This is a genomic window from Ruegeria sp. AK4, from assembly GCF_056541025.1.
Genome location: NZ_JBQFXS010000006.1, coordinates 1 through 56613, shown reverse-complemented (window position 1 = coordinate 56613; position 56613 = coordinate 1). Strand labels below are relative to the sequence as shown.

Sequence of the window (56613 nt, the reverse complement as noted above, 5' to 3'; positions counted from 1 at the left end):
GACGGAAGCGCCCGGTCTGCGCCTTCAGAACTGATCCAACAGGGTTTCGATCTGTGCTGCTGCAACCGTAAGACCCGTGTTATCCAGAGTTTCTACGTCGATCTTCGCAAGGATATCGACGCTTTGCGAGCGGCGGAATTTAGCATAGGCCGGGTCATAATGCTGCTCCATCAACGCCCGCGTGAGCGCCCGACGGTCGCCCGCATCGATCAACTGTAGCCAGCCGTCCACAACCTCATGCCCGCGATGGAAGCGCAGGGGCGAGAGGCGGTCGCGCAGGCGCTCGGTATCCGACAGAATGTCGTCATACGCCTTGGCCAGATAGGTCGAGCGCGCCTCGATCGAGGCCGCGATTTGCACCCGAGGCGCGGCGCACAGGGCCGTCCACAAACTTGGCGGCAGGATCAGGTTGCCGATCTTGGACGACTCGGCCTCAACCACAACGGGGCGTGCCGGGTCAAGCTGGCACAAGGCGGCGGCCAGAGCGGATTCGAACGCCTTCTGGCCGGGTTGCCCGCCGGGCCGCTCCCCCAGCAGCGAGCCGCGATGGTTGGCCAGATTTTCAAGGTCCAGCACCTGCACCCCGCGCGCCCCGAGATGGGCCAGAAGGTCGGTCTTGGCCGTACCCGTGTAGCCGTCCAACGCGACCAGCCTGTGCGGCAGAGCGTCGTTGTACAGATACGCGTTCACCAGACGGCGATAGGTGCGGTATCCGCCCTCTACCACCTCGGCCCGCCAGCCGATCTGTTGCAGCATCCAGGCAAAGGACCCCGACCGCTGCCCCCCGCGCCAGCAATAGACCAGAGGCCGCCAGCCGCCTTCATGGTGGCTGAGGCTGTGTTCGATGTGATTGGCGGCATTGCGAAACACCAGCGCCGCGCCCAGTTTGCGCGCAAGAAACGGGCTTTCCTGCACGTAGATCGTGCCAACGCGCGCGCGTTCTTCGTTGTTGAGCATCGGCAGATTGATCGCGCCCGGCAGATGATCCTCGGCAAATTCCGCCGGGCTGCGCACGTCGATCACGCTGTCAAACGGGTGCGCGTAAAGCTGGGTCAGATTGGCGAAAGATAACGGCATACCAAAGGTCTAGCCTGCCCGTTTGGGGAAGGAAAGACGGCGCTTAAATCGCCGCCGCCTCGATCAGTTCCGGACCGCTGGCCTTGTTGGAGTTCACAGCCGGATCGACGCGATGGAAGGTCAGAACATCCTCGGCCCCCGGTCGCTTCAGGCGCGCGGCCCCCTTGCCGCTTTCCCCCAGCCAGAGCGGCCAGTCGTCGGGCTCAAGGATCAAAGGCATTCGGTGGTGGATCGCACCAAGCATCTGGTTGGCTGCTGTGGTCACAATCGCACAGGTTCCCACCCGTGCGTCTTCCGGCCCCCAATCCTGCCAGACGCCCGCAAAGGCAATGGCGGCACCATCCTGCCGGTGGATATACCACGGTAACCGCGTGCCGTATTCCGTTTTGGTCCATTCGTAAAACCCTGTTGCAACGATCAGACAGCGCCTTTCCCGGCAGGCCGACCGAAAGGCGGGTTTGTCGGCAAGCGTTTCGGCCCGCGCGTTGATCAACAGGGGACCGTCTGTTTCGGACTTGTACCAGTGTGGCAAAAACCCCCATCTCAGCGCGCCTAAGCTGCGCCCGTGACCATCGGACCGCACCACATGCACCTGATTTGTCGGACAAACATTATAGTTCGGCACATCCGGCATAAAATTCGCGGGCCGCGCCGAAAACAGGCGGGCCATCGCGTCGGTGGGAAGAGTTATTGCAAACCGTCCGCACATGGGTAATGAACCATCGATACTCTTTTCATACAGGCACAAGGTCTCACGGGGTCATATGGAAAATCAAACGGCGAAATCGCTGAAGGGCAAGGCAGTTCAACTGTTGGAGGCCGGAAAGTTACCGCAGGCGCTGAAAAAGGCGCAGTTGGGTATCAAAAAATTCCCCAAGGATTCGGATTATCAGGCAATCGCCGGATTTGTTCTGACCGAAATGAAGCAGTACAAACGGTCGATCCCGCATTTTGTCGAAGCGTCGCGGATGAAACCTGACGACCCGCAATTCGTCGAAAACCTTGCCAATGCGCTGATGCAGACCGGGCAGATTGACCGGGCCCTGACCTATGCGGAACAAAAGGCCGAGAAGTTTCCCAACAACAAGGAACTCGCGCGCGTTATCGAGGAAATCAAGCTCAAGGGTCAAAATTGGCGGTCCATAATCGAATACGCGACCGAAAAGCTGAAAAACGATCCTGACAATTCCGAGCTTCTGAGCAAGCGCGCCCGGGCTTATGGCCGCGTCGGTTTTGTAGAGGAAAACACGCGCGACATTTCCAGAGCGTACGAACTGAATCCGACGGACACGAAAATTGCCTTTAACAAGGCTGTGAACCTGCACCAAAGCGGCGACAAGTCCGGCAGCGCCGCCATCTTGCAGGACATTCTCGAAGCCGAGCCGCATCACCGGCAGGCCCTGTTTCAGGCATCGACGATTGCAGACAAGGCGGATGTCCCCGAACTGCTGGAAACGATCGAAGATGCGATTGCGGAAAATGAACATGTCCTGTCTGAACTGGAATTCGCCAAGGCGCAGCTGATTTCCAAAAGCGAGGGCCTGAGCGCAGCCCTACCGCAATATGCTCGCGCCAACGCGGCCCAGCATGAGACCAACCCTTATCGCTTTGCGGCTGAAGAAAAGAAACTTGATCAGATCACGAGTATTTTCCCGGTCGGCGGTACGCCGCCCAATTCCGGTCAGTTTGATGAACCTGTTCCCATTTTCGTCATAGGGCAACCCAGATCGGGCACCACTTTGATGGAGATGATGCTGAGTTCGGTGCCAAATATTGCCGGATGCGGTGAACTGACATTGGGCGCGGACCTGTCGGATCGCTTCAGAACAGGTGAAAAGGAACTCGACACTGCCGCTGCACAAACACTTGCGCGGGAATACCGCGAGTTCATGCCCCCGATCCCGGACGATTCGATCGCCTTTGTCGATAAAATACCCCACAACTATCAACACGTTGGCTTCCTGTTGTGCGCCTTCCCCAACGCGAAGATCATCAACATGATGCGTGACCCCCGTGATGTGGGCCTGTCAAAATGGATCAGGCGCTTCCCGGCAGGTGGGATGAACTATGCCTCGAATCTTGAGGCCATCGCGCATTCTGCGAACCTCTACCGCCGCTACATGCGGCATTGGGATGAGGTGTTCGGCGATAGGATTCTGACGATCCGGTACGAAGAATTGGTTGCCGACCCCGAAACCTACAGCAGGCAGGTTGCAGACTTCTGCGAAATCGAATGGCAGGAAAGCATGATGCACCCGGAAGAGAATACCAAACAGGTGCGCACGGCCAGTATCGATCAGGTCCGCAACAAAATCTCGACCAAATCCATCGGTGGATGGCGCAAAGTGGCGGAACACATTCAACCGATGCTTGACGGGTTCGATCCCGAGCTTTGGCCGGAATATGATCTGAGCTGAAAAAAAGCCGCATCACTCTGATGCGGCTTTTTTCTTGAGTTACTTCTGTTTGATACGCCCGTCCAGATAGGGCTCGTATGGCGCGTTCTTGGCCAGATATTCAGCCGTCACATCCGCCAGATCGGGCCCGAAGTCGTAGGCGTTCTTGTCATCGCCTGCGAACATTTTGTACCCATCGCCGCCGTTGCGGACGTAGTTGTTAGAGACAACTCCATACACCTTGCCCGGATCAATCGGCTGCCATTCCCCGCCCTCGTTGACTTCGATCAGGGTGATGCGCTGATCCGTGGGGGCGCTGGCATCAAACTCGTACCGCATACCCGAAACCTGCGGGAATCTGCCGTCTTTGGCCTCATCGTCAAATTGGGCCATGCCGTTTTCCAAAGCCGCCTTGATCGTGGCGCCGTCGACCCAAAACGTCGACAGGGTGTTCTGGAAGGGAAGCACCAGCAGAACGTCGCCTTGCGTGATTTCTCCATCGCCGATGGTGGTTCTCAGACCGCCGCCATTCTGAATCGCAATCTGAACGCCCTGATCTTTCACCCGATCCAGCATTGCATCGGCGACCAGATTGCCCATTTCGCACTCTCTGTGTCGGCACGACTCTCTGGCCCCGTCGATCGGTGCTGTGGTGCTGGCCACGACGCGTTTCTTCATTTCCTCGATCGGCGCACCCATTTCCGCCACCCGCGCAGCGATATCGGGGTCGGGTGTTACCGAGGCGTCCAGCAGAATCGGTGCGCCTTCGGCCCCGGTCAGATTGCCATCGTCGTCGAAGGTCAGCGTGATCTCGCCCAGATATTTGGAATAGGCATAGGCCTGAACCACGGGCACGTCGCCGACCATAACCGGATAGGATCCCGCCGCATCCTCATCCGTGTTGGAGAGCAGCGTGTGCGAGTGGCCGCCGACCACCAGATCCAGCCCGGGGACCTGCTCGGCGATCTTCATATCTTTTCCAAGGCCAACATGGGTCAGCGCAATGACGATATCCACGCCTTCGTCGCGCAGGGCGGCAACGTCGGCGGTCAGGCTTTCGATCTCATCCTGAAAAACGACGTCCTTGCCGGGGCTTGACGTTTCCACCGTATCCGTCGCCAGCGCTGAGACGATACCGATTTTCTGCCCGCCGACATCCAGAACCACGTGGTTCTGCACCTTGTCCTTCAATTCGGCCGAGGACGACAGGTCGAGATTGCCCGAGATCACCGGGAAGCTCACCGCGTCAACAAAGGCGGCCAGGCCTTCGGGGCCATCGTCGAATTCATGATTCCCCACAGCCATGACATCGTAGCCGATGGCCTCCATGAACTCGGCTTCGGCTGCACCCTTGTACGTGGTGTAAAACAACGAGCCCTGAAACGGATCGCCCGCATCCAGCAACAGAACGTTTTCGTCCTGCATCGCCGCACGTTTGGCATCGATGGCAGTTTTCAAACGCGCAACGCCGCCAAAGCACTTGCCTTCGGCTTCGTCCTCGGCATCGCAGGTGGAATCGTATTTGTTGATGGATTCAATCCGGCTGTGGATGTCGTTTGTGTGCAGAATGGTCAGCTTGTAATCCGCAGCCGCGACGCCAGCGGTCAGGCCCAGAACGGCCACGGATGTCAGGAACCGGGTTAACATATTGAAACTCCCTGTAGTTGTTTTGCCGAATGGTGCGTCCGCGCGATCAGAGAGTCAAAGGGGAATTCCGGCTTGATTCCCCCCGCCCCCCAAGGCATCAGGAACGCATGCTGATCTACAAGATTTTTCGCGCCGACGAATGGGCGGCGCTGCAGGCTCAGGGCGCCTCGGACGGTGCGCCGATTGATGTGTCGGACGGGTTTGTGCATTTTTCCACCGCCGAACAGGCCGCTGAAACTGCCGCCAAACATTTCGCCGGTGTTGATGGCTTGACCCTGCTGGCCTGCGACGCGGATGCGATGGGCGATGATCTGAAATGGGAAGTGTCCCGCGGCGGCGCGCTGTTTCCACATCTTTACCGCCAGATTCGCGTGACGGACGTAGTCTGGTCGCGCCCTTTACCGTTTGACGGCCAGACGCATCACTTCCCGCAGGAGATGGCATGACCGCCTATATCGACCCCGAGCGTTACCAGTTCGAGGCCTTCAAGGCGCTGGACCGCGATCAGCCCATCGCGATGCTCAATCTGGTGAAGTTCCGCGACAAGGCCGACTATCCGCCGGATCACGAACTGGCGGATGCGGGGCTGACCGGGGCGCAGGCCTATCGCAACTATGGCCGCGTCACCGCCCCGATCATCGCGCGGATCGGCGCGTCGATTCTGTGGCGCGGTGCGTTCCAGACGGTCCTGATCGGACCGGCGGATGAGGTTTGGGACGAAGTTTTCATCGCCCATTATCCCTCGGCCCATGCGTTTCTGGACATGGTGACAGGCCCGGTTTATCGCGCGGCTGTCGTACACCGGCAGGCGGCTGTGGCAACATCCCGACTGATCCGCTGCGCATCGGCGGAAGGGGGAACATCGTTCGGATGAAACTGACCGAGAAACTGGGGCTGGCCGCCCTGCACAGCTTTGACCCCGAGACCGCGCATGGCCTGTCGATAAAGGCTTTGAAGTCCGGGCTGGCCCCTGCGCCGGGGCCGGTCACTTCCGCGCGCCTGCGCACCCGGATCGCAGGTCTGGACCTGCCGAACCCCGTGGGCCTTGCCGCCGGGTTCGACAAGAATGGCGAGGTTCTGACCCCTCTGTCGCGGGCCGGATTCGGGTTTATAGAAGTGGGGGCCGTTACGCCGCGTCCACAGCCGGGGAACCCAAAACCGCGCCTGTTCCGCCTGACCGAGGACAAGGCGGCGATCAACCGTTTTGGCTTCAACAACGAAGGCATGGAGGTGATGGCGCAGCGTCTGGCCCAGCGCCCCAAAGACGCGGTGATCGGGCTGAATCTGGGGGCCAACAAGGACAGTGACGACCGACCGGGCGATTTCGCCAAGGTGCTGGCCCATTGTGCCGCGCATCTGGATTTTGCCACCGTCAACGTGTCTTCCCCCAACACCGAGAAACTACGTGACTTGCAGGGCAAGGCCGCGCTGAGCGCGCTGCTGGGCGGCGTCATCGAAACCCGCGACGCGCTGCCCCGACCCTTGCCGGTGTTCCTGAAAATCGCGCCGGACCTGACCGAGGCCGAGTTGCAGGACATCGCCGAGGTCGCGCAAGAGACCAAGGTGGACGCAGTGATCGCCACCAACACCACCCTGTCTCGCGACGGGCTGCGCAGCGCGCATAAGGCCGAAGCCGGTGGCCTGTCGGGCGCGCCTTTGTTCGAAAAATCGACCCGCGTTCTGGCCAGCCTGAGTCGGTTGACCGAGGGTAGCATCCCCCTGATCGGTGTGGGCGGCATCAGCAGTGCCGAAGATGCCTATGCCAAGATTTGTGCAGGCGCATCTGCGGTGCAGTTCTACACGGCGATGGTCTATGGCGGTATCTCACTGGCCGCCGACATTGCCGAAGGTCTGGACAAACTGCTGGCCCGCGACGGGTTCGAGACCATCGCTCAGGCCGTGGGCAGTAAACGAGAGGACTGGCTGTGATTGAATACTGGCACAATCCCCGCTGCTCGAAATCGCGGGCGGGTCTGGCGCTATTGGAAGAGCGTGGGGCAGAGATCAGGCTGCGCAAATACCTTGAAGATGCGCCGACCGAGGACGAGTTGCGCGCCGCGCAATCCCTGCTGGGTATTCCCGTGTTCGAGATGATGCGCACGGGCGAGAAGCGGTTCAGGGAACTGGGGCTGTCAAAGACATCGCCTGACGCAGAGCTGATCCGTGCAATGGCGGACAATCCGATCCTGATCGAGCGTCCTCTGGCTGTTTCCGGCGGCAAAGCAGCCATCGGGCGGCCCCCGGAGAACCTGCTGGCGCTGCTTTAGGCGACCTGCGCCTCCAGCTTCGGATAGCGCCAGCCCATCGTCACACCACGCGCCGTGTTCAGCACCATCAGTGCGGCCCACAGTCCGTGATTGCCAAAGGCGGGCACCAGAACGAACAGGGCGACAACATAGATCGCAACCGACTGGATCATCGCGTTGCGCATGGCGCGGGTCCAGGTCGCGCCGATATAGATGCCGTCGTACATCCAACTGGCAACGCCGATCACCGGCGCGATGGCGGCCCAGATCAGGAATTCGCGCCCGGCTTCGCGCACCTCGGGCGAGGTGGACATAAGGTCGATCAGCGCCGGCCCGGCGACAAAGAAGATCACCGCCAACAGAACCGCCCCGCCAACACCCCATTGCGACGCCATGACCGAGGCGCGGCGCACCTGATAGCGGTCCCGCGCACCGACCGCGCCGCCGACCAACGCCTCGGCGGAAAAGGCGAACCCGTCCAACGCAAAGGCGGTGATTTCAAGGAATTGCAGCAGCACCTGATTGGCCGCCAGATTGACGTCGCCAAGGTCGGAGCCAACGAACAGGAAGGTCGTGAACGATCCGGTCAGCAGCACCGAGCGGATCATGATGTCGCCATTCACCTGCATCATCCGGCGCAGGCGCGCAGCGTCAAATATCCGCGCCCAGTCGCGCCAGAGCCTGCCCTGAAACGCATCCCGGCATAGCCAAAGGCCCAGCGCCAGCCCCGTCCACTCGGCAATCAGCGTGGCGATGGCGACGCCCTCGACCCCCCAGCCCAGCCCGAGGACAAACCACAGGTCCAGCAGGATGTTCAGACCGTTCATCCAGACCTGCAGGACAAAAACACCGCGCGTGCGTTCGACCGCGATCAGCCAGCCGGTCACTGCATATAATGCAATCGTCGCCGGTGCGCCCCAGATGCGGATTTCGAGATAGGCGCGGGTCAGCGTCTCGACCTCGGGGCTGGCCGGGGACAGGGCGAAGGCCCCGGCAAAAACCGCCACCTGCGCCACGATGAAGAACAGCCCGGCGGCACCGCCCAGCAACAGCCCTCGCATCAATAAAGCGCGGGTTTCGGTGATATCCCCTGCCCCGCGCGCCTGCGCGGCCAAGCCGGTCGTGCCCATGCGCAGGAAGCCGAAAATCCAATAGATCGCGGACAGGATCACCGCGCCAATGCCCACCGCTCCGATCGGGGCCGCCTGCCCCATCTGGCCGACCACGCCCGTATCCACCGCACCCAGAATCGGCACCGTGGCGTTGGACAGGACAATCGGCACCGCAATCTTCAGCACCCGCCTGTGCGTGATGGGCGCCGGGGCGTCCTGCATGGTCAGCCCTTGCCCTGCGCCGGTTGCGGCATCAGGAAATGGCCGGTCGCCTGCGCGAACAATCTTGCGTGATTGTCCTGCCAGGCTTCAACCCGGACCGAGGCATAGCGCCGCCCGGCGCGATTGATAAACGCCCGCGCATAGGCATCCCTCGGCAGACCCGAGCGCAGGTAGTCGACTGTAAAGTCGATGGTTTTGGGGAACCGGATGCTGTGATCGCTCAGGATGGCATCGGCGTCGATCTCGCCGTTTTCGATGCCGGGAAACATGTGTTCCCAGCTTAGGGTGATCACGGCGGTGACTTCCAGAAAGGCGGCCGTCACCCCACCGTGAATGGCGGGCAGCAGAGGGTTGCCGATCAGCTTGTCGTCGAAATTCAGAACGCCGGTCAGTTCATCCCCGCGCCGGTCGAAGCTGATGTTGAGAAACCGGATATAGGGCACGCCATCGACCAGAGCGCGCAAAGCCGCATCGCGCCGCTGCTTGACCACCTGCATCGGTTCGGGACGGGGACGAGCCATGTTACTTCCCCTCAACCGTGAAAGACCCGGTGGCGGTTGCCACAGGCCGGTCCTGATCGTCATCCATCGCCGTCGCCCTAACAAAAGCCACGTTGCGCGTGATGTGATAGCAGCTTGCCCGCGCCGTGATCGCCTGACCCGGCGCTGCGGCGCGCATATAGTCGATGCGCAGGTCAATCGTGGCCGTCCCGCCAGGGGCCGACGGGTGGCTCATGACCGCTGCGCCGCAGCACGTGTCCAGAATGGTCGAAACCGCCCCGCCATGAATGACACCGGTGCGCGGGTCGCCGATCAGGTCTTCGTTATACGGCATCGAGATTACGGCCTCGCCTTCGCCGATCCGCGTCAGCGTCAGGCCAAGCGCCCGGGCGTGGGGGATGGCCTCGATGAACTGACGGGCCAATGCTGTCTTGTCGACCATAGGGGTGCGTCCTGTTGTGTTTCCCCTTTATGAGCCGCAGTTTCCGCAAAGGGCAAGCCCGCCTGTTGCGCTTGCCGCCGCGACACCCTAGGTTGCAGGCAAGGAGAACAGGAATGTCCGACAACCGTTTGTCATTCAAAGAGATGTGCGCCGAGTTCGATGTAACGCCACGCACCCTGCGCTACTACGAATATATCGAACTTTTGCAGCCCGACCGCGAAGGCCGGTCCCGGTTTTACGGCCCCCGCGAATGCGCCCGCATGAAGCTGATCATGCGGGGCCGGAAATTCGGCTTTCCGCTGGAAGAGATTCGCCAATGGCTGCTGATCTACGAAGATCAGGGCAACAGGGCGCAGATGGCGACCTTTGTCGAAATGGCGGACCGCCAGATGGAAGAACTGCGGCAACAGCGCGAGCAACTGGATGAAGCGATGGATGAGCTCAGACGTCTGCGCGATCAGACCGAGAAATCGCTGACCTGATCACTCCTCTGCCCGTTTCCAAAACGTCCCAATCGCATCGACGCGCCCGGAAAGGCGTGTTTCGGGCGCTTTTGGGCCCGCAGAAACTCTTGACGCAGGGGAAAGAAAATTGCGCCAATCCCCACTTACGCATTCGGAAGTTACGTCAACTTTGAAGTGACGCAGCGTCTGGATTACGTAAACGTCATTCTCATGTTGTAAAGCGCATATCGACTGCGCAACTCATAGCTCATGACGCCAGCGACGAGAGTATGACGAATGACCGAAGATGTAATGACCATCCGAGAGATGTGCGAGACCTATGACGTCACGCCCCGTACCTTGCGGTTCTACGAGGCCAAGGAACTGCTGTTTCCGATCCGCGAGGGTCAGAAACGCCTGTTCACCAAACGCGACCGGGCGCGGCTCAAGCTGATCCTGCGCGGCAAGCGCTTTGGCTTCAGCCTGGAAGAAATCCGCCAACTTCTGGATCTGTACCACGTGGGCGACCAGCAGGTGACCCAGATGTCCCGCACCTACGAGATTGCGTGCGAGCGTCTGGCCGACATGGAATCGCGCCGCGAGGAACTGACTCAGGCCATCGACGAATTGAAAGAGCAGTTGCGCTGGGGCGAGAAGGTTATCGCCTCGATGAAACAGGAAAAGAAGGCGGCTGAATAAACCCGCCTCCGGACATATGAATTAAGGGAGCTTCACATGCCCGTCTACAACGCGCCAACCAAAGACACGCAGTTCATCCTGCACGACGTTCTGAAAATCTCAGACTCGGATATCCCCGGATATTCCGAGCTCGAGGTCGATTTCACCGCTGCGGTACTGGAAGAAGCCGGAAAGGTCGCCACCAACGTGCTGCACCCCCTGAACGTGGTCGGCGACACCGAAGGGTGCCGGTTGGAAAACGGGATTGTGTATACTCCGACGGGCTTCAAAGAGGCCTTCGAGCAGATGAAAGAAGGCGGCTGGCCCGGTCTGGACATGCCCGAGGAATTCGGTGGCCAGAACATGCCCTATGTCATCGGCACCGCCGTGGGCGAGATGTTCTCGTCCGCAAACGAAGCTTTCACCATGTATCAGGGCCTGACCCACGGCGCGGCGTCGGCGATTCTGGCACACGGAACTGACGAGCAGAAAAACAAGTACTTGCCCAATATGGTCGCCTGCGAATGGACCGGCACCATGAACCTGACCGAGCCGCATTGCGGCACCGATCTGGGCCTGATGCGCACCAAGGCGGAACCGCAGGGCGACGGTAGCTACAAAATCTCCGGCCAGAAGATTTTTATCTCGTCCGGCGACCACGACATGGCCGACAACATCATCCATCTGGTGCTGGCCAAAATCCCCGGCGGCCCCGATGGCATCAAGGGCGTGTCGCTGTTCATCGTGCCTAAGTTCATCGTGAACGAAGATGGCTCGGTGGGTGAACGCAACGGTGTCTCGGTCGGCAAGATCGAAGAGAAGATGGGTATCCACGGCAACTCAACCTGCGTCATGAACTATGACGAGGCCACCGGCTGGCTGCTGGGCGAAGAACACAAAGGCATGCGCGCCATGTTCACCATGATGAACGAAGCGCGTCTGGGTGTCGGCATGCAGGGTCTGGCCCTGGCCGAGGCTGCCTATCAGAACGCATTGGAATACGCCAAGGACCGCCTGCAAGGCCGCGCGGTGACCGGCGCACAGAACCCCGATGGCCCCGCCGACCCGCTGATCGTCCACCCGGATATCCGCCGCAACCTGATGGACCAGAAAAGCTTCACCGAGGGCGCGCGCGCTTTCATCCTGTGGGGCGCGACCATGATCGATCAGGCGCACCGCTCGGGCGACAAGGACGCGGACGGGCTGATCTCGCTGCTCACGCCGGTGATCAAGGGCTTCCTAACCGATCAGGGCTATGACATGACCGTTCAGGCGCAGCAGGTCTATGGCGGCCATGGCTACATCGAAGAATGGGGCATGTCGCAATACACGCGCGACGCCCGGATCGCGATGATCTACGAAGGCGCAAACGGTGTTCAGGCGCTGGATCTGGTGGGCCGCAAGCTGGCACAGGATGGCGGCAAGCACGTCATGGCGTTCTTCGAAATGGTCAAAACCTTCTGCAAGGAAAACGGCGGCAAGGATGAGGCCTACGACAAGGCTTTCATCGAACCGCTGAAAGCTGCGTCCAAGGACCTGCAGGCCGCGGGCATGTACTTCATGCAGGAAGGTATGAAGAACCCGAACAACGCGCTGTCGGGATCGTATGACTTCATGCACATGTTCGGCCATGTCTGCCTGGGCCTGATGTGGGCGCAGATGGCCAAGGCAGCGCAGGACGCTCTGGACGGTGGCGCCTCGGACAGGGACTTCTACGAGACAAAAATCAACACCGGCCGTTTCTACATGGCCCGCCGCCTGCCTGCGACTGCGATGCACCTGACCCGCATTCAATCGGGCGCCGACACGGTGATGGCTCTGGACGCGGCGAACTTCTGATCTCAGTCTGGGTTCGGGCCTCACCGCCCGAGCCCACCCCGGAGGAGACATAATGCCAAAACGCTTTCGCCTGACCCGCCGCTTCCCGGTTGCGATGACCGAGGATGGCTACCGCAGACTCAAAGGCTTTGCCCGCGAGGCCGGGCTGGACGAAGGAGAGGCGCTGTCGTTTCTGTTCGAAAACTTCAATAGCGTGATTGATGAGGAGAACCTGACCCACAGGCTGCGTATTTTCAATTCCGAGCTTGAGGCGCGCAAGCGTTAAACAATTCGCAACACCGGGCCGCCAGCGCCTGTTTCGATGCCGGATGCCTCCGGCGGGAGTATTTTTGAAAAGATGAAGATGCGATGCGCCCCTGCCACCGGGCGCTCTCGCCATCAGGACAGGGACGACTTCACCTTTTACGGTCATCGGCTCTCCAGCCTGTACCGCAGGCTCAATGAAGCAGATCAAGGTTGATCAAAGGTAAACGCCGCCCCTTCATCTTTTCAAAAATACTCAATTCCAACCTGACCACACACGCCACGGGAGGGGCGCGCGCATGACCATCCAACTGCACTGCTTCGGAGAAAGCGGGAATTCCTACAAAGCCGCGCTAGCGCTGGAGATGTCGGGGCTGGACTGGGAACCGGTCTTTGTCGATTTTTTCAACGGCGCCACCCGCACTCCTGAATACCGCGCCGAAGTGAACGCAATGGGCGAGGCCCCCGTCATGGTTGACGGCGATTTCCGCACCAGCCAGTCTGGTGCCATTCAGGCCTATGTGACCGAAAAGTCCGGCAAATTCGGCGGCAAGGACCGCGATGAGAACTATGAGATTTTCCGGTGGGTGCTGTGGGACAACCATAAGCTCAGTTCGATGGCTGGGTTAACGCGATTTTTGGTCAACTTCCTGCCGGAAAAACACCGAAACGCGGATGTGATTGCGTTCAATCAGGGGCGGCTCAAGGCCGCCTATCAGACGCTCGACGCCCATCTCGAAGGCCGCGACTGGATCGTTGGTGACGGCGTGACCAATGCTGACATCAGTTGCTGCAGCTATCTCTATTACCCCGAACCGTTCGGCTTTGACCGCGCCGAGTGGCCCCATATCAATGCCTGGCTGACGCGCCTCAGCGAACAGCCCGGCTGGAAACACCCCTATGACCTGATGCCCGGCAACCCGTCGGATCGAGCTTAAGGAGAAGACCCCATGACCGAAGCTTATATCTATGATGCCCTGCGCACCCCGCGCGGCAAGGGCCGCAAGGATGGCAGCCTGCACGAGGTGACCTCGGTGCGCCTGTCCGCCTTGACCCTGAACGCGATGAAAGAGCGCAACAACCTTGAAGGCCACGCTGTCGAAGACGTGATCTGGGGTAACGTGACCCAGGTGATGGAGCAAGGCGGCTGTCTGGCGCGCTCGGCGGTGCTGGCCTCGGATTTGGATGAATCGATCCCCGGTCTGGCGATCAACCGTTTCTGTGCATCCGGCATGGAGGCGGTGAACCTGGCCGCGAACCAGGTCAAGGGCGGCGCAGGCGAGGCTTACATCGCTGGCGGGGTCGAGATGATGGGCCGCGTGGCCATGGGCAGCGACGGGGCTGCGATTGCCGTGGACCCTTCGCTGGCGATGGAGACTTATTTCGTACCGCAGGGCATCTCGGCCGATATTATCGCGACAGAGTACGGGTTTAGCCGGGATGACGCGGACGCGTTGGCGGTTGAATCGCAGAAACGCGCGGCAGAAGCCTGGGCCGACAACCGGTTCGAGAAATCTGTAATCTCGATCAAGGATCAGAACGGCCTGACCATTCTGGACCGCGACGAATACATGCGCCCCGGCACCGATATGCAGAGCCTTGCCGCGCTGAACCCGTCTTTCGCGATGATGGGCGAGCAGATGCCCGGTTTCGACAAAGTGGCGATGCTGAAATACCCCCATCTTGAGCGGATCAACCACATCCACCACGCGGGCAACAGCTCGGGCATCGTGGATGGGGCTGCGGCGGTTCTGATCGGCAACAAGGAATTCGGCGAGAAATACGGCCTCAAGCCCCGTGCGCGCATCAAGGCGACCGCCAAGATTGGCACCGATCCGACCATCATGCTGACCGGTCCGGTGCCGGTGACCGAGAAAATTCTGGCCGACAACAGCATGAAGATCAGCGATCTGGACCTGTTTGAAGTGAACGAAGCCTTCGCCTCGGTCGTGCTGCGCTTCCAGCAGGCGTTCGATGTCGATCCGGCGCTGGTCAACGTCAATGGCGGTTCGATCGCGATGGGTCACCCGCTGGGCGCGACCGGCGCGATGATCATCGGCACGCTGCTGGACGAGTTGGAGCGTCAGGACAAGGAAACCGGTCTGGCCACGCTGTGCATTGCCTCTGGCATGGGTGCGGCGACCATTATCGAGCGTGTCTGATGCCCAAGCTGGACCTTTCCCAAATCCCCTATAAGGGTGGGTCGTCCTATCCCGGCAAACTGGCCGAGGCGGTCGGAGGCCGTTTCAACCAGCGGGTCGGCGATGCAGGCGGGCTGACCCAATTCGGGGTGAACATCGTGCGGCTGGAGCCGCAGGCCCTGTCCTCGCTGCGCCATTACCATATGGAGCAGGACGAGTTCGCCATCATGCTCAGCGGCCAATGCGTGTTGATCGACGATGATGGCGAGCATGACATGCTGCCCGGTGACTGCGCCGCATGGCCTGCCGGTGAGGCCAACGGCCATCACCTTGTAAACAGAACCGATGCGCCCGCGACATTCCTTGTGGTGGGCACACGGACCCCGACCGAGACCGGCTATTACAGCGACGTAGACATGATGGTGAAGTTCGACCCCGAGGGTTTTGCCTTCACCCGCAAGGATGGCAGCCCGCTGACGGCTGACCAGATTGGAGATGACAATGACTGATTTCACTCTGAGCAAGGACGCAGACGGCGTTGCCTTCATCACCTGGGACGCACAGGGTAAATCCATGAACGTCCTGACCCGCGAGGCGTTTCAACTGGTCAGCGCGCTGGTTGATCAGGCGTTGGAGGATGACGAGGTCAAGGGCATCGTGATCACCAGCGGCAAGGAAGGCTCGTTCGCGGGCGGCATGGACCTGAACACTCTGGCGACGATCCGGCACGAGGCCGGGGATGAACCGGCGAAGGCCCTGTTCGACTTTGTCATGGGCGGGCATCATATACTGCGCAAGCTGGAACTGGCGGGAATGGACCCCAAGACCAAGAAGGGCGGCAAGCCGGTGGCCTGTGCCATCAACGGCACCTGCGCTGGCATCGGGACCGAGATCGCTCTGGCCTGCCATCACCGCGTCATGACCACCAACCCGAAATCCAAGATCGGCCTGCCGGAAATCATGGTCGGCATCTTCCCCGGCGGCGGCGGCACCATGCGCTACAGCCGTATGGTCGGCGCGATGGCGGCGGCTCCGGTTTTGCTGGAAGGCAAGATGATGGACCCGAAGAAAGCCAAAGGCGCGCAGCTGATCGACGCGGTGGCGGATGATCCGGTTGCGGCGGCCAAGGAATGGGTTCTGAACGCCAAGGATGCTGATCTGGTCAAACCCTGGGATGCGAAAGGCTATAAGATGCCCGGCGGCGCACCCTACCACCCTGCAGGTTTCATGACCTTCGTTGGCGCCAGCGCCATGGTGAACGGCAAGACCCAAGGTGCGTTCCCCGCCGCCAAGGCGCTGCTGAGTTCGATCTACGAAGGCGCGCTGGTCGATTTCGACACCGCCCTGCGGATCGAGGCGCGCTGGTTCACCAATGTCCTGATGAACCCGTCCTCGTCTGCAATGATCCGGTCGCTGTTCCTGAACAAGGAAGCGCTGGAGAAAGGCGCGGTGCGGCCCAAGGATGTGCCGGATCAGCGGGTCAAGAAAGTTGGCGTTCTGGGCGCGGGCATGATGGGGGCCGGGATCGCTCTGGTCTCGGCTCAGGCCGGGATGGAGGTTGTTCTGATCGACCGTGACCAAGAGGCTGCCGACAAGGGCAAAGCCTATAGCGAAAGCTACATGGACAAGGGCATCAAACGCGGCAAGGCCACGGCTGAGAAAAAAGAAGCCCTACTGGCGCAGATCACTGCCACCCCCGATCTGGAGCACCTGAAAGGTTGCGACCTGATCATCGAAGCCGTGTTCGAAGATCCCGGCGTCAAGGCCGAAATGACCCAAAAGGTCGAGGCGATCATCCCCGAGGATTGCATCTTTGCCTCGAACACCTCGACCCTGCCGATCACCGATCTGGCCAAGGCGAGCGTGCGGCCCGAGCAGTTCATCGGCATCCACTTCTTCTCACCGGTTGAAAAGATGTTCCTAGTCGAGATCATCAAAGGCAAGGAAACCGGTGATCGCGCGGTGGCAAAGGCGCTGGACTATGTGCGTCAGATCCGCAAGACGCCCATCGTGGTCAACGATGCGCGGTTCTTCTACGCCAACCGTTGCATCATCCCTTACATCAACGAAGGGGCGCGGATGATCACCGAAGGCGTCAGCCCCATCCTGATCGACAACGCGGCACGTCAACTGGGCTTCCCGGTCGGGCCGATCCAGTTGACCGATGAGACCTCGATCGATCTGGGGGCCAAGATTGCGCGTGCGACCAAGGCGGCGATGGGGAATGCCTATCCCGAAAGCCCCTCGGACGATCTGATCTTCTGGATGGAGGAACAGGGCCGTCTGGGCCGCAAGGCCAATGCCGGGTTCTTCGACTATGACGAGAAAGGCAAACGCGTCGAATACTGGAAAGGTCTGCAGGACAAGTACCCGTTGGCCGAGGATCAGCCCGACCTGATCGAAGTGCAGGAACGTCTGATGTTCGCGCAGGTTCTGGAAGCGGTGCGGGCGCTGGAAGAAGGCGTTCTGGAAGATATCCGCGAAGGCGATGTGGGCGCCATTCTGGGCTGGGGCTTTGCGCCGTGGTCCGGTGGCCCGCTGAGTTGGTTGGACATCATCGGTACGCCGTATGCCGCCGAACGCTGCGACCAGTTGGCTGCGGCCTATGGCGAGCGCTTCACCTGCCCGCCCCTGCTGCGTGAAATGGCCGACAAAGGCCAAAGCTTCTACGGTCGTTTCAATCCGGAAACCAAAGCCGCGTAATGAAACAAAACCGGCGCGGGATGGCCCGCGCCGGTTTGTACCTTATTGATGTGTCAGCATCATCCACTCTGGCTTCAGAAACAAGGTCGGCTGCCGGGGCCGTCCGGGACGTCCGGGTCGCCTACACCCCCGCATCGGGCGCAGCGGAATGACCGGGTTTTCCGATACCGGTGCAGGCAACGCCCCAAGAGGGTTCGCCAAAGCCGTCATATCGCCCCGTCGCGCAATCGACTCCACCAGCGCGCTGGCAATGTCGTCTTCGGCCACCTGATAACGGTTCTGGTTCGCGGCCCGGCGCATGCTGAACCGGCCCGACGGGCAAAAGGCTTGCAATCCGCCCTCGACAAAGATCACCTCGTCTTCGTCGAAGAACAGGCTGGTCACTTCGAATGACTCCTCTGGTGCCTTTGATTTCAACCGTCCCAGGCCGCTCAGAACCCGGGCAGGTATGACCGGGCAACCCTCGACGACGATGTCGATCTTACCGGCATCCAGCGCAACGCCCTGTTCCGGCATCAGCCAGACAGGTCGACCGTTATAAGCGGTGCGCGCGGGCATGTAGACCGGCAGATACTCTGCCCGCGTCTCACCCTTTGGGATGGTTATCGAACTGGTGGAAATCCGGCGTACCTCTTTGAATCCATGGTCCAAAGTGCGGACCAGATCGCCCACGGCAATCCTTTCGATCCGCTTCCACCCGCTGGTTGTGGCAACTTTGGTGCCTAGCAGGAATCCCCCCCGCCGCGCCGTTACCGCTTCTCGTGTATTTACATGTTCAACATTCTCGGAAAAATCCGAGATACTCACTACTTCCAACACGTGCCTAGCCCCCCTTGGCACTGATTTATGATCCCGAAGTTCTAGCACTGAAACGCGCCGCGCGGCTTAATTTTGACATATTTGCGCCCAATTTGGGCCATCTGAGGCACCTTTGGACGCTTTGGCGCGAACAAAGCGCCCTGCAATTTGCGCATTAGTCCAAATCAGGAAACCAGCGGCGTTTTGAGCCGCCCGAATCTGAGGCCCCTTGCCGCGCGAAGGAACTAGGCAGCCTTCGGTTCGGCTGACGCCCGGGCGCGCCAGCCCAACAGCCCCCCGGCCGTGGCGATCAGCCCAATACCGGCGATCTGCGTCGCGCTCAGTGTTTGGCCAAAGGCGATCCATGCAAATAACGGGCCGAAGATCATCACCGAGTATTCGAATACCGCCACGTACGAGGGCTCCCCGACCTGATAGGCCTTGATCAGCATGAAAACGGCGATGGTCGATCCGACCGCCTGCAGGACGATCCAGGGTATCGCCGGTTGCATCTCCCAAACCCAACCGCGGGTCACGAACCCCTCGGGTCCGTCCGGGACAGGGACGGGGAAGGTCGTGAATACCGCCAGCCCGATGGCCCCGGCCATCCCCAATGTGATGACCATCGCAGCCAGCAGCGCCACCGTGCTTTCCCCGGCACAATGGCTGCGGGTGATGATCGCGCTCAGCGCATAACAGAACCCACCGGCAACCGGCAGCAAGGTACGGGTATCGAAATCGGCCGGGTTGGGTTGCAGGACCAGCAGAATACCGGCGAACCCCAACAGAACGGCCAGAATGCGCCATGGCCCAACCGGTTGCTTCAACGCCAGCGCCGAAATCAACAGCACGAAGATCGGGGAACAGAACAGCCCCGCCAGCGCTTGCGCAATAGGCATCAGTGCCAGCGACGCAAAATAGAACAGCATGGCCAAAGTGATCAGAAAGCTGCGCAGCGCGACGGGTCCCAGACGTTTTGGCCGCATCCCACCAAGCCCCAGCAGGGACAGCCCGACGATCAGTGGCAGCATCATCAGCGCGCGGCTCAGATGAAACTGCCAAAGGCCAACATGTTCCGCCAGCAGGATCACGAAATTGTCGATCACCCCGATGATCGCCATAGCCCCGACCATCAGTACCGATGCCAGAACCGGCGATGTTGATGTGTCTGACTGCATCTGTGCCTCGATCCGTTGCGCTGTGCTATCCAGCACAAATCCAAATCCCTGCGCAACAGGTTTGCGCCCTGTGATTTCACCATGCTAAGCTATGGCCAAACAAAAACGAGCAGACCTCATCCAGATGACGGCCCTGAAACAGTACCAGCGGATCGAAGCCACCGGTCTGTGGCGCCCCTCGCCCGATGAACAGCGGCGCGAGGTGGTGGTGTCGATTGGCGAAGCGACGCTGACAATATCCGATTTCAACGACCGGGCGCTGACCCATTGGTCGCTGGGGGCGCTGGAACGGCAAAATCCGGGGGCATACCCGGCCATTTTCAACCCAGACGGTGACCCCGACGAGACGCTGGAACTGGCCGAATCCGAAACCACGATGCTTGAGGCGATAGACCGCCTGCAACGCGCCATCGACCGGTCGCGCCCGCACCCCGGACGGCTGCGTTGGCTCAGCGTCGGGGGTGTCGCTGCTGCTGTTCTGGCGGTTTTGCTTCTGTGGCTGCCGGGGGCGCTGCAAAGCCATGTCGTCTCGGTCGTGCCCGAGGTCAAACGACAAGAGATCGGCGACACAATCCTGCACCGGATCGAGCGTGTGTCCGGGCGCGCCTGTTCCTCGGCGGACGCGCAGGTCTCGCTGGATCGGCTGGCCAAACGGACCGGGGTGCGCCAGATCATCATCCTGCCTGCGGGTGTGAAGGACAGCCTCAGCCTGCCGGGCGGGACGGTTCTGCTGAGCCGGGCGCTGGTCGAAGATCACGAGGACCCGGCGGTCGCCGCCGGTTACATCATCGCCGAACGCGCACGGGCCGAACATCAGGATCCGCTGGAGGACCTGCTGGACCGGACCGGCGCGTCGTCGGCCTTTCGCCTGCTGACAACCGGAGGGCTGACGGCGGATATTGTCGATACGTATACCGAGCAGGTTCTGACGGAACCCCGCCCCTCGCTGAGCGACGAAGACTTGCTGGCCGTGTTTGCACAGGCCGCACTGCCCTCGACCCCCTACGCCTATGCCCGCGATATCACGGGCGAGACTGTTCTGGGCCTGATTGAGGCCGACCCGATGGCCGGTCGGACACTGGAACAGGTCCTGCCGGACCGCGATTGGGTCCGGCTGCAGAATATCTGCGGAGAGTAACCGGGTTACTTGGTGCCGAACATCCGGTCGCCTGCGTCGCCCAGCCCCGGCATGATATAGCCCTTCGAATTCAACTCGCGGTCCAGCGAGGCGGTGACGATATGTACATCCGGGTGTGCCTCTTTCATGCGGGCAACACCTTCGGGTGCGGCCAGCAGGCAGAGGAATCGAATGTCGGTCGCCCCGGCCTCTTTCAGCAGATCAATCGCGGCGGCTGAACTGTTGCCGGTGGCCAGCATCGGATCGACGGCGATGACCAGACGGTCCTTCAGCCCCTCGGGGGCCTTGAAGTAATACTGCACCGGTTTCAGCGTTTCCTCGTCGCGGTAGAGACCGACAAACCCGACACGGGCCGAGGGGATAAGTTCCAGCACGCCATCCAGCATCCCGTTCCCCGCCCGCAGGATCGACACCAGCGCCAGTTTCTTACCGGCCAGAATGGGGGCGTCCATCTCCTCCATCGGGGTTTCGATATGGCGGGTGGTCAGTTTCAACTCGCGCGTGACCTCATAGGCCAGCAGCAGCGTGATCTCGCGCAGCAACTGCCGGAACCCGGCGGTCGAGGTACCCTTATCCCGCATGAGCGTCAGTTTGTGCTGCACCAACGGGTGATCGACGACGGTCAGGTGTTCGCTCATGATGTCTCCAGTCTTTTCTTGACCCGCGCGCGGGTGTCTTCATCGCAAAAGGCGGCGTTCAGGGCCATCTGGTTCAGGGCCGCGAAATCTTCGGCGTCCCAGCCGAAGGCCGCGTTCAACATCTCATATTCGCGCCGCAGGGTCGTGTGGAAAAACGGCGGATCATCGGTGGACACCGTGACCTTGACGCCCGCATCGCGCAAACGCGCAATCGGATGCGCGGCGAAATCGGGGAACAGGCCCAGAACCACGTTCGAGCCCGGACAGACCTCGAGCGTGATGTCGCGGTCGACCAGTTCATGCACCAGATCGGGGTCTTCGATGGCGCGCACGCCATGGCCGATCCGTTCGACGCCCAGATCACGGACGGCATCGCGCACGCTGTCGGGGCCGCCGAACTCTCCGGCATGGGTGGTCAGGCGCAGGCCGGCCTCGCGGGCGCAGTCGAAGGCCCATTTGTAATCGCCCTGCGTGCCTACGGATTCGTTGCCGCCCATGCCGAACCCGGTGATCCAGTCTCCGGCGGTTTCCGCCGCGCAAAATGCGCTGCGTTTGGCCTGTTCCGGGCCGAAATGCCGGACGCAGGTGACGACGCCGCGCAGGGTGATGTCGTATTTCTGTTCAGCCTCCTCGGAGGCGTCCTGAATGGCTGACAGGTAGTCGCGCCAGGCGTGCAGGTCCCCGCCGCCGCAGAAATCCGGGCTTAGGAAGGTTTCGGAATAGACCACCCCGTTTGCCGCGCTTTCTTCCAGGATCGCCAGCGTCAGGCGGCGGAAATCCTCGGGCGATTTCAACACCTCGCAGGCGGCTTCGTACACGCTGAGGAAATGGGCAAAATCGCGGAAGTCATAGCTGCCGTCTGGCTTGAAGATACCGCTCAGGTCGATGCGCTTTTCATGGGCCAACTGCCGGATAAAGGCGGGTGGGGCCGCGCCTTCGTGGTGCAGGTGCAGTTCGATCTTTGGCAGGTCTGCGACGGTCATAGGAAACTCTTCCCCGGTCCTTGCGCCGGAATGTTCAGATGGTGGGCGATGGTGGCGGCGATGTCGGCGAAATCGATCTGGCCGATCTGACCCGCGCCCTGCCCTGCGACCAGCACCGGAACCTGTTCGCGGGTGTGATCGGTGCCCGTCCAGCTTGGGTCGTTGCCGTGATCGGCGGTCAGCAGCATCAGGTCTCCGGGGCGCAGGCGCGACAGGACCCCGCCGATTTCGCGGTCAAACCACTCCAGCGCGCTTGCATAACCGCTGATGTCGCGGCGGTGGCCATAAAGACTGTCGAACTCGACGAAATTAGCGAAAGTCAGACTGCCCTCTTCGGCCTCATCGACCAGATCGGACAGGTGGCGCATCAGATCGGTATCCGAGCCTTTGCGCAGCGTGTCGATCCCCTGCATCGAGAAGATGTCACCGATTTTTCCCACCGCATGCACCCGCCGCCCGGCTTCCTGCGCCCAGTTGGTCAGGACGGGTGCAGGCGGCAGGATGGCGAAATCCTTGCGGTTGGTGGTGCGGGTGAAGCCTTGCTCGGGGCTGCCGACGAAGGGCCGCGCAATGACCCGGCCCACTTTCATCTCGTGCAGGCGCGGCGCCAGCGCGCGGCACAGGTCCAGCAAACGGTCAAGGCCAAAGCTTTCCTCATGCGCGGCGATCTGGAACACGCTGTCGGCTGAGGTGTAGCAGATCGGCCAGCCGGTCCGCATATGCTCGGCCCCCAATTCGGCGATGATTGCAGTGCCCGAGGCGTGGCAGTCGCCCAGAATGCCCTCGGTGCCCGCAGCTTCGGCGGCGGCACGGCTGAGATCGGCGGGAAAGGCAGGTGTCGTGTCCGGGAAATAGTGCCAGTCCCACGGAACCGGCAACCCGGCCAATTCCCAATGGCCCGAGGGCGTGTCTTTGCCCGCCGAATGTTCCCGCGCGCAGCCCCACAACCCGGTGGCGTCCGCGCCCAGACCCGGTGTGTCCGCGCCCGAGGCCAGACGGGCCGCAGCCCCCAGCCCCAGCGCAACCAGATTTGGCATATGCAGAGGCCCGGATCGCCCATCCTCGGCCCGGCCTTCAGCGCAGGCTTGAGCGATATGGGCCAGTGTGTTGGCCCCTGTGTCCGGGGTCTCGCCATTGAAGAACCGGTCTGAATCCGGCGCGCCGCCGATCCCGACCGAGTCCATGACGACCAGAAAGGCGCGGGTCATGCCCTGATCCTTTCATGCACAAGGTCCGGCACCTCTGCCCGGGCATCCTCGACCCGGATCGCGGCCAGAACGTTGTCTGCCGCCCGGCGCGCGGCGTCTTCCCGGGCCGCGTGGACAACGGCCAAAGGCGCGCCTTTTGCCACCCGATCGCCCAGCCGCACGATATCCGACAGACCCACGGCTGGGTCGATTTCATCGCTTTCAACCTGACGCCCGCCGCCCAGCGCGACCACTGCAAGGCCCAAAGCCTCACCATCTATTGCTGTCACGAAGCCATCCTTCGGGGCCGGAACCTCCTGAATGACATTGGCCTCGGGCAGGAAGCGCGCCCAGGTTTCGACGAATTGCACGGGGCCGCCGACTGCGGCCATCATGCGATCGAACCGCTCGGCGGCGCGGCCATCGCGGATCACTTCGGCGATCCTGGCGCTGCCCTCTTCCACCGTGTCGCACATCCCGGCATCGACCAGCAAAACCCCGCCCAACTCGGCAGAGATTGCCGCCAGGGGTGATGCATGCGCGCCGGTCAGAACCTTCATCACCTCGGCCACTTCCAGCGCGTTGCCCAAGGCCGGGGCCAAAGGCTGGTTCATGTCGGTGATTACCGCCGAGGTCCGGCAGCCAGCGGCATTTGCCGTCTCGGTCAGGGCCGTGGCCAGCTTACGGGCGTCGTCGATGGTTTTCATGAAGGCCCCGCTGCCGACCTTGACGTCCAGCACCAGCGCATCCGGGCTGGCAGCCAGTTTCTTGGACAGGATCGAGGCCGTGATCAGATCCAGGCTTTCAACCGTCGCCGTCACATCACGCACCGCATAAAGCCGCTTATCGGCAGGCGCGATCTGACCGGTCGCGCCGACAATGGCCGCACCGTGGTCCCGCATGATCTGCGCCAGCCGGTCCTGCCCGATCTGGGTGCTGACGCCGGGAATCGCCTCGAGCTTGTCCAGCGTACCGCCAGTGTGCCCCAGCCCCCGCCCCGAGATCATCGGCACATACGCACCGCATTCCGCCAAAGCCGGAGCCAGCACAAGGCTGACGCAGTCGCCAACGCCACCGGTCGAGTGTTTGTCGATCACCGGGCCATCCACGTCCCAGTTCAGCACATCACCACTGTCACGCATGGCCACCGTCAGATCGGCGCGCCCCTGAGCGCCCAGCCCGCCCATGCAGACCGCCATGGCGAAGGCCCCGGCCTGCGCGTCGCTGATGCTGCTGTCGGCCAGACCCTGCGCGAACCAGATCAGCTCGTCGCTGGTTGGCACCTCATTCCGTCGCAGCTTGGCAATGATCGAACGGGCGTCCATGGGTCAGGCATCCTTCATGTGCGACGCGTCAAAGGCACCGGGCAGCAACTGCCCGATGGTCGTTTCCAACTCGGCCCCATCGATGGTGGCCAGCGTCACCTTTACCTCGCGCGCGCCAAACTCGGCCAGTTTCTGACGGCAGCCACCGCAGGGCGGCACCGGTTGCGGGCTTTGGGCGACAACATAGATCTCGGACAGTTCCGTCTCGCCTGCGGCGACCATGGCGGCAATTGCACCGGCCTCAGCGCAGGTGCCTTCGGGGTAGGCCACGTTTTCGACGTTGCACCCGATGTAAACCGTTCCAGAGCCCGACCGGATCGCAGCACCCACCTTGAAGTTGGAATACGGCGCATGGGCGTTTTCGCGGACCTTCAAGGCTGCATCTTTAAGCGACATGGCGATTCCCCGATTTTTGATCGTCTGGTCAGAAGAATTCACCTTACCGGAAACCGAAGGGGGAGTTGAAGCCCCAGCGCCGGTGTTTTTGGCCTAGCCGAGGGTGGTGTTGAAGGTGCCGGGCAAAGTCACCTCAAGCAGTTCGATATCGTCCGACGGGTCGGCCAGACGGGTGCGCATGCCCGGTGGAATCACGAACGCATCCCCCTGCTCAAGCCGGTACGGATCGCGGCCTTCGCCCTCAAGCGTGACTTCGCCGCCCATGACGAAGGAGAAGTGGATATCGGTGTCATGGATGGCCCAGACCGGATCGCCCTGCCCCCGGCGCACCACTTGAACCCCGGCGACGCCTTTTGTGTTTTCGGCAATCGTCGTATCGCGGCAGACATAGCCCGGCAAACGGAACGGTCCCCAGTCGGCATCTTTTGCCTGATTGTAAACGAACCGTTGCCCCTGCCATTCCCGGTCCGGACGGAAGTTTGGCGTAGGCAATGCCATCTCATGATCGATCTCGGTGACATGCTCGGCCGGAACCCCGATTTCTATCACCTGCACATTGTCCGAGGCCTCGAGCACGCGATGCCGGATTTCCGGCGGCTGGATAAAGCAATCGCCAGCGGTCAGGCGCATCTTGTCGCCCTGATCCTCGTAGACCACATCGACCCAGCCGTGGATGCAGAAGATCAACTGAAACCCGACCTTGTGGAAATGCACCATGTCGGGCACCGGGCCCCCGTCGGGAATGCGGATATGGCTGGCGATGATCGACCCGCCCAGCCTGTCGGGGACCAGATCGCGGTAATGCATCCCGGCCCGCCCGATGATCCAGGGGGCCTGATCCTTGAGCCTGCGTACCACCAAGGAATGCACGGTTTCGGGCATAACCAGCGGCGGATCCCGCTCTTCAATCTCGATCCGGGTGCCGTTTGGGGCCACAAGAACGCGTTTGCCACCGGCGAAGTCATCCGGGTTGTCTGTCAGTATACGCAGGGTTCCCGGCGTCTCGGGCGCGTCTTTTTCGATGCGCAGCCGCAAACCATGGCCCGAAAACACACCGACCCGGGGATCATCCGCCGGATAGATCATGTCCATCTGCATCCCCAGCACCCTGGTGTAAAACGGGATGTCGTCGCGAAGCTCCTGCGTGGGCAGGCGAATTTCAGCGCGTGTCTGCGGTGTCTGGCTCATGACCTGTCTCGTCGATCTGCGATTTCGGCCATCCGATCAGAACCGAGGCCAAAATGCCAATCGAAAAGAGCATCTCGAGCGTTTCTTCCAGAACGAAAAGCCGCGTCAACATCGTTGTCGACAGGTCGGCGACGTAGAAACCGGAAACCTCTTCCAGCAGTTGCGCAATCACCGCCGACATTCCGGCAATCACAAAAACCTTGAGGAACGGAGCCCGCAGCCTGACCGCTCGCCATGCATTGGGAACCCCGTGCCACAGAAACCCGCCAACAACCAGCAGCGCCAGTACAATCCGCACGACGGTCATATCCAGCAGGGTGTCCAGACCGTTGAGCACAAAGAACGGCAGGCTGTCGGTGGCATAGACCTCGGCCTCCAGCTCTCTTTCCGCCAGCAACAGGCAGACAAGCCCGATATACAAGCGGTTTAGTCCCGGAAACCGATAGAGCGCCACCAACCCCGCTATGAACAGCCCGGCGGCTGACACGGTCTCAAACGGCCCGCCCTCCTGGATGAGCGCCGAGGCCTGGATGGGCCACAGGATCACCGCACTCAGAAGCAGCGCGATCAGCAGGACCGCCGCCCAGACGGCATAGCGGGGCCATGCTGATCCATGTGCCGTTTCGTGCAGACCGTTCGCGGTCTGGATTTCAGTGTTGTTCGCCATGCTGGTTCTTATCGCTGGTATGCGGTCCAGATTTTCAGGAAGCTGGCAATGTAAAAATTTTGCGACAAAAATCAACCACAGGCTGCTGCGATACGTCCGGACGGTCAAAAGTGACGTAGCGTAGCCAAATAGGGAAAAACCGTTTAGCACTAAACCGAATTTCTTAAGGGAGCTGAATCGCCGATGCCGGACACACCAAACCTGCGACAGGCCGCGCTTGACTATCATGCCTATCCAAAGCCCGGAAAGCTTGAGATCAAGGCCACAAAGCCGATGGCCAATGGCCGCGATCTGGCCCGTGCCTATTCGCCCGGCGTGGCCGAGGCGAGTCTGGAGATCAAGGCAGACGCGTCGAATGCCGAACGCTACACCGCGCGCGGCAATCTGGTTGCGGTGGTGTCCAACGGCACGGCGGTTCTGGGCCTTGGCAATATCGGCGCGCTGGCCTCGAAACCGGTGATGGAGGGTAAGGCCGTCCTGTTCAAGAAATTCGCCGGCATTGATTGCTTCGATATCGAGGTCAACCAGCCAGACCCCGAAAAGCTGGCCGATATCGTCTGTTCGCTGGAACCCACCTTTGGTGCGATCAATCTTGAAGATATCAAGGCACCTGATTGTTTTACCGTAGAAAAGCTGTGCCGCGAGCGCATGAACATTCCGGTGTTTCACGATGATCAGCACGGCACCGCCATCGTGGTCGGCGCAGCCGCAAAGAACGCGCTGCACGTTGCGGGCAAGAAATTCGAAGACATCAAAATCGTGTCGACCGGTGGCGGGGCGGCCGGGATCGCCTGCCTGTCCATGTTGGTCAAACTGGGCGTGAAGCGCGAGAATATCTGGCTGTGTGACATTCACGGGCTTGTCTACGAAGGCAGGGAAGAGGACATGAACCCGCACAAGGACCAGTTCGCACAGAAATCCGACCTGCGCACGCTGGATGACGTGATCGGCGACGCCGACCTGTTCCTTGGCCTCAGCGGCCCGAACGTTCTGAAACCGGAGATGGTGGAGAAAATGGCCAGCCGCCCGATCATCTTCGCGCTGGCCAACCCGACGCCGGAGATCCTGCCGGATGCGGCGCGCGCGGTGGCCCCGGATGCGATCATCGCCACCGGGCGCAGCGATTTTCCAAATCAGGTCAACAACGTTCTGTGCTTCCCCTTCATCTTCCGGGGCGCGCTGGATGTGGGTGCGACCGAGATCAACGACGAAATGCAGATCGCCTGCGTGCACGGCATCGCCGAAATGGCCCGCGCCACAACCAGCGCCGAAGCCGCGGCAGCTTACAAGGGCGAACAGCTGACCTTTGGCCCGGACTATCTGATCCCCAAACCCTTCGACCCGCGACTGGTCGGTGTGGTGTCCTCGGCCGTGGCAAAGGCTGCGATGGACAGTGGCGTGGCGAAACGGCCGATCGAGGACATGGAGGTTTACAAGGAAAAGCTGAACCAGACCGTCTTCAAATCCGCACTGCTGATGCGCCCGGTGTTCGAGGCCGCAGCCGTCGCCTCGCGCCGGATCGTGTTTGCCGAGGGCGAGGACGAACGTGTTCTGCGGGCCGCGCAGGCCGTTCTGGAGGAAACCACCGAAACACCGATCCTCATCGGGCGGCCCGAGGTGATCGAAGCGCGCTGCGAAAGATTGGGCCTGACCTTCCGGCCCGGCACGGATTGCCAGATCGTGAACCCGGAAAACGACCCACGGTATTACGATTACTGGAGCTCGTACCACCAGATCATGCAGCGCCGGGGCGTGACGCCTGATCTGGCCAAGGCGATCATGCGCACGAACACGACCGCCATTGGCGCGATCATGGTGCATCGGGGCGAGGCTGACAGCATGATCTGCGGCACCTTCGGCGAATACCGCTGGCACCTGAACTACGTTGAACAGGTGCTGCAAGATGGCGATCTACGCCCGCACGGGGCCTTGTCGCTGATGATTCTGGAAGACGGCCCCCTGTTCATCGCGGACACGCATGTCAGGCAACTGCCAACGCCCGAGGAACTGGCCGAATCCACGATCGGCGCGGCACGGCACGTGCGGCGGTTCGGACTTGAACCCAAGATCGCCTTCTGCTCGCAATCGCAATTCGGCAATCAGGCCGAAGGCTCCGGCAAACGTCTGCGTGCGGCGCTGGACATTCTGGATCAGAAACCGCGCGACTTTGTTTACGAGGGGGAAATGAACCTGGATGCTGCGCTGGACCCCGAATTGCGGGATCGCATTTTCCCGGCGTCCCGTCTGTCCGGTGCGGCTAACGTGCTGATCTTCGCCCATGCGGATGCGGCCAGCGGTGTCCGCAACATCCTGAAGATGAAAGCCGACGGGATCGAGGTTGGCCCGATTTTGATGGGTATGGGCAACAAGGCGCATATCGTGACACCGTCGATCACCGCGCGGGGCTTGCTCAACATGGCGGCCATTGCCGGAACCCCGGTCGCGCATTACGGTTAAGGCGGGCGGCCCCTTCGACTGGCCGCCTTTTGTGGGAGGTCGGCATGAAGGGGCATTGTCACTGCAAGGCGATACATTGGGAAAGCGATGGTGATGTGGCGTGGAGCTGCTATTGCCATTGCGCCGATTGCCGCCGCAACTGTGCATCGCCTGTGACGGCCTTTTTTGGCCTGCCGCACGAGGCGGTCAAATGGCAGGGTGATCCGCCGAAAATCTACCGGTCTTCCGGTCATGTCGAACGGCTGTTCTGCGGCACCTGCGGCACGCAAATGGCATATCGCAATGCGCGGGATGCGGTGAATATTCACCTCTATACGGCAACCCTGGAAGACCCAGGCAGCCTGCCGCCCCGGTTCCACGTGTTTCATGCCGAGCATATGCGCTGGCTCAATATCCAGGACGATCTGCCCCGCTATGCCAAAACCGCCAACTGATCCGATTCTCGGGCAGCTCCGTTTTTGCATCGGTAAGTTTGCAATTTTGCAAAATTGGCAAACAGGCGCCGCAAAACCTCATCAAGAAAAGGGTTTTGCAAAAATTTGCAGGCCGATTTCAGCCGTCTTGCAAAGAATTTGCGATAAACTGACGCGCCGTCACTCGAGTTGCTTGTGGCCTGCCTTCAGTATCCCTAACAACATGCCCGAGGAGTTTCGGAGGAGAATATGATGGCATATCAGGACGTGTACGACAGCTGGAAATCCGACCCCGAGGCGTTCTGGATGGACGCCGCCAAAGGGATCGATTGGGTCAAAGCCCCCAGCAAAGCCCTGTTCGATGACAACGCCCCATTATACGAATGGTTCAGCGACGCGCAGGTCAACACGTGCTGGAACGCCGTCGACCGCCACGTGGAAAACGGGCGTGGCGAACAGACGGCCATCATCTATGACAGCCCGATCACGCATACCAAACGCGAAATCTCGTACGTCGAGCTGCGCAACCGCGTTGCCAACCTTGCCGGTGCCTTGCGGGCCAAAGGGATCGAAAAAGGCGACCGTGTCATCATCTACATGCCGATGATCCCCGAAGCGCTCGAGGCGATGCTGGCCTGTGCCCGTCTGGGGGCCGTGCATTCCGTTGTGTTTGGCGGTTTCGCCAGCAACGAACTGGCGGTGCGGATCGACGATGCCAAACCCAAGGCGATCATCGCCGCCTCGTGCGGGATGGAGCCGGGTCGCGTGGTGCACTATAAACCTCTGCTGGACGGCGCGATTGAACTGGCCGCGCACAAGCCCGATTTCTGCGTGATCTTCCAGCGCGAACAGGAAGTCGCCCAACTGATCGAGGGGCGCGATTTCAACTGGCATGGGTTCCAGTATGGCGTGGAACCGGCGGAATGCGTGCCCGTCAACGGCAATGATCCGGCCTATATCCTCTATACCTCGGGCACCACCGGGTCACCCAAGGGCGTTGTCCGCCCCACCGCAGGCCATCTGGTGGCGCTGAATTGGTCGATGAAAAACATCTACAACGTCGATCCGGGCGATGTGTTCTGGGCGGCCTCTGATGTCGGCTGGGTCGTGGGGCATTCCTATATCTGCTATGCGCCGCTGATCCACGGCAACGCCACCATCGTGTTCGAAGGCAAACCGGTCGGCACTCCGGACGCGGGCACCTTCTGGCGCGTGATCTCGGAGCACAACGTCAAAAGCTTCTTCACCGCGCCCACCGCCATCCGCGCCGTCAAGCGCGAGGACCCCAATGCCGAGATGATGGCGAAATATGACCTGTCCGGCCTGAAGGCCCTGTATCTTGCGGGCGAGCGTGCCGACCCAGACACCATCATCTGGGCGCAGAACGCGCTGGAGATTCCGGTCATTGACCACTGGTGGCAGACCGAAACCGGCTGGGCCATCGCCGGAAACCCGCTGGGGATCGAGGAATTGCCGATCAAGCTGGGCTCGCCCGCCAAGCCGATGCCCGGATATGACGTTCAGATTCTGGATGAAGGCGGCCATCCGATGAAGTCCGGCGAACTGGGTGCCATTGCCATCAAACTGCCGCTGCCACCGGGCACATTGCCAACGCTGTGGAACGCCGAAGAGCGGTTCAAAAAGTCGTATCTGGACCATTTCCCCGGCTATTACGAGACCGGCGATGCGGGCATGATCGACGAGGACGGATACCTTTACATCATGGCGCGCACCGACGATGTCATCAACGTCGCAGGCCACCGCCTGTCCACCGGCGGCATGGAAGAGGTGCTGACCGCCCACCCCGACGTGGCCGAATGCGCGGTGATTGGCGTTTCGGATCAGCTCAAGGGCCAGATGCCGGTCGGGTTCCTGTGCCTGAACGCGGGTGCCGCGCGCGATCATGGCGAGGTTGTGCAGGAAGTCGTGAAAATGGTGCGCGAAAAGATCGGCCCGGTCGCGGCATTCAAACTTGCGGTTGTGGTCGATCGTCTGCCCAAGACACGCTCGGGCAAGATTCTGCGCGGGACGATGGTGTCGATTGCGGACGGCAAAGACTACAAGGTGCCCGGTACGATTGACGACCCCTCTATTCTGGATGAGGTCAAATCAGCCCTGCAAACCATCGGATATGCGCAATAACAGGTCGCGGGCGGTCTTTGGCCGCCCAGACCGCGCTTTTGCTTGCAACCTGAAACAGCCCCCCTACTGTCACCGTAAGACAGAGAGGGCACATGGCAGATAGCGACATTTGGCGCCTTGGCGCCGCGGACCTGACGGCACTGACACGCAGTGGCGACCTGAGCGCCGAGGACGCCGTTGAAAGCGCACTCACCCGGATGCATCAGGTGAACCCCGCCCTGATCGCGGTGGTCGAGGACCTGAGTACCGAGGCGCTGGATCGCGCACGCGCGCTGGACGCGGCCCGCGCAAAGGGCGCTCAAACCGGCCCGCTGCATGGCGTTCCCGTCACGATCAAGGTCAATGTGGACCAAAAGGGCCACGCAACCACCAACGGAGTGGTTGCGTTGAAAGACCTGATCGCCCCGGATGACGCGCCTGTTGTGTCCAACCTTCAAAAGGCCGGGGCCATCGTGATCGGGCGCACCAACACGCCCGAGTTTTCGTTTCGGGCCGATACCGACAATCCGCTTTATGGACGCACGCACAACCCCTGGGGGCGGCATATCTCGGCCGGCGGGTCCTCGGGCGGGGCCGGTGCGGCGGTGATGACGGGCATCGGGGCGCTGGCGCATGGCAACGATATTGGTGGCAGCCTGCGGTTTCCGGCGGCGGCCAACGGGGCCGTGACCATCAAACCGGGCCTGGGGCGCGTTCCCGCCTGGAACCCAAGCCAGACCGCTGAACGCGGAATTCTGGCCCAATCCATGTCGGTGCAAGGGCTGCTCACCCGGTCGGCTGGTGATCTGCATCTGTCGATGCCCAGCCTCATCGCACCCGACCCGCGCGACCCGTTCCACATACCGCTGCCGTGGCGGGGTGAGGATCCGGACGGCCCGCTCAAAGTGGCCTTCACGAAAAACACATACGGCTACGCCCTGCACCCTGAGGTCGAAAAGGCGCTTGATACGGCCCGCGACGCGCTGACCGATGCGGGCTATCTGGTCGAAGAGATCGACCCGCCTGATGTGTTCGAATGCGGGCGCAACGGCTATCGCGCCTTGATGGGCGAGGTCCTGACCCTGATGCAAAGCGATATCGAGGCCGCCGGGTCGCAGACCATTCAGGATATCTTTGGCGTCTATTTTCAGGAATTCCCGCCTATCGTGGAAAAAGAGCTGGTGCAGATGCTGGCCAAACGCAGCCATTATGCGCGCGAGTGGTCGCTGTTCATGCAAGACTACCCTCTGGTCCTGTCCCCGTTCCTGCCGCAACCTTTCTTCAAGCCCGACCGCGATACGGAAGGCGCAGAAGGCGTGCATGAGGTTCTGGGCTGTGCGGTCTATTCTTATGCGATGAACTTCCTCGGCCTGCCTGCCGCCTGCGTCCCTGCCCGGCTGGCCAGTTTGCCGGGCGGCCCACAGCCGATAAATGTGCAAATCGCAGCAAGACGCTGGCGCGAGGATCTGGCCGTGGACGCCGCCGCCGCGATCGAGGCGCGCGTTGGGCGGATGTGCGATTCCCTGTGGGAGCAAATGGAAGCTCAGGCGATACCAGAATAAAATAGACCCCGGGGTAACTTGCCCGGGGCCCAGCTACTAAAATATTCCCGGATTTCTGATGACGAGCGTAGCACCACCCACCCTCGCCAGCGCGAAAACTGCGCAATCGTTCGAAAACACCGTTGGTGGCCACTCACTCCCACCTTGGCGTGTTCTCCGGGCAAGTTAACCGTACCGTAAGGCCGGGCAGTTTCGTGTGAACTGGTTCACACAAGCCAAAAGAATTTCGCAAAACAACTGAAAATTATGTGAATTGTTCCGAGATCAGACGCTCTTCCAGCCCGTGACCCGGATCAAAAAGTATCCTGTGGGTGATCGCTGGCTCGGATCTGATTTCGACCCAATCGATATCGGGGAACGCAATGGAATCGGCGGCAACGATGACAGGGCGCTTGTCCGCGTCCAGCACGTCGAACCGCACTTTTGCGATCTTGGGCAGCAACGCGCCGCGCCACCGTCGCGGGCGAAAGGCCGCAATCGGCGTCAGCGCCAGAACGTCCGAACCGATCGGCAAAATGGGGCCGTGGGCCGAATAATTATACGCCGTCGAACCCGCCGCCGTGGACAGCAGCGCCCCGTCACAGACCAGTTCTCCCATGCGCACCCGGTCATCCACGCTGATCTTCAACCGCGCGGCCTGCGGCCCTGCCCGCAGCAGGGATACTTCGTTGATCGCCAGCGCCTCGTGCAGTGCGCCCGAGTGGTCCATCGCACGCATAGCCAGCGGGTTGATGACCTCTTCCTCGGCATCTGCCAGCCGGTCCATCAGATCGTCCTGGTGGTATTCGTTCATTAGGAAGCCGATGGTGCCCCGGTTCATGCCATAGACCGGTGTATCCAGATGCTGCGTGTTTTGCATTGTGTGCAGCATGAAGCCGTCGCCGCCCAAAGCGACCACGACATCCGCGTCCCTTGGGGCGGCGTTGCCATATCTGGCAACCAGATCGTCGCGGGCCGATTGCGCCACCTTGGCATCGCTCGCAAGAAAGGCGATTCTCTTGATCATGTTTTCCGGTTTCCGGTCCTGCACATTTGGTTCCGAAACAAACATACCTTTCCCCAATAGGCCAGTCTTGACGCCACAGAGGGCCATTTCGTCGCTTTACGGCTGTTACCCCGGGCATGTTTCCGATAGGAAATCCGCCAGATAAACCCCAGTCCTGTGGAGCCACTATGAACGCCAACCTTCGTGATACCGGTTTCTTCACCCAGTCCCTAGCGGATCGTGACCCCGAGCTGTTTGGCTCGATCACATCCGAGCTGGGCCGTCAGCGCGACGAGATCGAGCTGATCGCCTCGGAAAACATCGTCTCTGCCGCCGTGATGGAGGCGCAGGGCTCGGTGATGACCAACAAATACGCCGAGGGCTATCCCGGCCGCCGCTACTATGGCGGTTGCCAGTTCGTCGATATCGCCGAGAATCTGGCGATTGACCGCGCCAAGCAGCTGTTCGGCTGTGAGTTCGCCAACGTTCAGCCCAACTCAGGGAGCCAGGCCAACCAGGGTGTGTTTCAGGCGCTGATCCAGCCCGGCGATACCATACTGGGCATGTCGCTTGACGCAGGCGGCCACCTGACCCACGGCGCAAAGCCCAACCAGTCGGGCAAATGGTTCCACGCGGTACAGTACGGCGTCCGCAAGCAGGACAACATTCTGGATTATGATCAGGTCGAGGCGCTGGCTAAGGAACATAACCCCAAGCTGATCATCGCAGGCGGCTCGGCCATCCCGCGCCAGATCGACTTTGCCCGCATGCGCGAGATTGCCGATATGGTCGGTGCCTATCTGCACGTGGACATGGCGCATTTCGCCGGTCTGGTGGCGGCGGGCGAACACCCCTCGCCCTTCCCGCATGCGCATGTGGCGACGACCACCACGCACAAGACCCTGCGCGGTCCGCGTGGGGGTATGATCCTGACCAATGATGAAACTATCGCCAAGAAAGTGAATTCGGCGATCTTCCCCGGCATTCAGGGCGGCCCGCTGATGCATGTGATCGCCGGCAAGGCCGTGGCCTTTGGCGAGGCGCTGCGCCCCGAGTTCAAGGACTATATCAAGCAGGTCGTGACCAACGCGCAGGCGCTGTCGGACCAGCTGATCAAGGGCGGTCTGGACACCGTGACCCACGGCACCGACACCCATGTGGTGCTGGTCGACCTGCGCCCCAAAGGCGTCAAGGGCAACGCGACCGAAAAGGCTTTGGGCCGGGCGCATATCACCTGCAACAAGAATGGCGTGCCGTTTGATCCCGAGAAGCCGACCATCACCTCGGGCATCCGTCTGGGTTCCCCCGCCGGGACCACCCGCGGCTTTGGCGAGACCGAGTTCCGCCAGATCGCTGACTGGATCATCGAAGTTGTCGACGGTCTGGCCGCCAATGGCGAAGACGGCAACAGCGCGGTCGAAGCCAAGGTCAAGGCCGAAGTCGCCGAGCTTTGCGCGCGCTTCCCGATCTATCCGAACCTGTAAGCGGTTTGAATAAAATGAAAACGGCGCCCTAGCGGCGCCGTTTTTTTGTGGGTCTTCGCGTGGGCGGTCACAGAAATCCGCGCCACAACAGGACGATCAGAAACAGGGCGGCAAGGGCCAGCAGGTTGAACGCCAGCCCGCCCAGCAGCCCCAGAAACCAGCCCCATCGGCGATCCGCCAGATTGATCGCGGTCAGATGCGCCTGCACCTCTTCCGAGGCCTGGATCAGTTTCGGGTTGTCCAGAACAAGCCGCAACTTGGGATGGGCGGCCATCTGCTCGGCCTGCGCCAGAACCATCGCTTTCTTGTAGATCCGGCGCGGCAGACGGCGTTTTGCATGCCGGACCGAGGCCGTCAGGGTCTTGTCCCGCACGCCCAGCTTTGCGCGCAGCAGCGCGATCGTTTCGGCAATCCGGCTCTGAATATCTGTGTCCTGCGACATTGGACCCTCCTGAACGGGCAATCTACCCGTCACGGGGGCCGCAAACAATGGGGCTGGTCGTTTCGCGCTGTGCCGGTTATCACCCGACCATGCTGCACACGATTGTTCACGGTGAACCCACCGAAAATCCCCCTTTGGTCATTGCGCACGGCCTTTATGGCTCGGCCCGGAACTGGGGGGTGATTGCGAAACGTCTGTCGGATGAACGGCGGGTGATCGCCGTGGGGATGCGCAATCACGCGTTCAGCATCTGGACAGATCAGCACACCTATCCGCAAATGGCCGAGGATCTGGCCGAGGTGATCCGGCATTTCGGCGGGACGGCGGACGTGCTGGGCCATTCGATGGGCGGCAAGGCCGCGATAACGCTGGCCCTGCAGCACGGTGATCTGCTGCGCAAGCTGGTCGTCGCCGACATCGCGCCGGTGACATACGGCCACAGCCAGATTCAGTTCATCGACGCGATGAAAGCCGTGGATTTCTCGGGCGTCTCGCGACGGTCGGATGTGGAACAGCAACTGGCCGGGCTGGGCGTCGAAGCGGCGCTGCAAAGCTTCTTTACCCAGTCGCTGGATATTCCCGGCAAGCGGTGGTTGCTCAATCTGGATGTACTGGCGGCGGAAATGCCCAAGATCATGGGCTTTCCCGACCTTGAAGGCGCGTGGGATGGACCGACATTGTTCCTGTCAGGTGCAAGCTCGGACTACGTGCTGCCGGAGCACCGCGCCAAAATCCGCGCGCTGTTTCCCAGCGCGCGTTTTGCCAAGATCCCCGGTGCGGGGCATTGGCTGCACGCCGAAAAACCCCGCGAGTTTGAAGCCGCCGTCAGAACCTTCCTGAACGCCTAAGGCGTTTTGCGTTTTATCTGAAACAGACTGATCGAAATGCGGTTCGACTGAAGGGAGAGGCAGCGCATTTCGATTCAAATCAAACGCAAAACGATCTGATCACGCCGCGCCCTGATACAGGCGTCTGGCAACCAGCCACGATGCGGGTGCGGCGACAACAGCACCGACCGCCGCAGCTGAGACGATGGCCGCGACCGAGACCATCCCGATGGACAGCACCGCGATAACGGCGGATCCGGCCAAAGCGGTCGCGATCAGAGAATACAATGTGGCGGCAAGGCGTATCATGGCCGGTCATCCTGTTGATTGGAGTTCTTCCGCCATATTACGCAATTCGAATGTGACCCACCTTGATATGGGTCAGATCAGGCAGCCATGATTGGTTGACCTAGTGCTCGCGGAACGCGCGGGACATGCTGTCTGTCACCGGCTTGGCGATATAGGCGGCAAAGGTGCGTTCTTCGGTCTGGATCATGATCTCAGCCGGCATGCCAGGCGTCGGAATGAACCCTCGCACACGCCCCAGCTCGTCCGGGGTCAGAGAGATACGGGCCAGATAGACCTCTTGCGGCACGCCCGTTGTATCCTCTAGCAGCGCGTCCGCCGAGATATAGAACACCTCGCCCTGCAGAACCGGTGTGGTCCGCTGGTTCAGAGCGACCAGCCGCACCGTGGCCTCCTGCCCCGTTGCGACGCTGTCGATTTCGGTGCGGGGGATTTGCGCCTCGATAATCAGCGGGGCGTCGGCGGGCAGTATCTCAGCGATGGGTTCGCCGGTTTCAATCACGCCGCCGGGGGTGTGATAGTGCAGCCGGACAACCGTGCCGGTGACCGGAGCGCGCACAACGGCGCGGGCCAGAACGCTGCGCGCCTGCCGCGATTTCTCGCGGACACTTTCCAGATCGGCTTCGATCACGCCCAACTCGTCCAGCGCGGCCTCGCGATAGGCGGCCTTGGTGCGTGCAATCTGTTCTTCGTATTTCAGAAGCATCTGGTTGATTTCCGCTGTCTCAGCCTGCAACCGGGCGTGCTGGCCTTCGGCTTCGGCCTGAACGCGGCGGATGGTGTTCAGGTCGCCCTTGCGCACCAAACCCTTATCGAATAGAGACTTTTTCGTATCGTATTCTTCCTGCAAAATCTCTGCGCGCCGCACCATGCTGGCCAGTTGCGCCTCGAACCCGCTGGCGCGGATTTTCAGCGCTTCCATATTGCGTTCCAGCAGGGCCACGTCATTCAGCAACGTCTTGCGCGACAGCTCAAAGCTCAGCTTTTGCCCGTCGAGGATTGTCATCACCTCAACATCTTCCGACGCTTCGATCAGGTTGGCGGAAAAGCTCAGCTTGTCCTGTTCGCGATATTCGGCCAGAAGGCGTTCGGTCATCGCCTGCAGTCGCGCCTGACGGATGAAAAGCTCGCGCTCATTCGCCTCGGCCGAGGTCTGGTCCAGCGTCATCAGAACTTCGCCAGCGGTCACGGTCTGGCCTTCCATGACCTTGATCTCTTCGATGATGCCGCCTTCGAGGTGCTGCACGATCTTGTTGCGCCCGGTGGCCACAAAGCTGCCCTGCGCAATCACAGCCGCCGCAAGCGGCGCGCTGAAGGACCAGACGCCGAAGCCACCGAAACAGACCACTAGCATCACCATGCCGATCACAATCAGCCGGTTGATCGAGCGTGGAACCTCGGCATACCAAACGGTGGGATCCTTGGCAGAGTCGTCTACGGGTACAAGATCGTTCATGGTCAGCCCCCCTGCTGGCCTTCAATTCCGGGCTGTTTGCGAGATGCCGCCAACTGCTGCAGAACCTGCTCACGCTGTCCGAACAGCGCCACGCGCCCGTCGGTTAGCAGCATGATTTTGTCCACCACGCTCAGCAGCGTCGGTTTCTGCGTGATCACCACGACGGTGATCTTGCTTTCCCGCGCCTGTTCAATGGCACGGGCCAGCGCCTTGTCGCCCGCCACATCGAGGTTCGAGTTCGGCTCGTCCAGCACCACCATCCGCGGGTTCCCGAAGAAAGCGCGCGCCAAGGCGATGCGCTGTTTCTGACCACCAGACAGGGGTGAGCCATCGGCGGCCACCACCGTCTCGTAGCCCTGTGGCAGAGTTGCGATCATGTTGTGCACATCGGCCAGCACGGCGGCATCATGGATTTGCTCATCCGTCGCGTCCGCGCGCATGCGTCCGATGTTGTCCTTGATGGTGCCGGGAAATAATTGCACGTCCTGCGGCAGGTATCCGATGCTTTCCCCGAACTGGCGCGGATCCCAGTTGCGGATGTCCATGAGGTCCAGCCGCACGCTGCCCGAGGTTGGCAGGATCGAGCCCACCAGCGTCTTACCCAGCGTGGTTTTGCCCGCGCCGGAATTTCCGATGATCGCCAGCGTCTCGCCTGGATTGAGCGAGAAGCTAATCCCGTTCAGCACAACGCGCTTGGTGCCGCCCGGAACATAAAGCAGCCGTTCCACATCGACCCGGCCTTCGGGGCGCGGCAGGCGCAGTTTTTCGAACTGCAGGGCCGAGCTCGACAGCAGCGCGTTGATCCGGCTGTAGGCCCCGCGTGTCATCAGGAAGGCGTTCCACCCTTCGATGGAGCCTTCGATCGGCGCAAAGGCGCGCCCGGCAATGATCGATGCGGCAATGACCATGCCGCCGGTGATCTCACCCTGCAGGGCCAGAAACGCGCCCCAGCCCAGAATGCCGATCTGGGTCAGCAGGCGTATCGCGCGTGAGATAGCGGCAAAAACGACATTGCGGTCCTGCGCCCGCACCTGCCAGGTCAGGGACTGCGCGGTGTCGCGGCCCCAGATCCGCACGGCCTCGGGGATCATGGCAAGCGCGTTGATGATCTGGCTGTTGCGCGCCATCGAATCCAGATGCTGGTTCGCCATGGACTGCGCCCGGTTCGCCTCGGAGAAAGGCTTGGCGGTCATCTTCTGGTTAATCAGCGCGATAGTCATCAGCAGCAGCGCCGTGACCACAACGATCATGCCCAATTGCGGGTGCACCAGAAAGATCATCAGGATGAACATCGGTGCGAACGGGACGTCCAGAAAAGAAATCAGCGTGCCCGACACCAGAAAACCGCGCACCTGCTGCAGATCGCCCAGCGTCTGATACTCGCGCCCGCTTCCATGCAGCGAGGCATGGGCGGCGGCGCTGAGCACTGGTGCGCCAAGGCGCGCGGCAACCTCGACCCCTGTCCGCATCAGCATGAACCGCCGGATCGCGTCAAAGGCGGATTGGAAAATCACCGCCCCTGCAACAATCGCTGTCAGCATGATCAGCGTGTCCAGCGACCGGCTGGTCAGCACCCGGTCGCTGATCTGGAACAGATAGATCGGGATCGCCAGGATCAGGATGTTGGTTGCGCAGGTCAGCACCAAAACGAACGCCAGGTTGCGCCAGATCGCCCGCATCGAGGTTTTCAGCGTTTGCTGAAAATCCTCGGGCGGGGTGCGCTTGTGGAAAGTTTGGGGTGGCCCATTCCCGCCACCGCCGCCGGACTTGGCCCGCATCAGTGGCTCGTTTGCTTTGGCCTCAATCGTGGTGCCTATGCGATCACCGCCGGATGCGGGCGCTGAGGGGGTCGTGCGCGCTGTGGCATCCTTGGCGGGTTCGGGACCGAGGTCATCGCCATCGGCCACCCCTGCGCCACCGCCCGCAGGGTCTTTATCTTGCGCGGGCTGCGGCTGTGCGCGCCGTTGGGGAGGAACGGCACGCGTTGTCTGCTGGTCTGACGTGTCTTGGGAGTTCCGTGGCCGGGTAGTATCCTCCTTTGAATGCACAGACGGCTTTTGTTCCGCCGCCGCTTTCGCCGCCTGTCTTTCATCCGATTCAAGCACGCGCATCTCCTCGGTCAGACTCAGGCGCGCTGCGCCTTTGGTGCCCGACTTCGGGCGCGCCGCCCGGTCGCCTGCTTCAGGCTTCAGCGGGCCAGTGCCACCGTGCCGATCCAGAGGGCTGGCATATAAGGTACGGCGCGACGAAAACATAATCGACATCTACTAACCTTCTGGTCACTCGTAAAAACATGGGAAAAATCAGGCCAGCATGGATTGCAGGCCGTCTTCGGTACTGAACTCTTCCGTTGGCGTCAGTTGCGGAGCTGTTCCAGCCTCCATTTGCCCGCCGGACGCCTCTTCCATGATCATGGCAATCGCTTCATTGGTCAGTTCCGCGATTTCTTCATTGTCCGGCATGTCAATCAGGCTGGCCTGATGCAGCAGCAGATCGGAATACTCGCCCTCGCCGGTCATGACCACTGAATCCACGCCGAACTTGGTGATGTCAGCGGAATTCAGAATGGCGTTGCTGCCAGCGACCACGTCGGTTTCGGCGGCGTTGGGCCCGGACAGATGCACATCGTCCTGATCCAGCATCATCGTGACCTGTTCCATGATATTGACCTGCATCAGGTCGCCATCGATCTTCAGGACCCGCATCTGCTCCATCCCGGCAAACATCGGATCATTCAGCAACGCCTCTTCCAGCGCTTCCATATCCATCTCTTGCAGCGACATCGCATTCGAGATGTTGTCACCGAGATCCTCGTGCGTATCCTCGCCCATCGTGGTGATCGAGGCGTCATTCATCACAAGGTTTTCGTCGTCGCCGTCTTCGTGAGTGGCGGGGATGACCCCCGTAATGATATCGTCATCCATCAAGGCGATGCTCTGCTGCAGAACATCGACCGAAATCATATCCCCACCGATCATGATCAGGTCGTAGTAGCTGCCAAGCTGAATGATGTCGGTCACATTGACCATCTCGTTGTCACCCAGTGCGTACAGCGTGGACGAGGCCGAGATTTCCGTCTGGATGTGGTCCATATCCGTCGCGTCGATCAGCTGGCTGATGAAGTTTGCGACGACCATATCGCCATGGACCCAGTCCACCATTATGAAGGCGGGCTGCTCTGTGCCGCCGTCCAGCCAGGACGCTTCTTTTGCCTCGACCACAATCTCGGAGGATTGAATGACGTTGGTGCCGCTTTCGGTTCCCGGCACGCCCTCGTCCCAATCCGATACAGCCGCTACCTGGCTGATCATTGTCAGGCTGATCGACTGTCCGCCAACCGCGATATACGGTGCATCGACCCATGCAACGGTGGTCGAGATCGCGTTGATCGCCAGATTTCCGCCAGCGATTACCGTATGCCCTTCATCAAAATCCGGATCTTTCGACTGATCCCATTCGTCAGGAAACTGCGCCTCGTACTCGGCTTCGGCTTCCTCTGTTTCATCGGGCTGATGATACTCGGGCAGCAGATCCTTCCAAACCGGGGCTTCGTCCACATATTCGCCGTTTACAATGATGCCAAGCGCATCTTCGCCGTGGAACTGGTGAATGGTGACGCCCTCGATATCCGAGGTCATCGGGTTCTGCATCTGCTCGGCCAGTTCCTTTACAGCATCGACGGATGCGTAATCCGCGAGGCTGAAGGATGGCGCAGCAAAGGCATGCAGGGACAGGGCGGTATCCAGAAACGCTTCGCCCTCGGCTATGAGCGCCTCGGTATCGCGGAAGTCGCCCTCGCCTACGGTATCATTGTCGCGCAGGAACAGCTTTTGCAGGGTGACGGTCACGGCTGAACCCAAGGGTTCGATTTCCGGACGAATGAAGAGCACCTCGAAGTTTATATCAGGGCCCCCGAAGATAGACTCGGGAACGAACCGTTCGGACAGCGGGACGCCATCAAGGTAAATCGCGGCCTCCTGAATGGGGCCAAACGGGGCCGGCGGCAGCGGAATATCTGCGGGCGGCGCGTCGAATTTGTAAGGAAGTGGCTTGTAATCGCCCGGAGCAAGTTCGAGCTTGGCTTTGACATTGATTTTGATGGGGTCTTCAAGTTCATCAAGCTCGGCTTTGCGCCGCATGGCCGTGAACTCTTCGTACTGATCCCGCAACCGGGCCTGTTCAGTGGTTAACTCAAAAGTTCCAATAAAATGGGCAATCTTCTCGGTAATACTGTCAAGGGCCATATCGGTCATCCTTTACACCCGCACCGGCTGGAATTTCCGCTTTGGGTTCACTTGACCGAGGCCGCAGATTACGGCCCCGGCGTTATCGTTAAAATCACGGGGCCCGAAATTGCGAGCCCCGTTTTACTGTTTACGCGTCGGTGTCGTCGCTTGCGTAGGACGACGTCATCGAACCGCCAACCATGGTCGTGTCGACCGAGTTACCAAGCACGTTGGCACCCATGACGATCGACTGGTTGAACGCCGATGTATCGACAACGGCTGCTGCCGAAGCGTAGGACTCGCCGGTCACGATACCATCGCCACCGTTGTTCGAACCCCATGCGCCGCCGTTACCGCCGGCTCCGCCGTCGCCCGAATAGGCGCCAGCCGCGCTACCACCGGTGATCGTGCCACCCATGGTGTCGCCGGACATCGCCGAACCGGTTGCCGCGCCACTGGTTCCGCCGGTTGCAGCAGATGCACCACCGGCACCACCTGCGCCCGAGCTTGCCGCGCCGGTCGCGTCGCCGGACCCGGTCGAGGTCGCGTCGTTGTCCGAGCTACCCGCACCGCCGTAACCCGCAATGGCTTCGGCCAGGGAGTCTGCCGCACCAGTATTGTCGGAGTCACCCATGACATCAGCAGCACCGCCGCCGCCGGCAGTATTGGCCGCATCGGCAGATCCCGCACCGCTACCGGACGAGGTTGCTGTCGGCGTGGTCGTGCCACCGGCACCACCGTCACCGTCGGCCGCCGCCGTACCGGTGCCAGTACCGTTTGCCGCACCGTCGGCATCGTTCGAGCCGCCGGCACCACCGCTACCATCGGTCGCTTGCGAGTTGTCGGCCGATCCGTTCACGTCGCCCGAGGTCTGGTCGATGTCAGGTCCGCTTGCGGACTGATCGCCAACCGCCTGCGCATCGGCATCCGAGTCAGCCGTACCGCCGGAACCGTCACCGCCGGAACCATCGCCGCCGTCGCCGTCTCCGCCAGAACCGTCGCCGCCGTTTCCGTCGCCGCCGTTGCCGTCACCGCCTTCACCGGCTTCGGCATCAACCATGCCTAGCTCTTCCTGCAGGGCCATGATTGCCGCTTCGACCAGAGCCGCGAAACCGCCTTCGCCAGCACCGCCGGTGCCGTCACCGCCAGTTCCGTCGCCACCGGTTCCGTCACCGCCGGTTCCATCACCACCGGTTCCGTCGCCGCCGTCGCCGTCAGCAGAGCTGTCTGCCGCGCTGGATGCAGTACCGTCCGCGTCATTGCTTCCCGCGGTCGCGTCATTGGCTTCAGTGTCTGCGTCGCCGGAGTTCGATGCCGAGTTGTCTGACGATGCACTACCGTCGCCACCGTCCGCACCATCGGCACTCGTGTCGTTGGTCGCGTTGCCGTTGCCGTTGCCGTTGGAGTCAGAGTCGCTGTCGCCGCCATCAGCGTCGCCATACGCGCCTGCACCCGACAGACCAAGGCCAAGGCCCAGACCGAACGAGTCCGCGCTGCCGCCAGCACCGCCAGTGCCCTGACCGTTGGCGTCCGCAGAACCGGAGTTGCTGGCCGAAGACGAGTTATCCGCGTCTCCACCATAACCACCAGAGCTGTCACCGTCGGATGCTGCAGTCGAGGTGCCTACACCCATGCTGGAGTTATTCGCGTCACCTGTGGAACCGCCGTAACCGCCGGTCGAGGCCGCGTCTGCGCTACCGGTATGACCGCCCAGAGCATGTGCATGACCGCCACTGGTCGCCGAGCTTGCATCACCGCCATAGCTGGTGCCGCCGTAACCGGAGTCGCCGCCATTAGCATTGGAACCGATGCCTTCTTCCGCATGGGCGTTGCCGCCATGTGCGTCGCCGTTCTGGGTAAATGTACCATCATTCGACACTGACGCAGACTCGAGCGAGTCGTTGTCATCCAGGCTGTTCACCTGGTTGTTGACTGATGACATCGCCGTCCCGGCACCATCCATTGAAATGTCCAGGTTCATGTCGTCGCCGGGATCGTAATCCAGATCGCCACCAGCGCTGATCACGTCACCAACGGTCGCGTCATCGCCCAGGTCCAGATCGACCTGATCGTCATCGCGCGGAATCCACTCGCCGCCGCCAAAGTCGATATTGATGGCGTTGTTGTTCGAGTTGTCGTTGCTGTCGTCACCGGCATCCAGCGTCTGAGACTGGTCCTGATCCTGACCTTGATCCTGGCCCTGATCCTGACCTTGGTCCTGACCCTGATCCTGGCCTTGTTCTTGGCCCTGATCCTGACCCTGATCCTGTGCCTGATCGTTCGAACTTTCGACGTTCTGATCCTGCTGCTGCTGTTGAGCCGTCAGGTCCGCGTCAATCGTCGCTTCTGCGATTTCCACGTCGGTATCAAGTTCTGCGGAGAGGTTTTCGACATTAATTTCGTCGACGGTCGTAACATTGGTATTATTTGTATTGCGTCTCATAACAATAATCCATCACTGATACGCCAGACCGCCATTCATCTACAAAGCGGTATTCGGCGTGTTGGAAACAAAAAACTCCACATTCAGTCGCTGAACTGCGCTGGATGCGGTCGTCTGTTATGTGTCGTGCCCACCTCCTTTCTCGGCTTAGCCGAATTCGCGACCGCTTTTGGTTGAGCCAGAATAGGCAGTGCGCGGGCACGTAAGGATCTTGAAGCTTCCTGAATTGAAGCCCTGCCATGGTTGCAGGGGCACCAGCCGCCGCCTAGCTGCCTGAAAGTACTAATGAGGTTAAACTACTGTTTTATATATATTTTAAGTGCTGAAAACTTGCTCACGGGGAGTTTCGCACGGACTCCTCGCAGCTTCCCGGTCGAAAAAAGAAATCCAATTGTTTCCGCAATTTAGGCACAAAATTGCCCCAATTACCTAAACGAAAGTTCTATACAAGGCGTCGATTTGCATTTGCCTTATTGATGGAAATTCTACTTTCAGGTATAGTCTGAGCACTATTTAATTGAATACACTACCCTTTCACCGCACTAAACCTCAGCTTAATTAACGAAACAATTATTGTCTCAATTTTTACCGGAGAGAATAATAATGAGTGGCCCTGTAATGAGTAATTCTCAATCCCAAAGTACCGGTTACGAAGACTTCTCGATCAATTTTATTGGCAAGGAATTATTCTACTCGAATCAAACCCTAAGAAGTGTTCACAGTGAGTTCGGTGTTCAGGCCCTGCGGCACGAAACGCTCGACGCGCTGGCTGAAACCCCTGCGGCGGGCGGCAGCGTCATGGTGGTCGATCAACTCCTGCTGGATGATCTTCTGACCCGCCCGAACGATTATATCCGCAATGCCGCGTCCGGGTGCATGGCCTTTGCCTACCGCAAGGAAGAATCGGCCCGTATCCTTTTCGAGAACTGGGATCGGGGTCAATTCGGCGACATTGGTTACCTTCCCATGAACGTCGCGCCGGATGTGTGGCGGGCGATACTCAGATTGCTGATGCATGAGGAACTGTATCTGCCCTGCTTCCTCGCCAACGCCGTGTCCAAACCCATCCCCCATGCAATCGGGCCTGCGCCCACCCCTGCATCGCCCCGCGCCGACAGTCCGAAACTGCAAAGCCTGTACGCCAAACTGACGCGCCGGGAAAAGCAGGTTCTGCGTCTTGTCTCTCAGGGCGAAAGCAACAAGGTCATTGCCTCGCGGCTGGGTATCACCGAGCACACGGTCAAGCTGCACATGCATAACGTGGTGGGCAAGATCGGGGTCAGCAATCGCACCGCCGCGGCCCATTTCTATTTCGAGGTCGCGCCAAACGACGCGCAGATTTCAATTGACTGATCCTTTCGAAGCCCGGTTCGACCGCCTGATCCTTCTGGTCGGCAAGTTGAACTATATGTGGACCAACACCGAAAGCCTGCTGATCCACCTGATTGCCGGCCTGAGCGGGACGTCCAAAGATGTCGCCGTAATCATTTTCCTGACTCTGAACACGACCAGAGCCAGGATTGATCTTGTTGAACGTCTGGCCAAAATGGATGGCCGCCCGGCCGAGATACGGGATCCGATCCTGAAGCACACGCACCGCCTTAGCAAACTGTCCGGCATCCGGAACAAATTCAATCACTGCATCTACTCGTTCGACAAAGAAAGCGGGAACCCAAAGACCATCCTGATGCGCATCTCGGACCGCAAAACCGACATCAAACTTGGCCGGGAAGACACGGTAGACGACGACGCGATACACGAGATCGAGGCCGTGGTCGAACAACTGTCAGCCGCAAACCGAGACATCTGGCGCCTGATTACTGAATTGGGGTATCCGGTCTAGTTGCAACCTTGAGGCACGACGCCGCGTGGCCGAGGCGCTGGAATCCAAATCCAACTCTGCGAAAAAACTTGGTACCCGCGGCCGGACTCGAACCGGCACGGCGTTTCCGCCTGGAGATTTTAAGTCTCCTGTGTCTACCATTCCACCACGCGGGCAAAGCGCCTTGACCCGCCGTCGGGCCTGAGAAATCACTAATGCGACAAAGTCATGAATACAATGTGTTTCAGACTGAGGAAGGCGGTTAATTTGGGTTGCCGCGCCCACCGGTTTGCTCACCCCACCTGGCCGCCCATCGTTCATCCAATCGGAGCGCCTTAGTAGCCCCATTCCACGCGTGCGCACGCGCGAGGCGTCAAACAAAAAACGCCTTGCTGATCACTGCAGCAAAGGAATCTGGACTCGGGATCGCACGTACTTTTGCTGTGGTCAAACTTTGGTGGTTCTGTCGTTCCGAACAACCACCCGAAACCAAGGTGATACTCCCCAAAACCGCATCCACCGCACAAAACACGAGGCATCGCCCCCAAAACGAGCAGGACACAGAATTGATAAATTGATTCGAACTGGCTCAAATTTATCGAGAGTATTGTTTCCTGAGTTTCATTGACCTCTCGTGGCGACAACAGGGGAAGGAAGGGTTTTTACCTGAACACTCCAGATTCTTTATTAACCCCTTAAAATAAAATATCTTTTTACTGTCAATTCGCGCTACAGGACCGTATGTCAGGCGTTTCCGTTGACACGCGTTTCAGGCTCCAAATGCAAGTCTGAACTGTCAAACCTGGAATATTTGGCACCTGATCCGAGGCCCAGACACTTGTAACCGACAGGCTGAACGGTGTGGTGGTGGTTGATGCAGGAAAAAAGCGGGCCAGCTCTTTCGAAGGGAAAGTGCCGCCACAAGCTTCGAAATACCCGCTGATCAGATCGCCGGTGGTGTTTGTCATTATTGAGCCGACGTACAAGGAATACTCAGCACCAAGTTCTTGTTTGTCGGTATAGCGCAGGTCGATGAAAATGCGTTCGCCGTCCTGAACTATCGCTGCCCGCATAGGGTCCGACCAGCTTGATGGAACGCCAGCTGTGGTACTGTCGCAGGCATATCGTCCTTCGTACTGGCCGGTTAACGAGAAGCTCTCGGAATAGACTGCTGAAGCACCCTGTCCAAGCAATGAAGTTGCCAAGAGAATGCATGCAAAAATTTGTTTCACGTTCATAATCGGCCTCCCCAACCCGTTCGCATTTGGATGGCATTGTCACAAATCATCTGAGCGTCGTTCAGTTACGTCTCGGAAATGATGTCGCCACAAGTCTATGCCCAGACCACCGCTGCGGTCCAGCGAAGACCCGACACCTGAATCGGCGTCAATTGTTGGCTGCAAGCCTGTTTCAATAACTCCTCTTAGATTACAGCCTTTGGTCTACCCGTAGCTACGGTTTCGCCAAGGCCAGCTTGTTAGCGTCGAGTTTATCGCCTTCCGTTTCATCAAAAAAACAGTTGGTACCATTCTTCTCCAAAAGCATCGTCGCGCCTGGATTTCGGAACACAGTTAACATCGAGGTGCTCCTTGAAGACTTCGATAGCACCTGTCCGCAAGTCACAGAACAAAACCTGCAAGACCGTTATCGAACCATGCAATCTGTTATCGGAACCGGTTTGCCATAATTCTCTCCCGATCCGATCAAAACGCCAGCGTCGCCAGGTATTGCACAGTTCGACATGCAGCGCGGCGCGAACACGTCTGGGCGGGCATCGCAAATGAAGCCATCTATGTTCGGCATTGTCACTTGCAACATGCTGTCGCGATCCAGGGTTGCGCCGGCGGGTAGGATGTCGTTCAGGACCAGGATGTACGCAGTAATCGCGTAGACTTCATTGTCGCTGAGGGAATGGGCCGTCGCAAAAGGCATTGCACGGCGGACGTAATCAAAGAAGGTTGTAGCATACGGCCAGTAGCTGCCCACAGTTTGCGCGGGCTGTTGTTCGGTATCGGTCAAAGGCGGTTCCGAACCGACGAGGGTGGGAAACGCACCGCGATCCAGCAGAACCTTCACGCCAACGCCTTTTTCGCCATGACAGGCGGAACACTTTTCCCTGTATATCTGGCCGCCCTCTTCGGCATTGCCCGTTCCATCGGGAAGCCCGGTGCCATCGGGGAAAACGCTAAGGGACCAAACCTCCAGATCTGCCTCGGAGATTGTCTGGCCAAGACACAAGGGGCGATCACTGCAATCGGCGGTCTGCGCAACAGCCGGCGCAGAGGCTGTTGACAGCAGAGCGGCAAAGAAAATCAGGCTAACCCGTCGCATTATACACCTCACCATTGCTTTCGACCCGCCACGTTTGGATGCCGTTGTTGTGGTAGGACGAAAACTTGCCGCGTGCTTCGACAAGTTGCTGAACGAAGGGTTGCGTATAGCCGGTTTCGTCCGTGGCTCGGCTCATTAAAAGTGTCTCGCTGCCGTCCCATCTCCAGGGCAGGGTGAATTCGGTCAGGCATTTCGACATCACCGGCTCTGACAGCTGCGCTTGGGTCCAGTTTCGCCCACCATCCAGTGACACATCCACGTGCGAAATCTTCCCGCGTCCAGACCAAGCGATGCCCCGGATCTGGTAGAACCCTTTTTCCGGCAGGGACTGGCCGCCTGATGGGAAGGTGATGATCGATTTGGCCTCCATCACCAGCGAAGATATCCGCGCCCTGCCGGATTTCAGCAGATCGGTGTATTGACCGGTTTCAAATGTCGCAAACAGGGGTTGGTCAGTCACCTCTATCCGCTGCACCCATTTGATGTTCAGATTGCCTTCGCAACCCGGAACCAGCAACCGAACCGGATACCCCTGTTCGGGGCGCAGCATTTCTCCATTTTGCGCAAAAGCCAGGATGCAATCGTCCAAAGCCCGTGCCATCGGAAGGCTGCGTGCCAATGCTCCGGAATCCGCGCCTTCGACGATCAGCCACTTGGCCGTTTCAGTATCAGCCCCGGCATCTCGCAAAAGGTCGGACAGCCGCACGCCGGTCCATTCTGCGCAGCTGAGGAGGCCGTGAATGTCCTGCGCGGTTAGATATGGAGACGTTTCCTGCCCGCCATAGGTTGCTTTGCCCCAAGTCAGATCGCTGTTGCCGGAACACTCAAGAAACCTGAACGCGGTGACAGTGGGAAAGCGGCGCAGATCCTCCATGCTGAGTTCAAGGTTGCGATCGACAAGCCCGTGAATGACCACTTTGTGCTTTGCCGGATCCATGTCGGCATACCCGCCGTGGGATCGTTCATAAAACAACCCGTTGGGGGTGACGATCCCGCGCAGATCCTGTAGCGGCGTGCCGGTCCAGGAGGATTCGTTCATCGGCGGGACATACCCCTTTGGTGCATGCTGGGATGGGGTCGGGCGACGGATCACTTTGTGTTCATAGGATGACGGGTGGCCATAGGGATTTGTTCCGACCGGATCGCCCAATTCGGTTGCCCAGGGGCGTTGTAGGGGGCCGGCCGCCGCGCCCTCAGCCCCGAGCCCGGCAACCAAACCAGCCGCCGTGCCAGTGGCAATGCCGGCACCGCCCGTCAACACGCTGCGCCGCGTAAGGTCGGTACCGCGCTTGCCCTGCTTGTCTTCATCATCACTCATGTCAAAATCCACTTTTCCCGTTCTGAGCCGCCGCGACCTAATTCAGTATTGCCTCAATATCGGCTTCGGTAAATTTGGGCAGGTCTGGTGTTTCAGCCGCAAAGGCGTATCGCAGGAAATTAGCCAACTCCACGATCTGCGTCGGTGTCATACGGTCCTTGAAGGCAGGCATCGGGCTGGAATTGGGTACGGATCTGGGTTCGGGAAAGCCATTAACGATTGCATAGAGCATGTTGCGGCCCCCAACCTGCGCCAGCGTAGAGTTGCCCGCCAGTGGCGGCGCCCCATCTTTCACACCCTTGCCGCGCGGGCCATGGCACATCGAACAATTGTTCAAATACAATGCCCGCCCCTCGGGAAATGAAGCTGCGGTCTCGGCATCCGCAGCGGCCAAAGCGACGTTGTCGTTAACCCTTGGGGCTGATGGCAGATCCAGAAGATAGGTTGCCATGGCGATCCGATCTTCATCGGTCAACTGCGACAATGAATTCTTAACCACCAGATACATTTCCTTGAATGCAGTTCCTTTGGGTCCTTTGCCCGTTTTGAAGAATTCGGTCAGATATTCCGCGGTCCAGCCGCGCTGTTTCAGAGCCTCGGGCCGAATATCGGGGGCTTCATAATCTGCAAGCGGTGCCCCGGCCAGCGCCCGTCTACGCTCAGCGGCACCAAAGGTGTTATGCGGCGTGTGGCAGGCACCGCAATGGCCCAGACCTTCGACCAGATAGGCACCCCGGTTCCAGACCGCGTCCCGGGACGCGTCGGGTTCATATGTTCCCCGCTTCGCAAAGAGCACATTCCAAAAAAGTACAAGCTGTCGAATATTGAAGGGAAAGCGCAGTTCGTTTTTCGGAACGCTTTTGTCGACCGGCGTCAGGGTCATCAGATACGCAAGCATCGCATCGGAATCTTGGCGCGTCACCAGGTGGTACGATGGATAGGGCATTGCAGGATAGAGGGGCTGAAAGGTCTTGTACGAGCCAAAAGCGAGGACTTGGTAGAACTCGGCCGAGCTCATGCCTTTGATGCCTTCTTCCGACGGGGTGATGTTCGCGGAGTAAATTCCGCCGAACGGGGTATCAATCCTGAGCCCGCCTGCGAACGCTGCTCCGCCTTCGGGGGTATGACAAGACGTGCAGTCGCCTGCTGCGGTCAGATATTTCCCTCGCGCGATGGTTTCGGCATCCGTCGCAATCGGCTGGTTCTCGACACTGGGTACGGCCCACAGCCAGAAGAAAAGAATGGTCAATACCACTGCGCAGATGACAATTCCAAGAATAACTTTGAACAAATGCGCCATAGGTGCTTCCCGACCAATCAATTCGATCTCGAGGGTATTGGGACAATGCTAAAGCATTACCACATCTACACATATCTGTCTTGGGGCGTTGTTTCGCCAAACGTTGCCCGGTTGTCTATGTTTGGATTTGGACGTGTTTAGCGCTCAGTCAAATACGAAAAACGCGGATACAAGCGGCGAAACCATATCGAGGTTTTGTTTGGCAGGCTCAAAGTCTTCCTCGTAGCAACCGCTATATTCTAAATACGCATCCTGAAACTAGGCCGCAAAATACCTGAAGTGCTACCAACCCAAAACGGGTTGATAGACGATATGAACCATCAGAGTGCACAGGGCAATGCCGCACAAATTGAGCCAAAACCCCGCCCGCGCCATATCGGTGATTTTAAGATCAGGGTTCGAAAACACGATCGCATTTGGGGCGGTCGCTACTGGCATCATGAAAGACATATTGGCTGCAAGCGCGGCTGGCACTGCCAATAAAAGCGGGCTCCAACCGAACCCGACGGCAACGGCGGAAACCACCGGAAGTATCGTTGCGGCCGAGGCTGGGTTTGACATGATCTCGGTCAGAAAGACCATCATCGCAACGACCAGAAACACCATGGCGAAAACCGTGATGTCTATTGCTGACACCTGTTCTCCGATCCAATCCGCCAGCCCGGTGATTTGAAACGCCAAAGCCACCGCCAGCCCGCCTCCGATCAGGATCAATACGTTCCACGGCAATTTCACAGCGGTTTCCCAATCCAGCGCGAATTTCGTCATATCTGCATTTACCGGGGTCGCGAAAAGCAACAAAGCTGCGATCAATGCGACGCCGGTATCCGTGATTGGCAACCCGGTGAAATGCGTAATCTGGTCCCCGAAAATCCAGCCGGTTGCGGCCAGACCAAAGACCGCTGCAACGGTCTTTTCCGCACGGCCCATGGGCGGAAGCCGTTCCCGTTCAATGCGCACCGCGTCGGCAAGGTCGTTATCCACCAGGCCCTCACACCGAAACAAGACAAAGCACAACAAGGCCCAGGCAATAAACAACATGACCATTGTCACCGGTAGACCGATCATCAGCCAGTCAACGAACTCGACCGTAATGCCGTATTCACCGGACATGATTGTCGCCAGCAAAGCATTGACGGGCGATCCGATTAAAGTGGCCATTCCGCCAATCGATGCGCTGTAGGCCACCGCAAGCATCAGGCCAACGGAAAATCGGCGCAGTTCATCCGAGCCTGCAACTTTGCTTTTGATGAAATCGATGACGGACAGTGCAACGGCATACATCATGATTGTTGCCGCCGTATTCGTGATCCACATCGAAAGAAATGCGGTGGCAATCATGAAGCCCAGGGTCAGATTGCGTGGCCCCGTACCGGCCCTTGAAACAATTGCCAGCGCGATCCGCCTGTGAAGGCCGACAGCTTCAATCGCCATGGCAAGCATGAACCCACCCAAAAACAGGAATATGAGGGGATGGCCATAGGCCTGCGTGACCGTAGTAATCTCGGCAACTCCGGCGAGCGGCATGACGACAACCGGCAGTAATGCCGTTGCGGCCAGAGGTATGGCCTCACTGAGCCACCATGCAACCATCCACGCCAACAAGGCCAGCAACGTCCAGCCCGCATCGGACATTCCGGGCGGTGGATCAAGCGACTGAACAAGGAAAAACAGTATCGGGCCCGACAGAAGCGACAAGATTACGCGCCAACGGGAACGGACTGACTGGACCTGAAGCTCCTGCATGATACCAACCTTCGGTGTGGCAATCCCGGCGATATGTCTACGCAGCACTCATGGCCGCGGCTAGTGTCAGACTAGGGCAAACATCTGGCTAATGTCATCTGCAGGGTTTTTTAAGGTGTTGCGGGCGATAAACCAAACGGTTTGAGCAGCCTAAATTTACGCGTTTTCCGAATTGGTAATGGCCATGCAAGGCCAGACGGGCGGGTGATTGATAGCCGGTGGCTGATTGACCTGCGGACGTTCAGAGCGGCGCTGATCCGGCACAGGACGACGGGTGCACATCTTATGATGGGCGACAAGCGCAACGCCGATGGCACGTGCTTCAAGTGGTTTGATATTCGGTCGTTCCCGAAGAAGCCGGCGTTGGTGGTGGCGCGAGGGTGAAGGTCAGGCTAGCGCTTGAACTGCTCCAGCGTTGTTTTCACGTTACTAGTGTGCTCAAACCCTTAGATTAGAGTAAAATCAATAGAGTGCAGCCTATCGAAAATGATCCATTTCAGGACGCGATTGTTCGCTTTGTCGACGACGCCAGGAAAAAGGCCGACACCGGCAGCAAACTTGGAGCGCGGCGTATCACGCCGCCTTTGGCGTTGCCGGGGCGCTCGGAATAATTGTCGCAACGCTTTCCCAGAGCACCTTTCCAAATGGCTGGGCGACACACAAAGACACGGTTATCACGGTTCTGTCAGTTTGTGCCGCACTTTTGACCTTCGTAGGTGGCTTTGGTGGATTTGAGCGCAAGTGGCGTTCAAACCGGATTTATCGAACCGAGTTGGACCTAATTCGCATAGACTTGGCAAATCCGAACAAGGATATTGATCAAATCCGTGAGGCTGTACGAGAATCGTCAATTCGCCACAATCAAGTGGTCGTTTCATCGGAAGAGTAGCTTTTCCGCATATTGCAACTCGTGCCAGTAACAGCTCTTAGACGGCCCAAAATCAGCGCGCTTGTCCCCAAGCCCTAGAACGGGTCGGACCCACTTAGCGTCAAACGCAATACAAGTCTGAGAATTGAAGTGGCGCCCCCACACGGAACCACTAGCATTTTCCCAGTTTTTCCGAGAAATTCCATCCAGAGAATTATTCGTGCAAAATCAATTCGCTGATCACTCACTGAAATTCTTTCTTGTTCCACAATGATCCTTTTTATACCAAATATAGTGATGGGGCTGAAAGTGGGGCCAGACGATGCGGGAATTGAACAAGCTTAGCGCGGCACAGATCAAAACCGCCCCTGCGGGTATGCCTGTCGAAGGGGGCAACCCTTGGTACTCGGACAGCTACACAGGCGCAGATAGCCTGGAAGAGGCGGAGACGCTTGTGCAGGGCTGGGCACGGCAGTTGGCTAAGTGCTATGAGATCAGGCCGTGGTGAGGTCAGTATTCGGGCTGTCCGCGCCATTCCGGCTGAGAACAATTTAACCCGTTGATAACACGCGCCTATGATGGCCCCAATGGCCCCGGTTGATGGAGGGAGAAACGACGTGGGGTGGGGTTATGCTTCTGCGCGGCGGGCGCTGTGATAGGCCGATTTGAGTCCAGTCAATACATGCGTAAGCAAACGCTAATCATCCAGATCGCATGAACAACGCGATGCATCCCGAAACGCTCGTGTTTAGTCGGGCTCGCCATCATTTTGTTCCCTTGCTTGCATCTGTTACAATGCCGCACAGTGCATTTTCACTTACGAGAGGTTTCATATGGAACTGTTTCTCGAACTATTACAGAGCTTCGAAATTCTTATCGAAACCAGCTTGGGCGCAGTGGGTTTAGCGATCGGTTGGATGCAATTGCGTGACGGTCGCGACAAAAAATTCCGAGAGTTAGATAGCGAAAACGACCAGCTTCGCATTGAAAACCGCCGGATGCGCGAGAAAATTCACCGCTTGGAGGTCCGTCGTGACTTAGTCATTGAAGTCCCTAGGGAGCGTGAGCATGCAGACCACTAGCCGAAAGATGACTGCGCTATTGCTGCTGATCGTGTCGACGCTGCTGTTCATAAACGGGCTGAGTGACCTGATCGAACTGCTGCTTAGACACTTCCAAACACCTGACCTTCCCCTTCGCGATTAACGAGACGGAGACACCTGCTGCCTGTCTGACGTCAGCGCCAATGGGACAGTTTAGGTCGATTTGATAAGAGAGGGTTTCTGGCTCATCGTAACCGCCAAGGAGTGGAGATGAGA

General features: G+C 59.8%; 54 protein-coding genes and 1 tRNA gene (1 of these 55 only partly in view). 26 read left to right on the top strand and 29 right to left on the bottom strand.

What is annotated here, in order from left to right; all coding sequences use genetic code 11:
- On the top strand, window positions 1-34 hold the end of the coding sequence (gene selD, locus ACR0EZ_RS12415) for a selenide, water dikinase SelD (RefSeq protein WP_480613428.1). The gene continues 2126 nt to the left of window position 1, outside the view; only the last 34 of its 2160 coding nucleotides appear in the window; the start codon falls outside the window, past its left edge; it ends in the stop codon at window positions 32-34.
- Here the strand turns inward: selD and mnmH are convergent.
- Window positions 25-1077, bottom strand: a complete 1053-nt coding sequence (gene mnmH, locus ACR0EZ_RS12410; protein ID WP_480613426.1) for a tRNA 2-selenouridine(34) synthase MnmH — start codon at window positions 1075-1077, stop codon at window positions 25-27. The genes selD and mnmH overlap by 10 nt on opposite strands.
- 43 nt (window positions 1078-1120) lie before the next feature.
- The gene (locus tag ACR0EZ_RS12405) at window positions 1121-1786 is read right to left on the bottom strand and encodes an SOS response-associated peptidase (RefSeq protein WP_480613424.1); all 666 of its coding nucleotides are present in this window, start codon (window positions 1784-1786) and stop codon (window positions 1121-1123) included.
- Window positions 1787-1841: 55 nt separating this feature from the next.
- Here ACR0EZ_RS12405 and ACR0EZ_RS12400 point away from each other — a divergent pair, with 55 nt between their 5' ends.
- Window positions 1842-3494, top strand: a complete 1653-nt coding sequence (locus ACR0EZ_RS12400) for a tetratricopeptide repeat-containing sulfotransferase family protein (RefSeq protein ID WP_480613422.1) — start codon at window positions 1842-1844, stop codon at window positions 3492-3494.
- Window positions 3495-3533: 39 nt separating this feature from the next.
- Here ACR0EZ_RS12400 and ACR0EZ_RS12395 read toward each other — a convergent pair whose 3' ends face one another.
- Window positions 3534-5120, bottom strand: a complete 1587-nt coding sequence (locus tag ACR0EZ_RS12395) for a bifunctional metallophosphatase/5'-nucleotidase (RefSeq protein WP_480613420.1) — start codon at window positions 5118-5120, stop codon at window positions 3534-3536.
- A 107-nt stretch (window positions 5121-5227) separates the two neighbouring features.
- Between ACR0EZ_RS12395 and ACR0EZ_RS12390 the strand changes: the two genes are divergently transcribed.
- Genes ACR0EZ_RS12390 through arsC form a run of 4 tightly spaced genes read left to right on the top strand, consistent with a single transcriptional unit; the run spans window position 5228 to window position 7387 of the window.
- Window positions 5228-5566 (top strand): DUF952 domain-containing protein, encoded by a 339-nt coding sequence (locus ACR0EZ_RS12390; protein ID WP_480613418.1) that lies wholly within the window; start codon window positions 5228-5230, stop codon window positions 5564-5566.
- On the top strand, window positions 5563-5994 hold the full coding sequence (locus tag ACR0EZ_RS12385) for a DUF1330 domain-containing protein (RefSeq protein ID WP_480613416.1): 432 nt from the start codon (window positions 5563-5565) through the stop codon (window positions 5992-5994). Before ACR0EZ_RS12390 ends, ACR0EZ_RS12385 begins: the two co-directional genes overlap by 4 nt.
- The gene (locus ACR0EZ_RS12380) at window positions 5991-7049 is read left to right on the top strand and encodes a quinone-dependent dihydroorotate dehydrogenase (protein ID WP_480613414.1); all 1059 of its coding nucleotides are present in this window, start codon (window positions 5991-5993) and stop codon (window positions 7047-7049) included. Before ACR0EZ_RS12385 ends, ACR0EZ_RS12380 begins: the two co-directional genes overlap by 4 nt.
- On the top strand, window positions 7046-7387 hold the full coding sequence (gene arsC, locus ACR0EZ_RS12375) for an arsenate reductase (glutaredoxin) (RefSeq protein ID WP_480613412.1): 342 nt from the start codon (window positions 7046-7048) through the stop codon (window positions 7385-7387). The genes ACR0EZ_RS12380 and arsC overlap by 4 nt, the downstream gene beginning before the upstream one ends.
- Here arsC and ACR0EZ_RS12370 read toward each other — a convergent pair.
- Genes ACR0EZ_RS12370 through ACR0EZ_RS12360 form a run of 3 tightly spaced genes read right to left on the bottom strand, consistent with a single transcriptional unit; the run spans window position 7384 to window position 9642 of the window.
- Window positions 7384-8700: an MATE family efflux transporter gene (locus ACR0EZ_RS12370; RefSeq protein WP_480613410.1), complete on the bottom strand. Its 1317-nt coding sequence runs from the start codon at window positions 8698-8700 to the stop codon at window positions 7384-7386. The two genes, arsC and ACR0EZ_RS12370, sit on opposite strands and share 4 nt — an antisense overlap.
- Window positions 8701-8702: 2 nt before the next feature.
- Window positions 8703-9221, bottom strand: a complete 519-nt coding sequence (locus tag ACR0EZ_RS12365; RefSeq protein ID WP_480613408.1) for a PaaI family thioesterase — start codon at window positions 9219-9221, stop codon at window positions 8703-8705.
- A 1-nt stretch (window position 9222) separates the two neighbouring features.
- Window positions 9223-9642: a PaaI family thioesterase gene (locus tag ACR0EZ_RS12360; RefSeq protein ID WP_480613406.1), complete on the bottom strand. Its 420-nt coding sequence runs from the start codon at window positions 9640-9642 to the stop codon at window positions 9223-9225.
- A 113-nt stretch (window positions 9643-9755) separates the two neighbouring features.
- Between ACR0EZ_RS12360 and ACR0EZ_RS12355 the strand changes: the two genes are divergently transcribed.
- The 8 genes from ACR0EZ_RS12355 to ACR0EZ_RS12320 all read left to right on the top strand — a co-directional run bounded on the left by ACR0EZ_RS12355 (window position 9756) and on the right by ACR0EZ_RS12320 (window position 17689).
- Window positions 9756-10124, top strand: coding sequence for a MerR family transcriptional regulator (locus ACR0EZ_RS12355; protein WP_480613404.1), 369 nt, complete (start codon window positions 9756-9758; stop codon window positions 10122-10124).
- A 258-nt stretch (window positions 10125-10382) separates the two neighbouring features.
- Window positions 10383-10784, top strand: coding sequence for a MerR family transcriptional regulator (locus ACR0EZ_RS12350; protein WP_480613402.1), 402 nt, complete (start codon window positions 10383-10385; stop codon window positions 10782-10784).
- Window positions 10785-10820: 36 nt separating this feature from the next.
- The gene (locus ACR0EZ_RS12345; RefSeq protein WP_480613400.1) at window positions 10821-12602 is read left to right on the top strand and encodes an acyl-CoA dehydrogenase C-terminal domain-containing protein; all 1782 of its coding nucleotides are present in this window, start codon (window positions 10821-10823) and stop codon (window positions 12600-12602) included.
- Window positions 12603-12654: 52 nt separating this feature from the next.
- A complete protein-coding gene (locus ACR0EZ_RS12340) occupies window positions 12655-12867 on the top strand; it encodes a hypothetical protein (RefSeq protein WP_170609554.1) in 213 nt (70 codons plus the stop codon).
- Window positions 12868-13144: 277 nt separating this feature from the next.
- The gene (locus tag ACR0EZ_RS12335) at window positions 13145-13783 is read left to right on the top strand and encodes a glutathione S-transferase family protein (protein ID WP_480613398.1); all 639 of its coding nucleotides are present in this window, start codon (window positions 13145-13147) and stop codon (window positions 13781-13783) included.
- Between the two features lie 12 nt (window positions 13784-13795).
- On the top strand, window positions 13796-15007 hold the full coding sequence (locus tag ACR0EZ_RS12330) for an acetyl-CoA C-acetyltransferase (RefSeq protein ID WP_480613396.1): 1212 nt from the start codon (window positions 13796-13798) through the stop codon (window positions 15005-15007).
- Entirely contained in the window at window positions 15007-15495 is a 489-nt protein-coding gene (locus tag ACR0EZ_RS12325; RefSeq protein WP_480613394.1) for a cupin domain-containing protein, read from the top strand. The genes ACR0EZ_RS12330 and ACR0EZ_RS12325 overlap by 1 nt, the downstream gene beginning before the upstream one ends.
- Entirely contained in the window at window positions 15488-17689 is a 2202-nt protein-coding gene (locus ACR0EZ_RS12320; RefSeq protein WP_480613392.1) for a 3-hydroxyacyl-CoA dehydrogenase NAD-binding domain-containing protein, read from the top strand. Before ACR0EZ_RS12325 ends, ACR0EZ_RS12320 begins: the two co-directional genes overlap by 8 nt.
- A gap of 42 nt (window positions 17690-17731) precedes the next feature.
- Here the strand turns inward: ACR0EZ_RS12320 and ACR0EZ_RS12315 are convergent, their stop codons facing one another.
- Together ACR0EZ_RS12315 and ACR0EZ_RS12310 are read right to left on the bottom strand one after the other, a co-directional pair.
- Window positions 17732-18496, bottom strand: a complete 765-nt coding sequence (locus ACR0EZ_RS12315) for a Hint domain-containing protein (protein ID WP_480613390.1) — start codon at window positions 18494-18496, stop codon at window positions 17732-17734.
- 236 nt (window positions 18497-18732) lie between these two features.
- Entirely contained in the window at window positions 18733-19701 is a 969-nt protein-coding gene (locus ACR0EZ_RS12310) for a DMT family transporter (RefSeq protein WP_480613388.1), read from the bottom strand.
- Between the two features lie 88 nt (window positions 19702-19789).
- On the opposite strand from ACR0EZ_RS12310, the gene ACR0EZ_RS12305 reads away from it, so the two are divergent.
- Window positions 19790-20803, top strand: coding sequence for a hypothetical protein (locus ACR0EZ_RS12305; protein WP_480613386.1), 1014 nt, complete (start codon window positions 19790-19792; stop codon window positions 20801-20803).
- Window positions 20804-20808: 5 nt separating this feature from the next.
- Here ACR0EZ_RS12305 and upp read toward each other — a convergent pair whose 3' ends face one another.
- The 7 genes from upp to ACR0EZ_RS12270 all read right to left on the bottom strand — a co-directional run bounded on the left by upp (window position 20809) and on the right by ACR0EZ_RS12270 (window position 27187).
- Window positions 20809-21441 (bottom strand): uracil phosphoribosyltransferase, encoded by a 633-nt coding sequence (gene upp / locus ACR0EZ_RS12300; RefSeq protein ID WP_480613384.1) that lies wholly within the window; start codon window positions 21439-21441, stop codon window positions 20809-20811.
- The gene (locus ACR0EZ_RS12295; protein ID WP_480613382.1) at window positions 21438-22424 is read right to left on the bottom strand and encodes an adenosine deaminase; all 987 of its coding nucleotides are present in this window, start codon (window positions 22422-22424) and stop codon (window positions 21438-21440) included. Before ACR0EZ_RS12295 ends, upp begins: the two co-directional genes overlap by 4 nt.
- Window positions 22421-23632, bottom strand: a complete 1212-nt coding sequence (locus ACR0EZ_RS12290; RefSeq protein ID WP_480613380.1) for a phosphopentomutase — start codon at window positions 23630-23632, stop codon at window positions 22421-22423. The genes ACR0EZ_RS12295 and ACR0EZ_RS12290 overlap by 4 nt, the downstream gene beginning before the upstream one ends.
- Window positions 23629-24936 (bottom strand): thymidine phosphorylase, encoded by a 1308-nt coding sequence (locus ACR0EZ_RS12285; RefSeq protein WP_480613378.1) that lies wholly within the window; start codon window positions 24934-24936, stop codon window positions 23629-23631. Before ACR0EZ_RS12285 ends, ACR0EZ_RS12290 begins: the two co-directional genes overlap by 4 nt.
- A gap of 3 nt (window positions 24937-24939) precedes the next feature.
- The gene (locus tag ACR0EZ_RS12280; RefSeq protein WP_480613929.1) at window positions 24940-25353 is read right to left on the bottom strand and encodes a cytidine deaminase; all 414 of its coding nucleotides are present in this window, start codon (window positions 25351-25353) and stop codon (window positions 24940-24942) included.
- Window positions 25354-25425: 72 nt separating this feature from the next.
- Window positions 25426-26520 carry a cupin domain-containing protein gene (locus tag ACR0EZ_RS12275; RefSeq protein ID WP_480613376.1) on the bottom strand — a complete coding sequence of 365 codons (1095 nt, stop codon included), beginning with the start codon at window positions 26518-26520 and terminating at the stop codon, window positions 25426-25428.
- Window positions 26492-27187: a hypothetical protein gene (locus tag ACR0EZ_RS12270; protein ID WP_480613374.1), complete on the bottom strand. Its 696-nt coding sequence runs from the start codon at window positions 27185-27187 to the stop codon at window positions 26492-26494. Before ACR0EZ_RS12270 ends, ACR0EZ_RS12275 begins: the two co-directional genes overlap by 29 nt.
- 183 nt (window positions 27188-27370) lie before the next feature.
- Between ACR0EZ_RS12270 and ACR0EZ_RS12265 the strand changes: the two genes are divergently transcribed.
- The 4 genes from ACR0EZ_RS12265 (at window position 27371) to ACR0EZ_RS12250 (ending at window position 33740) form a co-directional block, all read left to right on the top strand.
- Window positions 27371-29644 (top strand): NADP-dependent malic enzyme, encoded by a 2274-nt coding sequence (locus ACR0EZ_RS12265; protein ID WP_480613372.1) that lies wholly within the window; start codon window positions 27371-27373, stop codon window positions 29642-29644.
- Window positions 29645-29688: 44 nt separating this feature from the next.
- Complete coding sequence (locus tag ACR0EZ_RS12260; protein WP_480613370.1) at window positions 29689-30078, top strand: GFA family protein; 390 nt, start codon at window positions 29689-29691, stop codon at window positions 30076-30078.
- Between the two features lie 231 nt (window positions 30079-30309).
- Window positions 30310-32199, top strand: coding sequence for a propionate-CoA ligase PrpE (prpE, locus tag ACR0EZ_RS12255; protein ID WP_480613368.1), 1890 nt, complete (start codon window positions 30310-30312; stop codon window positions 32197-32199).
- A 92-nt stretch (window positions 32200-32291) separates the two neighbouring features.
- On the top strand, window positions 32292-33740 hold the full coding sequence (locus ACR0EZ_RS12250) for an amidase family protein (RefSeq protein WP_480613367.1): 1449 nt from the start codon (window positions 32292-32294) through the stop codon (window positions 33738-33740).
- A 244-nt stretch (window positions 33741-33984) separates the two neighbouring features.
- On the opposite strand, the gene ACR0EZ_RS12245 is transcribed toward ACR0EZ_RS12250, so the two are convergent.
- Entirely contained in the window at window positions 33985-34746 is a 762-nt protein-coding gene (locus ACR0EZ_RS12245) for an NAD kinase (protein ID WP_480613365.1), read from the bottom strand.
- Window positions 34747-34913: 167 nt separating this feature from the next.
- Here ACR0EZ_RS12245 and glyA point away from each other — a divergent pair, with 167 nt between their 5' ends.
- Entirely contained in the window at window positions 34914-36209 is a 1296-nt protein-coding gene (gene glyA / locus ACR0EZ_RS12240) for a serine hydroxymethyltransferase (RefSeq protein ID WP_480613363.1), read from the top strand.
- Window positions 36210-36276: 67 nt separating this feature from the next.
- Here glyA and ACR0EZ_RS12235 read toward each other — a convergent pair whose 3' ends face one another.
- Window positions 36277-36651, bottom strand: a complete 375-nt coding sequence (locus ACR0EZ_RS12235) for a hypothetical protein (RefSeq protein ID WP_480613362.1) — start codon at window positions 36649-36651, stop codon at window positions 36277-36279.
- Window positions 36652-36698: 47 nt separating this feature from the next.
- Here ACR0EZ_RS12235 and ACR0EZ_RS12230 point away from each other — a divergent pair, with 47 nt between their 5' ends.
- A complete protein-coding gene (locus ACR0EZ_RS12230) occupies window positions 36699-37499 on the top strand; it encodes an alpha/beta fold hydrolase (protein ID WP_480613927.1) in 801 nt (266 codons plus the stop codon).
- A gap of 99 nt (window positions 37500-37598) precedes the next feature.
- Here the strand turns inward: ACR0EZ_RS12230 and ACR0EZ_RS12225 are convergent, their stop codons facing one another.
- The 5 genes from ACR0EZ_RS12225 to ACR0EZ_RS12205 form a co-directional block, all read right to left on the bottom strand.
- The gene (locus tag ACR0EZ_RS12225; protein WP_480613360.1) at window positions 37599-37787 is read right to left on the bottom strand and encodes a hypothetical protein; all 189 of its coding nucleotides are present in this window, start codon (window positions 37785-37787) and stop codon (window positions 37599-37601) included.
- Between the two features lie 100 nt (window positions 37788-37887).
- Window positions 37888-39240 carry an HlyD family type I secretion periplasmic adaptor subunit gene (locus ACR0EZ_RS12220; protein WP_480613359.1) on the bottom strand — a complete coding sequence of 451 codons (1353 nt, stop codon included), beginning with the start codon at window positions 39238-39240 and terminating at the stop codon, window positions 37888-37890.
- A 2-nt stretch (window positions 39241-39242) separates the two neighbouring features.
- Window positions 39243-41504, bottom strand: a complete 2262-nt coding sequence (locus tag ACR0EZ_RS12215; RefSeq protein ID WP_480613357.1) for a type I secretion system permease/ATPase — start codon at window positions 41502-41504, stop codon at window positions 39243-39245.
- Between the two features lie 39 nt (window positions 41505-41543).
- Complete coding sequence (locus ACR0EZ_RS12210; protein ID WP_480613355.1) at window positions 41544-43484, bottom strand: type I secretion protein; 1941 nt, start codon at window positions 43482-43484, stop codon at window positions 41544-41546.
- A 130-nt stretch (window positions 43485-43614) separates the two neighbouring features.
- Window positions 43615-45909, bottom strand: a complete 2295-nt coding sequence (locus ACR0EZ_RS12205) for a hypothetical protein (protein ID WP_480613354.1) — start codon at window positions 45907-45909, stop codon at window positions 43615-43617.
- Window positions 45910-46527: 618 nt separating this feature from the next.
- Between ACR0EZ_RS12205 and ACR0EZ_RS12200 the strand changes: the two genes are divergently transcribed.
- Both ACR0EZ_RS12200 and ACR0EZ_RS12195 read left to right on the top strand, forming a co-directional pair.
- Window positions 46528-47262 carry a helix-turn-helix transcriptional regulator gene (locus ACR0EZ_RS12200; RefSeq protein WP_480613352.1) on the top strand — a complete coding sequence of 245 codons (735 nt, stop codon included), beginning with the start codon at window positions 46528-46530 and terminating at the stop codon, window positions 47260-47262.
- Window positions 47255-47752, top strand: coding sequence for a hypothetical protein (locus tag ACR0EZ_RS12195; protein ID WP_480613350.1), 498 nt, complete (start codon window positions 47255-47257; stop codon window positions 47750-47752). Before ACR0EZ_RS12200 ends, ACR0EZ_RS12195 begins: the two co-directional genes overlap by 8 nt.
- A gap of 69 nt (window positions 47753-47821) precedes the next feature.
- On the opposite strand, the gene ACR0EZ_RS12190 is transcribed toward ACR0EZ_RS12195, so the two are convergent.
- The 7 genes from ACR0EZ_RS12190 to ACR0EZ_RS12160 all read right to left on the bottom strand — a co-directional run bounded on the left by ACR0EZ_RS12190 (window position 47822) and on the right by ACR0EZ_RS12160 (window position 54426).
- Window positions 47822-47907 (bottom strand) — tRNA-Leu (locus ACR0EZ_RS12190).
- A gap of 543 nt (window positions 47908-48450) precedes the next feature.
- A complete protein-coding gene (locus tag ACR0EZ_RS12185) occupies window positions 48451-48969 on the bottom strand; it encodes a hypothetical protein (protein WP_480613348.1) in 519 nt (172 codons plus the stop codon).
- 214 nt (window positions 48970-49183) lie between these two features.
- Window positions 49184-49309 carry a hypothetical protein gene (locus ACR0EZ_RS12180; protein WP_480613346.1) on the bottom strand — a complete coding sequence of 42 codons (126 nt, stop codon included), beginning with the start codon at window positions 49307-49309 and terminating at the stop codon, window positions 49184-49186.
- Window positions 49310-49375: 66 nt separating this feature from the next.
- The gene (locus ACR0EZ_RS12175) at window positions 49376-50062 is read right to left on the bottom strand and encodes a c-type cytochrome (protein ID WP_480613344.1); all 687 of its coding nucleotides are present in this window, start codon (window positions 50060-50062) and stop codon (window positions 49376-49378) included.
- Window positions 50049-51380 (bottom strand): sulfite dehydrogenase, encoded by a 1332-nt coding sequence (gene soxC / locus ACR0EZ_RS12170; RefSeq protein ID WP_480613342.1) that lies wholly within the window; start codon window positions 51378-51380, stop codon window positions 50049-50051. The genes ACR0EZ_RS12175 and soxC overlap by 14 nt, the downstream gene beginning before the upstream one ends.
- Window positions 51381-51417: 37 nt before the next feature.
- Complete coding sequence (locus ACR0EZ_RS12165; protein WP_480613340.1) at window positions 51418-52680, bottom strand: cytochrome c; 1263 nt, start codon at window positions 52678-52680, stop codon at window positions 51418-51420.
- A 282-nt stretch (window positions 52681-52962) separates the two neighbouring features.
- Window positions 52963-54426, bottom strand: a complete 1464-nt coding sequence (locus ACR0EZ_RS12160) for an SLC13 family permease (RefSeq protein ID WP_480613925.1) — start codon at window positions 54424-54426, stop codon at window positions 52963-52965.
- Window positions 54427-55616: 1190 nt separating this feature from the next.
- Here ACR0EZ_RS12160 and ACR0EZ_RS12155 point away from each other — a divergent pair.
- The 3 genes from ACR0EZ_RS12155 to ACR0EZ_RS12145 all read left to right on the top strand — a co-directional run bounded on the left by ACR0EZ_RS12155 (window position 55617) and on the right by ACR0EZ_RS12145 (window position 56500).
- Window positions 55617-55802, top strand: coding sequence for a hypothetical protein (locus tag ACR0EZ_RS12155; RefSeq protein WP_480613338.1), 186 nt, complete (start codon window positions 55617-55619; stop codon window positions 55800-55802).
- Window positions 55803-56127: 325 nt separating this feature from the next.
- Window positions 56128-56376, top strand: a complete 249-nt coding sequence (locus ACR0EZ_RS12150; RefSeq protein ID WP_480613336.1) for a hypothetical protein — start codon at window positions 56128-56130, stop codon at window positions 56374-56376.
- A complete protein-coding gene (locus ACR0EZ_RS12145; RefSeq protein WP_480613335.1) occupies window positions 56363-56500 on the top strand; it encodes a hypothetical protein in 138 nt (45 codons plus the stop codon). Before ACR0EZ_RS12150 ends, ACR0EZ_RS12145 begins: the two co-directional genes overlap by 14 nt.
- The last annotated feature ends 113 nt before the right edge of the window (window positions 56501-56613 follow it).

Excerpts from the sequence above, each read along its gene's own strand:
- mnmH (WP_480613426.1), bottom strand. The coding sequence starts at position 1,077 with ATGCCGTTATCTTTCGCCAATCTGACCCAGCTTTACGCGCACCCGTTT.
- ACR0EZ_RS12405 (WP_480613424.1), bottom strand. The coding sequence starts at position 1,786 with ATGTGCGGACGGTTTGCAATAACTCTTCCCACCGACGCGATGGCCCGC.
- ACR0EZ_RS12400 (WP_480613422.1), top strand. The coding sequence starts at position 1,842 with ATGGAAAATCAAACGGCGAAATCGCTGAAGGGCAAGGCAGTTCAACTG.
- ACR0EZ_RS12395 (WP_480613420.1), bottom strand. The coding sequence starts at position 5,120 with ATGTTAACCCGGTTCCTGACATCCGTGGCCGTTCTGGGCCTGACCGCT.
- ACR0EZ_RS12390 (WP_480613418.1), top strand. The coding sequence starts at position 5,228 with ATGCTGATCTACAAGATTTTTCGCGCCGACGAATGGGCGGCGCTGCAG.
- ACR0EZ_RS12385 (WP_480613416.1), top strand. The coding sequence starts at position 5,563 with ATGACCGCCTATATCGACCCCGAGCGTTACCAGTTCGAGGCCTTCAAG.
- ACR0EZ_RS12380 (WP_480613414.1), top strand. The coding sequence starts at position 5,991 with ATGAAACTGACCGAGAAACTGGGGCTGGCCGCCCTGCACAGCTTTGAC.
- ACR0EZ_RS12370 (WP_480613410.1), bottom strand. The coding sequence starts at position 8,700 with ATGCAGGACGCCCCGGCGCCCATCACGCACAGGCGGGTGCTGAAGATT.
- ACR0EZ_RS12365 (WP_480613408.1), bottom strand. The coding sequence starts at position 9,221 with ATGGCTCGTCCCCGTCCCGAACCGATGCAGGTGGTCAAGCAGCGGCGC.
- ACR0EZ_RS12360 (WP_480613406.1), bottom strand. The coding sequence starts at position 9,642 with ATGGTCGACAAGACAGCATTGGCCCGTCAGTTCATCGAGGCCATCCCC.
- ACR0EZ_RS12355 (WP_480613404.1), top strand. The coding sequence starts at position 9,756 with ATGTCCGACAACCGTTTGTCATTCAAAGAGATGTGCGCCGAGTTCGAT.
- ACR0EZ_RS12350 (WP_480613402.1), top strand. The coding sequence starts at position 10,383 with ATGACCGAAGATGTAATGACCATCCGAGAGATGTGCGAGACCTATGAC.
- ACR0EZ_RS12345 (WP_480613400.1), top strand. The coding sequence starts at position 10,821 with ATGCCCGTCTACAACGCGCCAACCAAAGACACGCAGTTCATCCTGCAC.
- ACR0EZ_RS12340 (WP_170609554.1), top strand. The coding sequence starts at position 12,655 with ATGCCAAAACGCTTTCGCCTGACCCGCCGCTTCCCGGTTGCGATGACC.
- ACR0EZ_RS12335 (WP_480613398.1), top strand. The coding sequence starts at position 13,145 with ATGACCATCCAACTGCACTGCTTCGGAGAAAGCGGGAATTCCTACAAA.
- ACR0EZ_RS12330 (WP_480613396.1), top strand. The coding sequence starts at position 13,796 with ATGACCGAAGCTTATATCTATGATGCCCTGCGCACCCCGCGCGGCAAG.
- ACR0EZ_RS12325 (WP_480613394.1), top strand. The coding sequence starts at position 15,007 with ATGCCCAAGCTGGACCTTTCCCAAATCCCCTATAAGGGTGGGTCGTCC.
- ACR0EZ_RS12320 (WP_480613392.1), top strand. The coding sequence starts at position 15,488 with ATGACTGATTTCACTCTGAGCAAGGACGCAGACGGCGTTGCCTTCATC.
- ACR0EZ_RS12305 (WP_480613386.1), top strand. The coding sequence starts at position 19,790 with ATGACGGCCCTGAAACAGTACCAGCGGATCGAAGCCACCGGTCTGTGG.
- upp (WP_480613384.1), bottom strand. The coding sequence starts at position 21,441 with ATGAGCGAACACCTGACCGTCGTCGATCACCCGTTGGTGCAGCACAAA.
- ACR0EZ_RS12295 (WP_480613382.1), bottom strand. The coding sequence starts at position 22,424 with ATGACCGTCGCAGACCTGCCAAAGATCGAACTGCACCTGCACCACGAA.
- ACR0EZ_RS12290 (WP_480613380.1), bottom strand. The coding sequence starts at position 23,632 with ATGACCCGCGCCTTTCTGGTCGTCATGGACTCGGTCGGGATCGGCGGC.
- ACR0EZ_RS12285 (WP_480613378.1), bottom strand. The coding sequence starts at position 24,936 with ATGGACGCCCGTTCGATCATTGCCAAGCTGCGACGGAATGAGGTGCCA.
- ACR0EZ_RS12275 (WP_480613376.1), bottom strand. The coding sequence starts at position 26,520 with ATGAGCCAGACACCGCAGACACGCGCTGAAATTCGCCTGCCCACGCAG.
- ACR0EZ_RS12270 (WP_480613374.1), bottom strand. The coding sequence starts at position 27,187 with ATGGCGAACAACACTGAAATCCAGACCGCGAACGGTCTGCACGAAACG.
- ACR0EZ_RS12265 (WP_480613372.1), top strand. The coding sequence starts at position 27,371 with ATGCCGGACACACCAAACCTGCGACAGGCCGCGCTTGACTATCATGCC.
- ACR0EZ_RS12260 (WP_480613370.1), top strand. The coding sequence starts at position 29,689 with ATGAAGGGGCATTGTCACTGCAAGGCGATACATTGGGAAAGCGATGGT.
- prpE (WP_480613368.1), top strand. The coding sequence starts at position 30,310 with ATGGCATATCAGGACGTGTACGACAGCTGGAAATCCGACCCCGAGGCG.
- ACR0EZ_RS12250 (WP_480613367.1), top strand. The coding sequence starts at position 32,292 with ATGGCAGATAGCGACATTTGGCGCCTTGGCGCCGCGGACCTGACGGCA.
- ACR0EZ_RS12245 (WP_480613365.1), bottom strand. The coding sequence starts at position 34,746 with ATGATCAAGAGAATCGCCTTTCTTGCGAGCGATGCCAAGGTGGCGCAA.
- glyA (WP_480613363.1), top strand. The coding sequence starts at position 34,914 with ATGAACGCCAACCTTCGTGATACCGGTTTCTTCACCCAGTCCCTAGCG.
- ACR0EZ_RS12235 (WP_480613362.1), bottom strand. The coding sequence starts at position 36,651 with ATGTCGCAGGACACAGATATTCAGAGCCGGATTGCCGAAACGATCGCG.
- ACR0EZ_RS12230 (WP_480613927.1), top strand. The coding sequence starts at position 36,699 with ATGGGGCTGGTCGTTTCGCGCTGTGCCGGTTATCACCCGACCATGCTG.
- ACR0EZ_RS12225 (WP_480613360.1), bottom strand. The coding sequence starts at position 37,787 with ATGATACGCCTTGCCGCCACATTGTATTCTCTGATCGCGACCGCTTTG.
- ACR0EZ_RS12220 (WP_480613359.1), bottom strand. The coding sequence starts at position 39,240 with ATGAACGATCTTGTACCCGTAGACGACTCTGCCAAGGATCCCACCGTT.
- ACR0EZ_RS12215 (WP_480613357.1), bottom strand. The coding sequence starts at position 41,504 with ATGTCGATTATGTTTTCGTCGCGCCGTACCTTATATGCCAGCCCTCTG.
- ACR0EZ_RS12210 (WP_480613355.1), bottom strand. The coding sequence starts at position 43,484 with ATGGCCCTTGACAGTATTACCGAGAAGATTGCCCATTTTATTGGAACT.
- ACR0EZ_RS12205 (WP_480613354.1), bottom strand. The coding sequence starts at position 45,909 with ATGAGACGCAATACAAATAATACCAATGTTACGACCGTCGACGAAATT.
- ACR0EZ_RS12200 (WP_480613352.1), top strand. The coding sequence starts at position 46,528 with ATGAGTAATTCTCAATCCCAAAGTACCGGTTACGAAGACTTCTCGATC.
- ACR0EZ_RS12185 (WP_480613348.1), bottom strand. The coding sequence starts at position 48,969 with ATGAACGTGAAACAAATTTTTGCATGCATTCTCTTGGCAACTTCATTG.
- ACR0EZ_RS12180 (WP_480613346.1), bottom strand. The coding sequence starts at position 49,309 with ATGTTAACTGTGTTCCGAAATCCAGGCGCGACGATGCTTTTGGAGAAG.
- ACR0EZ_RS12175 (WP_480613344.1), bottom strand. The coding sequence starts at position 50,062 with ATGCGACGGGTTAGCCTGATTTTCTTTGCCGCTCTGCTGTCAACAGCC.
- soxC (WP_480613342.1), bottom strand. The coding sequence starts at position 51,380 with ATGAGTGATGATGAAGACAAGCAGGGCAAGCGCGGTACCGACCTTACG.
- ACR0EZ_RS12165 (WP_480613340.1), bottom strand. The coding sequence starts at position 52,680 with ATGGCGCATTTGTTCAAAGTTATTCTTGGAATTGTCATCTGCGCAGTG.
- ACR0EZ_RS12160 (WP_480613925.1), bottom strand. The coding sequence starts at position 54,426 with ATGCAGGAGCTTCAGGTCCAGTCAGTCCGTTCCCGTTGGCGCGTAATC.
- ACR0EZ_RS12155 (WP_480613338.1), top strand. The coding sequence starts at position 55,617 with ATGCGGGAATTGAACAAGCTTAGCGCGGCACAGATCAAAACCGCCCCT.
- ACR0EZ_RS12150 (WP_480613336.1), top strand. The coding sequence starts at position 56,128 with ATGGAACTGTTTCTCGAACTATTACAGAGCTTCGAAATTCTTATCGAA.
- ACR0EZ_RS12145 (WP_480613335.1), top strand. The coding sequence starts at position 56,363 with ATGCAGACCACTAGCCGAAAGATGACTGCGCTATTGCTGCTGATCGTG.